At 66.2% G+C, this 42226-nt stretch carries 38 protein-coding genes and 1 riboswitch (1 of these 39 running past the window's edge); of the genes, 12 read left to right on the forward strand and 26 right to left on the reverse strand.

Annotation, left to right across the window (positions count from 1 at the left end):
• From cbiE to BMY53_RS23180, 11 genes are all read right to left on the reverse strand, one after another.
• Positions 1-245: the start of a precorrin-6y C5,15-methyltransferase (decarboxylating) subunit CbiE gene (gene cbiE / locus BMY53_RS23130; RefSeq protein WP_255370347.1), read on the reverse strand. It extends 1084 nt beyond the left edge of the window; 245 of the gene's 1329 nt are visible here — the first part of the coding sequence; its start codon is at positions 243-245; the stop codon falls past the left edge of the window.
• A 42-nt stretch (positions 246-287) separates the two neighbouring features.
• On the reverse strand, positions 288-1499 hold the full coding sequence (locus BMY53_RS23135) for a cobalt-precorrin-5B (C(1))-methyltransferase (RefSeq protein WP_092949151.1): 1212 nt from the start codon (positions 1497-1499) through the stop codon (positions 288-290).
• Positions 1496-2197, reverse strand: a complete 702-nt coding sequence (locus BMY53_RS23140; protein WP_092949153.1) for a precorrin-8X methylmutase — start codon at positions 2195-2197, stop codon at positions 1496-1498. Before BMY53_RS23140 ends, BMY53_RS23135 begins: the two co-directional genes overlap by 4 nt.
• Positions 2194-3201 carry a sirohydrochlorin chelatase gene (locus BMY53_RS23145; protein ID WP_092949155.1) on the reverse strand — a complete coding sequence of 336 codons (1008 nt, stop codon included), beginning with the start codon at positions 3199-3201 and terminating at the stop codon, positions 2194-2196. Before BMY53_RS23145 ends, BMY53_RS23140 begins: the two co-directional genes overlap by 4 nt.
• The gene (gene cobM / locus BMY53_RS23150; RefSeq protein WP_177201013.1) at positions 3198-4007 is read right to left on the reverse strand and encodes a precorrin-4 C(11)-methyltransferase; all 810 of its coding nucleotides are present in this window, start codon (positions 4005-4007) and stop codon (positions 3198-3200) included. The genes BMY53_RS23145 and cobM overlap by 4 nt, the downstream gene beginning before the upstream one ends.
• The gene (locus BMY53_RS23155; RefSeq protein WP_092949159.1) at positions 3997-4866 is read right to left on the reverse strand and encodes an energy-coupling factor ABC transporter ATP-binding protein; all 870 of its coding nucleotides are present in this window, start codon (positions 4864-4866) and stop codon (positions 3997-3999) included. Before BMY53_RS23155 ends, cobM begins: the two co-directional genes overlap by 11 nt.
• Positions 4863-5744: an energy-coupling factor transporter transmembrane component T family protein gene (locus BMY53_RS23160; RefSeq protein ID WP_143074203.1), complete on the reverse strand. Its 882-nt coding sequence runs from the start codon at positions 5742-5744 to the stop codon at positions 4863-4865. Before BMY53_RS23160 ends, BMY53_RS23155 begins: the two co-directional genes overlap by 4 nt.
• Entirely contained in the window at positions 5734-6174 is a 441-nt protein-coding gene (locus BMY53_RS26755) for an energy-coupling factor ABC transporter substrate-binding protein (RefSeq protein ID WP_092949163.1), read from the reverse strand. The genes BMY53_RS23160 and BMY53_RS26755 overlap by 11 nt, the downstream gene beginning before the upstream one ends.
• Complete coding sequence (locus BMY53_RS23170) at positions 6171-6851, reverse strand: energy-coupling factor ABC transporter permease (RefSeq protein WP_092949165.1); 681 nt, start codon at positions 6849-6851, stop codon at positions 6171-6173. The genes BMY53_RS26755 and BMY53_RS23170 overlap by 4 nt, the downstream gene beginning before the upstream one ends.
• A gap of 129 nt (positions 6852-6980) precedes the next feature.
• A riboswitch (cobalamin riboswitch) is annotated at positions 6981-7188 on the reverse strand.
• Between the two features lie 65 nt (positions 7189-7253).
• Positions 7254-9452: a phosphocholine-specific phospholipase C gene (locus tag BMY53_RS23175; RefSeq protein WP_092949167.1), complete on the reverse strand. Its 2199-nt coding sequence runs from the start codon at positions 9450-9452 to the stop codon at positions 7254-7256.
• A 17-nt stretch (positions 9453-9469) separates the two neighbouring features.
• Positions 9470-10042 (reverse strand): PEP-CTERM sorting domain-containing protein, encoded by a 573-nt coding sequence (locus BMY53_RS23180; RefSeq protein WP_092949169.1) that lies wholly within the window; start codon positions 10040-10042, stop codon positions 9470-9472.
• A 734-nt stretch (positions 10043-10776) separates the two neighbouring features.
• Here BMY53_RS23180 and BMY53_RS23185 point away from each other — a divergent pair.
• Positions 10777-11820: a glycoside hydrolase family 5 protein gene (locus tag BMY53_RS23185; RefSeq protein WP_177201014.1), complete on the forward strand. Its 1044-nt coding sequence runs from the start codon at positions 10777-10779 to the stop codon at positions 11818-11820.
• 184 nt (positions 11821-12004) lie between these two features.
• Positions 12005-13672 (forward strand): cellulase family glycosylhydrolase, encoded by a 1668-nt coding sequence (locus BMY53_RS23190; RefSeq protein WP_092949172.1) that lies wholly within the window; start codon positions 12005-12007, stop codon positions 13670-13672.
• A gap of 135 nt (positions 13673-13807) precedes the next feature.
• Here the strand turns inward: BMY53_RS23190 and BMY53_RS23195 are convergent, their stop codons facing one another.
• The 5 genes from BMY53_RS23195 to BMY53_RS23215 all read right to left on the reverse strand — a co-directional run bounded on the left by BMY53_RS23195 (position 13808) and on the right by BMY53_RS23215 (position 18580).
• The gene (locus BMY53_RS23195; RefSeq protein WP_177201015.1) at positions 13808-15076 is read right to left on the reverse strand and encodes an ABC transporter substrate-binding protein; all 1269 of its coding nucleotides are present in this window, start codon (positions 15074-15076) and stop codon (positions 13808-13810) included.
• 54 nt (positions 15077-15130) lie between these two features.
• Positions 15131-16351, reverse strand: a complete 1221-nt coding sequence (locus BMY53_RS23200; RefSeq protein WP_092949174.1) for an AGE family epimerase/isomerase — start codon at positions 16349-16351, stop codon at positions 15131-15133.
• 34 nt (positions 16352-16385) lie between these two features.
• A complete protein-coding gene (locus tag BMY53_RS23205) occupies positions 16386-17375 on the reverse strand; it encodes a LacI family DNA-binding transcriptional regulator (RefSeq protein WP_092949176.1) in 990 nt (329 codons plus the stop codon).
• Positions 17376-17499: 124 nt separating this feature from the next.
• Positions 17500-17853, reverse strand: a complete 354-nt coding sequence (locus tag BMY53_RS23210; protein ID WP_092949178.1) for a hypothetical protein — start codon at positions 17851-17853, stop codon at positions 17500-17502.
• Between the two features lie 271 nt (positions 17854-18124).
• Positions 18125-18580, reverse strand: coding sequence for a GNAT family N-acetyltransferase (locus BMY53_RS23215; protein WP_092949180.1), 456 nt, complete (start codon positions 18578-18580; stop codon positions 18125-18127).
• Positions 18581-18679: 99 nt separating this feature from the next.
• On the opposite strand from BMY53_RS23215, the gene BMY53_RS23220 reads away from it, so the two are divergent.
• The 3 genes from BMY53_RS23220 (at position 18680) to BMY53_RS23230 (ending at position 21650) form a co-directional block, all read left to right on the forward strand.
• Positions 18680-20047: an amino acid permease gene (locus BMY53_RS23220; RefSeq protein ID WP_092949224.1), complete on the forward strand. Its 1368-nt coding sequence runs from the start codon at positions 18680-18682 to the stop codon at positions 20045-20047.
• Between the two features lie 265 nt (positions 20048-20312).
• Positions 20313-20888: a hypothetical protein gene (locus BMY53_RS23225; protein WP_143074204.1), complete on the forward strand. Its 576-nt coding sequence runs from the start codon at positions 20313-20315 to the stop codon at positions 20886-20888.
• Between the two features lie 63 nt (positions 20889-20951).
• Positions 20952-21650: a YjjG family noncanonical pyrimidine nucleotidase gene (locus tag BMY53_RS23230; protein ID WP_092949184.1), complete on the forward strand. Its 699-nt coding sequence runs from the start codon at positions 20952-20954 to the stop codon at positions 21648-21650.
• Here the strand turns inward: BMY53_RS23230 and BMY53_RS23235 are convergent.
• The 3 genes from BMY53_RS23235 to BMY53_RS23245 all read right to left on the reverse strand — a co-directional run bounded on the left by BMY53_RS23235 (position 21635) and on the right by BMY53_RS23245 (position 23825).
• Complete coding sequence (locus BMY53_RS23235; protein ID WP_092949226.1) at positions 21635-22315, reverse strand: glutathione S-transferase family protein; 681 nt, start codon at positions 22313-22315, stop codon at positions 21635-21637. The genes BMY53_RS23230 and BMY53_RS23235 overlap by 16 nt on opposite strands.
• A 58-nt stretch (positions 22316-22373) precedes the next feature.
• Positions 22374-22982 carry a flavin reductase family protein gene (locus tag BMY53_RS23240; protein WP_092949186.1) on the reverse strand — a complete coding sequence of 203 codons (609 nt, stop codon included), beginning with the start codon at positions 22980-22982 and terminating at the stop codon, positions 22374-22376.
• 78 nt (positions 22983-23060) lie between these two features.
• A complete protein-coding gene (locus BMY53_RS23245) occupies positions 23061-23825 on the reverse strand; it encodes an SDR family NAD(P)-dependent oxidoreductase (RefSeq protein WP_092949188.1) in 765 nt (254 codons plus the stop codon).
• Between the two features lie 309 nt (positions 23826-24134).
• Here BMY53_RS23245 and BMY53_RS23250 point away from each other — a divergent pair, with 309 nt between their 5' ends.
• Complete coding sequence (locus BMY53_RS23250) at positions 24135-25091, forward strand: LysR family transcriptional regulator (RefSeq protein WP_092949228.1); 957 nt, start codon at positions 24135-24137, stop codon at positions 25089-25091.
• Positions 25092-25155: 64 nt separating this feature from the next.
• Here BMY53_RS23250 and BMY53_RS23255 read toward each other — a convergent pair whose 3' ends face one another.
• From BMY53_RS23255 to BMY53_RS23265, 3 genes are all read right to left on the reverse strand, one after another.
• On the reverse strand, positions 25156-26793 hold the full coding sequence (locus BMY53_RS23255; RefSeq protein WP_092949190.1) for a GH39 family glycosyl hydrolase: 1638 nt from the start codon (positions 26791-26793) through the stop codon (positions 25156-25158).
• A gap of 172 nt (positions 26794-26965) precedes the next feature.
• Positions 26966-27289 carry a hypothetical protein gene (locus BMY53_RS26110; protein ID WP_092949192.1) on the reverse strand — a complete coding sequence of 108 codons (324 nt, stop codon included), beginning with the start codon at positions 27287-27289 and terminating at the stop codon, positions 26966-26968.
• 31 nt (positions 27290-27320) lie between these two features.
• A complete protein-coding gene (locus BMY53_RS23265) occupies positions 27321-27827 on the reverse strand; it encodes a hypothetical protein (RefSeq protein ID WP_092949195.1) in 507 nt (168 codons plus the stop codon).
• Between the two features lie 211 nt (positions 27828-28038).
• Between BMY53_RS23265 and BMY53_RS23270 the strand changes: the two genes are divergently transcribed.
• On the forward strand, positions 28039-28632 hold the full coding sequence (locus BMY53_RS23270) for a hypothetical protein (protein ID WP_143074206.1): 594 nt from the start codon (positions 28039-28041) through the stop codon (positions 28630-28632).
• 34 nt (positions 28633-28666) lie between these two features.
• On the opposite strand, the gene BMY53_RS23275 is transcribed toward BMY53_RS23270, so the two are convergent.
• Both BMY53_RS23275 and BMY53_RS23280 read right to left on the reverse strand, forming a co-directional pair.
• On the reverse strand, positions 28667-30631 hold the full coding sequence (locus tag BMY53_RS23275; RefSeq protein ID WP_092949198.1) for an ATP-binding protein: 1965 nt from the start codon (positions 30629-30631) through the stop codon (positions 28667-28669).
• Positions 30632-30642: 11 nt separating this feature from the next.
• Positions 30643-32562 carry a DUF1631 family protein gene (locus BMY53_RS23280; protein WP_092949200.1) on the reverse strand — a complete coding sequence of 640 codons (1920 nt, stop codon included), beginning with the start codon at positions 32560-32562 and terminating at the stop codon, positions 30643-30645.
• A gap of 623 nt (positions 32563-33185) precedes the next feature.
• Here BMY53_RS23280 and BMY53_RS26760 point away from each other — a divergent pair.
• The 4 genes from BMY53_RS26760 (at position 33186) to BMY53_RS23300 (ending at position 39528) form a co-directional block, all read left to right on the forward strand.
• Positions 33186-35096: a methyl-accepting chemotaxis protein gene (locus BMY53_RS26760; RefSeq protein WP_092949202.1), complete on the forward strand. Its 1911-nt coding sequence runs from the start codon at positions 33186-33188 to the stop codon at positions 35094-35096.
• A gap of 205 nt (positions 35097-35301) precedes the next feature.
• Positions 35302-36243, forward strand: coding sequence for an ABC transporter substrate-binding protein (locus BMY53_RS23290; RefSeq protein ID WP_177201017.1), 942 nt, complete (start codon positions 35302-35304; stop codon positions 36241-36243).
• Positions 36240-38591, forward strand: coding sequence for a PAS domain-containing protein (locus BMY53_RS23295; protein WP_092949206.1), 2352 nt, complete (start codon positions 36240-36242; stop codon positions 38589-38591). Before BMY53_RS23290 ends, BMY53_RS23295 begins: the two co-directional genes overlap by 4 nt.
• A gap of 181 nt (positions 38592-38772) precedes the next feature.
• Positions 38773-39528, forward strand: a complete 756-nt coding sequence (locus tag BMY53_RS23300) for an oxygen-binding di-iron domain-containing protein (protein WP_177201018.1) — start codon at positions 38773-38775, stop codon at positions 39526-39528.
• A gap of 69 nt (positions 39529-39597) precedes the next feature.
• Here BMY53_RS23300 and alaC read toward each other — a convergent pair whose 3' ends face one another.
• Positions 39598-40815, reverse strand: a complete 1218-nt coding sequence (gene alaC, locus BMY53_RS23305; RefSeq protein ID WP_092949208.1) for an alanine transaminase — start codon at positions 40813-40815, stop codon at positions 39598-39600.
• A 383-nt stretch (positions 40816-41198) separates the two neighbouring features.
• On the opposite strand from alaC, the gene BMY53_RS23310 reads away from it, so the two are divergent.
• On the forward strand, positions 41199-41726 hold the full coding sequence (locus tag BMY53_RS23310) for a hypothetical protein (protein WP_218151292.1): 528 nt from the start codon (positions 41199-41201) through the stop codon (positions 41724-41726).
• Positions 41727-41913: 187 nt separating this feature from the next.
• On the opposite strand, the gene BMY53_RS23315 is transcribed toward BMY53_RS23310, so the two are convergent.
• A partial coding sequence (locus BMY53_RS23315) for an integrase core domain-containing protein (protein ID WP_143074208.1) occupies positions 41914-42226 on the reverse strand: 313 nt, incomplete at its 5' end.

Below are 42226 nucleotides of genomic sequence, written 5' to 3' on the forward strand. Positions count from 1 at the left end.
GCCAGCACCACGCAGCGCTTCATGGCCTCGCGCGCCGCGCGCACCCAGTCCGGCACCTGGGTCAGTGCACCGGTGAGGTCGTGCCGGACGGCGCCGGGCTTGAAGAAGGCGCCGAACAGTTCCAGCGTGCGGCTGCCGCCGATGACGACGTCCGCCGACCGGATCAGGGCGCCGGCCGTGGCACTCAGGCTGGCCATGCCGTCATCCAGCACGCCCACGACGTGGCAGGGGTTGGGGTCTTTCACGCGAAGTCCTTGTTGAGCATCAGGGTCGTCAGAGGTCAGAAGTCAGAGATCGGCGGCGGTGTCCGCGTCGAGCAGATGGTCGATGCCGGTGCGGCCTGCCGTTGCCGGGCGCTCGCGGGGTGGTGCCGGGGCGGAGCTGACATCCGCCACGCACTGGCCGCTGAAATCGCACACCAGCACACGCAGGGCAAACGCATGGTCGTAACGGTCCGGGGCCAGCAACGTGTCGATGGCGGCCTGCGCCAGTGCCTGATGGAAGGCGTCGCCCAGACCGCGTTCCACCATCAGCTCCGCACCGAAGCGGGCGGTCTCGGCGGTGGCAATGGCCTGGCAGTCTTCGTCCGAGGCACCGATGCGCTTCGCGATCTCGGCAATGAGGTCGGTATCCACCACATTGCGGTTGGCATGGGTGATGGTTTCGCCCTGCGCGATCTTGGTGAGCTTGCCCACCATGACCCCCAGCACCACCAGCGGGATGCCTTGCGCCACTACCTCGTCGAGGGCATAGCGCAGGAAGTCACCCATCTGGATGAAACACGCCTGCGGCAACTCGGGCCGCTCGGCCCGCAAGGTGGCGATGGCGAAGGTCTCGGTGCGTCCGCCGGTGGTCAGGGCCACCAGCCCCTGGCCCACCGTGGCGGCCACCTGGATGCCCTGGACCACGCTGGCCCGCCAGGCCGCCGTGGAATAGGGCCTCACGATGCCGGTGGTGCCCAGGATGCTGATGCCGCCCAGGATGCCCAACCGGGCGTTGGTGGTCTTGCGGGCCATCTCCTGTCCGCCGGGCACACTGATGGTCACCGCCACGCCGTGTTGGGCCAGCAGGTCCGGCGCGGCTTCCCGGAGGTTCTCGGCGATGTTCTTGCGCGGGACCGGATTGATGGCGGGCCCCCCCACCTCAAGGCCCAGCCCCGGCATGGTCACCATGCCCACGCCATCACCCGCGTGGAAGGTGATTTCGTCCGCGCGGCCGGGCAGCAGCTGCAGATCGACCGTCAGGTGGGCACCATCGGTGCAGTCGGGGTCGTCACCGGCGAATTTCACGACCATGGCATGCGCCTGGGCGGCACCTGCCTGACCGTCGTGAATTTCAAACCACACGCGATCCCCGTTGGGCAGCAGGCTTTCGATCCGCTCGGGCACGTCACCGCCAGCCAGCCCCAGCACCGCCGCACGCGCCGCCGCGGCCGCGCAGGCGCCCGTGGTGAAGCCGGTGCGTGTGCCGCGTGCGGCTGCCTGGCCGGTCTCTGTCATGCACCGGCTCCCGGCGCGGCCAGGCCGGCGGCACGCTGGCGCGCTTCGGCCAGCGCCAGCAGCGCGTGCAGGGCGGCCACCACCAGCGTCGATCCGCCCTTGCGGCCGCGGATCACGATCCAGGGCACGTCCTGCAGCTCGGCCATCAGGTCCTTGGATTCCTTGGCCGAGACAAAACCCACCGGCATGCCCACCACCAGGGCCGGGCGCACACCTTCCTCACGGATGAGGCGAACCAGTTCGATCAGCGCGGTCGGCGCATTGCCGATGCCGACAATGGCGCCCTCCAGCAGGCCCTGCCGCTGCGCCTTGCGCATGGCCTGCACCGCGCGGGTGGTGTCCTGCGCCTGGGCGGTGGCGATGACGTCCTCGTCGCTGATGAACTGCCAGGTCTTCATGCCAAAGTGATTCAGGCGCGGGCGGGAAAGGCCCGAGCAGATCATCTCGACGTCGGCCACCACGGGCGTACCACCCCGCAGCATGGCTGTCACGCCGGAATCCACGGCGTCCGGGTGGAAGTCGGTCAGGCCGTTGAAATCGAAGTCCGCATTGGCGTGGATCATGCGGCGGACGATGGCCCATTGCGGATCGGTGTACGCGTGGGGGCCAGCCTCGGCATCAATGATGGAGAAGCTGTCGTGCTCGATGACCTGGCCGGCGCGGGTCAACTGCTCGGTGACGACGTTGACGGTGCTCATGCGGTCTGCCCCTCCCGGTGTGGCGCGGCATGGTCGTGATCGTGCCCATGGTCGTGCCCATGACCGTGCGGGTGATCGTGATCATGATCGTGCCCCGGTGCATGCGCGTGGATGTGGACCGGATGCTCCTGCTGCGCAGCGTTGGCGGCCGGCGCATGGGTGTGCTCATGTGAATGGCCATGGCCGGCGTCATGCGCCAGCTCACGGTAGGTGCAGCCGTCACAGGGCAAGCGGCTGTCCGCCACATGGCGGTCCAGGTCCAGGATGCGCTGGGTGAGCAGGTCGAAGATCTCCGGCTCGAAACCGAAGTGCGCCGTGCAGACAAAACGCAGCTGCGGATATTGGGCGCGCAGGTGCTCCACCTGGCGGTGAATGCGCTGCATCAGGGTGCCGGTGTAGAGGTAGTACGGCAGCACCACGATCTGCCGCATGCCCAGCAAGGCCTGCCGCTGCACCACTCGCTCCAGGCGTGGCCAGGTGATGCCGGTGAAGGCCAGGTCCACCAGTTCGTGGTCCCCGACCTCCAGCAGCCAGCGCGCCATCTTGGCCATGTCGCCGTTGGCGCCCCGGTCCGAAGAACCGCGGCCCAGCAGGACCACGCCGGTGGTGGTGGGGTCCGGCATGTCCAGGGTATTCATGGCCTGGCGCAACCGGCGGCGCAGCACCGCGAGTACCGGGTCGCAGGCGGTCAGGTGCGGCGCGAGCAGGATCTCGGTCTGGGGGTAGGCCAACCGGGCCTGCTCGATCGCCTCGGGCACTTCCATCTTCACGTGGCCCGCCGCGTTCAGGATCAGCGGCACCACCAGCACACGCCGTGACTGGCGGGCGGCATCCAGCAGCCCTTCCTTCAGCCCGGGTGGGGCGAATTCAATGAAGCAGACGTGGATGCGCCAGTCCGGCTGGCGCGCGCGCCACTGGTCGGCAAAGGCCAGGATCTCCTGGTTGCCCGAATCTTCGCGGGAGCCGTGGCCCACAATCAGGATGGTGTCGTCGGCGCTGATCATGCATTGGCCTTTCGGAAGCGATGGGTGAATGTGGGGTCGTAGAGCTTGGAGCGCGCCAGCGTCTCCCAATGACGGGCGCCCAGCGTGGGGCTGGCCACGATCATGGCCTGGCTGACCACGCCGGCCTCGCGGCAGCGCTGCTTGATGTCGGCCAGCGTGCCGCGAATGATGAGTTCCTCGCCAGGCCAACTGGCCTTGTGCACGACGAGCATCGGCGCATCCTCCGGCCAGCCGGCTTCGCGCAGGGCCGCTTCGACCTTGTGCAGCAGCGTGATGGACAGGAAGATGCACAGCGTGGTGCGGTGCGCGGCGAGTGCGGCCAGGTCTTCACCCTCCGGCATGGGCGTGCGGCCTTCCACGCGCGTGAGAATCACGCTCTGCGTGACCTCCGGCAGGGTCATGGATTCACCGGCCGCCGCCATCGACGCCATGGCCGACGAGACACCGGGCACCACGCGCCACGGCACACCGGCGGCATCCAGCGGGCGTGCCATCTCGATCAACGCGCCGTACAGGGCCGGGTCACCCGTCTGCAGACGCACGACGGTCTGGTGCTGGCGCGCGCGGCTCACCAGCCATTCGGTCATGTCCTCCAGGGTCATGTCCTTGGAGTCGCGGATCTCGCAATCGTCGGGCGCGTATTCGGTCGCGGCACGGTCCACCAGCGAGCCCGCGAAAAGCACGGCACCGGCCTGGGCGAGCAGCTTCTGGCCCTTGATCGTGATCAGCTCCGGATCGCCGGGGCCGGCCCCGACGAACCAGACAGTGCCCGGCGTCCCCGGTGTTTCTGGGGTATCAGGCGGCATGGATGGTTCTCTCTTCATGGTTGGATACGGGCGCGGTGCGCAGGGCCGCGAGCAGTTGGCCCATCGATCGCGGCACCGGCGTGGTGGCCAGCAGGCCGCGTTGCACCAGTTCGGCATGCAGGGCCATCACCTCGGGCGGCGATTGACCGGCGTCGCGCCAGGCCTGGGGGTGCGCCATCAGGAATTCGGTCGGTTCGCACAGGCGGCACTGCCCGGCCGCCATGATGTGGATCTGGTCCGCCCATTCGGCGGCAAAGGCGGCGTCGTGGGTGGAGAGCAGTACCGTGACACCCCGGGCCACCAGGTCATCCAGCAACTGCTGGAGATCCTCCTGCATCGGCTGGTCCAGGCCGGCCATGGGCTCGTCGAGTACCAGCAGCCGGGGTTGCATCGCCAGCACCCCCGCCAGGCAGACGCGTTTCTTCTGCCCGAAGCTGAGGTGGTGCACCGGGGTGCGGCTGTGCGCCGCCATACCGACCGCCGCCAGGGCATCCGCCACGCGGGCACGTACGTCTGCTTCCGCCAGGCCCAGGTTGAGCGGGCCGAAGGACACGTCTTCCTCCACATGCGCGGAGAACAGCTGGCGGTCCGGATTCTGGAAGACCAGGCCCACCTGCTGGCGCAATGCGCGCAGGCCTGCGCGGTCGTGGTTCACCGCCTGGCCCTGCCAGCGCAACTCGCCCGATGCAGGACGCAGCAGGCCGTTCAGGTGTTGCATCAGCGTGGTCTTGCCGGCACCGTTGGCGCCCAACAAGGCATTGCGGGTGCCGGGGCGCAGGTGGAAGCTGCAATCGACCAGCCCGGCGGTGCCGTCGGGATATTGATAGTGGGCGGAGATCAGCTCGATGAGATGGGTCATGCGGCCGCTCCCGGGTTGGCCACGACAGTCGCGGCGGTTGCGGCATTTGCGGCAATCGAGGTATTTGCGGTGGTTGCCTGAAGGGCCTGGCCGTTGCCGCCGCTGGGCGCCATGAGCCCCAGGCCATCCAGGTGATCGGGGCTCGCCAATGCCGCCACCAGCATCAGTGTCAGCCCGCAGGCGCCTGCCGTCAGGCATTGCCGCCGCCATTGCGGAAAGTCCGCCGACAGGAAGCGCAGCTGGCCGTCGAAATTCCTCGCGTCCGCAGCCGCCTGCAAGGCCGTTGCGCGCATCCAGCACTGCACGGCCATCTGGCTGATCAGCAGGGCCATGGCGCGCAGCGCCTGCCGCCGCCCGCCATAACCGAGCCGGGCTCGCTGTGCGGTGACGCCGTCGGAGAAGGCTTCTGCCAGCACGGCCTGCATCCGGTAGGCCACCACCATCAGGTCCAGCAGCACGGCGGGCATGCGCATCTGGCGCATCAGGGCCAACAGGTCGCCCAGCGGGGTGGTGAGTACCAGCCACAACAGGGCCGTGCACAGCGACAGCGCACGTGCCGCGACCATGAACACCTGCGGTGCCATCTCCGGTGCCAGGCGCCAGCTCAGGGTGCCGTCCACTGGTGTCACGGACACCAGCATCGACAGGCAGGACATCGCCAGAAATCCCAACGGGGCGCGGGCCACCCGCACATACGCCCGCAACGGGATGCGCGCGCCCCCCACCGTGACGGCTGCCATCAGGGCGGCCAGGCCCAGGGCCACCCATGGCGACGATGCCAGCCATGCCGCGCCCATGGCGCAGCCGGTGAACAGTGCCTTGGCCGACGGGGCAACAGCGCGCCATGGGCCGGCATAAGCCAACCGCTCAATGCTCACCGGCCACTACCTGTGTGGTGTCGTTGCTGCTCGCGGTACCGTGGCTGGCGTGGTCGCTCCCACGGCCGCTGCTGATGGCCCTGCCATCGGCCCCGCCCTGGCTGGTGGCCGCCGGCACCGGCGCGCCGCTTTTGGCGGATGCTCGTGCCCTCGACATGCCAAGCCAATAGCCGATCACGCCCGCACCCGCGGCCGCCTGAAGGGCAAACAGCAGGGAGGCAATTTCATTGCTGGAGGGCTCCAGCACGGGGCTGAACCAGGGTTTGTAGTCGGGCGCGATCTGGGTAATGGCCTGCTGCGCGCGCGCATCGGCGCCCTGGAACAGCTCACTCTCGCCGGAGGCCTCAGCGGGCGGCGACCCCACCCACACCAAGGGCAGTGCCGTGAGCAGGACCACGGCGGCCAGAAGAAGCCAGGTCTGCTTCTTCATGGTGTGGGCCTCCGGGCATAGGTCAGCACCGGCATCAGGCGCAGCTCGGTAGCATTGAATTGCGCCATGGCATTGACCACCAGCACGGTCAGCAAGCCCTCGGTCACCGCCAGCGGCAGCTGGGTGACCGCGAAGATGCCGGCGAACTTCTCGAACGAGAGCAGCACACCGCCGACCGGATCGGGAAACGCCAGGGCCAGTTGCACGGACGTGGTCACGTAGGTGGCCAGGTCACCGAGGCAGGCCGCGAAGAACACGGCCACACTGCGGCTCAGCCCCAGCGCGCAGCCCAGGCGGAACACCCCGTACGCCACAAACGGCCCGACGATGGCCATGGAGAACACATTGGCGCCCAGCGTCGTCAGGCCGCCATGGGCCAGCAGGAGTGCCTGGAACAGCAGCACCACAAAACCCACCGGCACCATGGCCGCGGGCCCGAAGAGCAGGGCACCCAGCCCGACACCGGTCGGATGCGAGCAGCTCCCGGTGACCGAAGGCAACTTCAGGGCGGACAGCAGGAACGCAAAGGCGGCACTGACGCCCAGCAGCATGCGTTGTTCCGGATGGGCGCGCAGCGTGCGGTTGACCGACGCCAGGCCCCAGGCCAGAAATGGTGCGGACGCCACCGTCCACGCAAGCGCATGCTGGAAAGGCAGGAAGCCCTCCATGATGTGCATTCGATACCTCCCGTCGAATGGATGAACTCGACACCCTTCAACGGAAGCTTCGGCGGCAACATCAGCGACGGCGAGACCGATCCTGGTCGCGCAGTACCGACAACGGCCTCCCTCGCCCCGGGGAATGGTGCTGACATGTCGCCATCGGGCCGGTATTCTGGCTCGCCATCATCCTTCCCTGCGCCTTCCCGTGAACTTCACAGTGGCTGGTATGCAGGGTCGTCTGGCTTACAGCAGCGGGGGCTGCACCGGAATGGCTGTGGATCACAGCGTCACCGGTTTCCCGTTTAACGCGCATTCCTGATGGAAGGCGCGCACCCAAGGCGGGACGAATGTTAACCGCATCCGAACCTGGCCGAGCCCGGCCCAACGTGGCCGAACCCGGTCAGCCAGGCCCGACACTCATCCGGCGGTTCGGTACTGTGCCATCACCGCCGTGCCCTCCATCGTCGGATCCGACACCGACGGCGCGCCGGTTTCGATGTGGCCCGCCAGCCGGCGCAGGAAGTCCGCCTGGCCGCCCACACGCAGGGAGACGTCATACCAGTGCGCGCTGGTGGCCACCGGAATGCGCAGCGCGCTGCTGCTGCGCGCCGGCACCTGGATGGTCTGTGCGGGGACCTGGCGGTACTTGTTGTGGACCAGCGTGAAGCTGGCGGCCACCGGGCCCGTGTTGGTGAGCGTGAGCACCAGCTCGCCGCTGGCGGGTTCCGCACGGGCCTGGACGTCCGGATTGGGCTGGCCAGCCGCCGCTGCGCGGCGCGCGTTGCCCGCCAGATGGCGGTGAAAGCCGTTGGGGCCGACCACCCACAGGTCGTAAGCGCCGCTGGCCACGGGGGCGAAGCTGCCGGTGAGCTGCTTGCCGGCCTCCACGGTGTAGCGGCGCGGCAGGTCCGCCAGGCGCAACCGGTCATAGACATGGAACACGGCTGCAGCCCGGCCCGTGTTCTCGAAGCTCAACGCCAGCGTGGTGGCCCCCAGCACGGCGCTGGGCAGGACGCGCGCCGTGACCTGGAGGTCATAAGGCAGCGCACGGGCGGGACGCACCCCGGAGAGCTGCTGCGGCGCCACCACGCTGCCGGGCGTGGCCGGGGTGGTGGTGCCCGGCAGTGCACGCGCCCGGTTGGCCAGGGCCACGGTGCTGGGAAGCCTGGAGAAGAACTCGCTGTCTTCCGGGTCGGCAAAGTTGAAGCAGGAGGTGAGGTCGCCGGCCACCGCGCGCCGCCAGGCGCTGATGTTGGGTTCCTTCACACCGAAGCGGGCCTCCACGAAGCGCAGGAAGGAGGTGTGGTCCGCCACCTGCGAGTTCACCCAGCCGCCCTTGCTCCAGGGGGAGATCACATACATGGGCACCCGCGGGCCCATGCCGTAGGGCCGATGCAGATACAGCGGCGAGGAGCCGTTGAGGATCTCGTTGTATTCGCCGGTGGTGTCCACCGTCGAGGCGCCCGCCAGCACCGCCTTGGCCGGGTCTTCATTCCAGCTGGCGTAGGCCGGCGCGGCCGGGGGCGGCACGTGGTCGAAGAAGCCGTCGTTCTCGTCGAAGTTGATGAACAGGACGGTCTTGCTCCAGACCTCCGGATTGGCGGTCAGTGCGTCCAGCACCTTGGCGGTGTAGTCCGCGCCCTGGGCGGGGCTGGACGGGCCTGGGTGCTCGGACCCTTCGGCGGTGGCGACCACCCAGGAAACCTGCGGCAGGCGGTTGTTGACCACGTCATCGCGCAGTAGGTCCAGGTCGCGGGTGGAGATGCCGCGGTCCTTCAACGCCTGCGAATAACCGGGGCGCAGGTACCAGCCGTCCCGGAACACCTTGAACCCGGCCAGCGAGTTGTCGGTGAAGTTGTCCGCCATGTTCTGGTAGACCTGCCAGCTGACGCCGGCGGCCTGAAGGCGCTCGGGGTAGGTGGTCCAGGTGTAATCGTCGGCCGGGTTGGCATTGAACCAGTCATGGCTGTTGTCGGTGGAGGGGCCGTTGCCCTTGCGCAGGGGGTCGTTGGTGCCGGACCAGAGGAACAGCCGGTTGGTGTTGGTGCCGGTCTGGGTGGCGCAATGGTAGGCATCGCACAGCGTGAAGGCATTGGCCAGTGCGAACTGGAAGGGAATGTCCGCCTGCTCGAAGTGCCCCATCGAGTGGTTCTGCTTGGCCAGCGGCCATGCATTCATGCGGCCCTGGTCCCAGGCGGCCTGCGCATCGGTCCAGGAGTGGGGCGTACCGCTCACCCGCATCACCGCGAAGTTCTGGGCGGTGTTGAGGTGGAAGGGGGCGGTGGCGCGCACAGCGCTGCCCGCGGCGGTGGGCTGTGTCCATACGGTCTTGCCGATGATGCCGGCGGCGGCCTGGTCGGCCACCGGGATCGGGAACGGATCCGCAAAGCCGCGCACGCCGTTGAGCGTGCCGAAGTAATGGTCGAAGGAGCGGTTCTCCTGCGTGAGGATCACGATGTGCTCGACGTCCATCAGCGTGCCGGTGCGCCGCGCCGCCGGGATGGACAGGGCCCGCGCGATGGACGGCGGGAAGCTGGCCAGGGCGGCGGTGGCGCCGGCCGTGCCGGCGATGGCGCGCAGGAACTCGCGACGGGGAGGGGTGGTGGGCTGCGTCATGGCGGGGCTCCTCTTGATCAGGCTTGGCGGCGGCGGGCGACAAAGGCGACCAGGCCGAGGCCGGCCAGCAGCAGGACGCCGGTGGTGGGTTCGGGCACAGCGGCCGCAAAGGTCAGGTCGTCCATCACGAAGTTGGCCGGGTCACTGCTGCGAAAGACCAGGCGGTCCACCAGGCCCGCGTATCCCGAGGCGAGGAACACCGGGGACGCGCCGAGGTCCAACGTGGCGGTGCTGCCCACCAGCAGGCCGCCGCTGTAGAGGTCGATGCTCACCGTCACACCCTCGTATCCGGCGAACCAGGCGCCGGCGAAGGTGCTGGCGGAGGTGAAACGGACGGCGCTGGTGTCGGCACTGCCGTCCCAGCCCAGGGTGGCACGGCGGTCACCCGAGTGGGCCGTGAAGGGCGACTGTTCACCGGCGTACTGGAACCAGCTGCTGCCGGACCAGTCCAGGCCGCCGTAATCGACCGGCACATAGCCGTCCTCACCCAGGTCGTCGAAGGTGAGCACGGTGGCGGACGCCAGCGAGGCGGCCAGGGCCAGGGTCAGCGGAAGGACCAGACGGGCCAGCGAAGCGAAAGGGGTGGGCATGGGAGCTCCTGTGATGCGGGGTCGGCCTGCATCTTCAGGAGGCGTTTTGACAGTCGGGTGACCGGTGTGTGTCAGCGCTGGATCAAGGGCCTGACCATCGAGCGCCTGTCCCTCAAACCCGTGTTGTTACGGGTTGGTCTTGAGTCTGTCATGGTGCTGAAGCGCGGGGGCGGCCTTACCAATGGAGACGAAATGAGCGCAGGAGCAGACACATTGTGACGATGTCGTAAACCGCCTTCGCAGATCATCGCGGCCCTGTCCCTATTCAGACTGCCGCCGTGATGAAGTGTCCCCGTCCGCCCTCGATGTCCAGCATCAGCCCCGGCATTGCCTTGCTGCTTGCCGCTGCCTCGTTGACTGCTTGCGGCGGAGGGGCCGACAAGGACAGTGATGCGGCCGCGCCGACGCCCGCACCGGCCGCCTCTCCAGCGCCTTCACCTTCACCTTCACCTTCTCCGGCGCCTTCTCCTTCTCCTTCACCCGCCCCGAGCCCGGCGCCAGCACCCGCGCCAACGCCGGCTCCTACCCCTGCGCCGTCTCCAGCTCCAGCGCCAACACCCGCGCCATCGCCCTCACCAGCGCCCGCGCCATCTCCTGCCCCGGCCCCGGCACCGGCACCGGCACCGGCACCGGCCCCATCACCCGCCGGAGATCTGTCCGTCCCTGCGACCGGCCAGTTCGCGCTGCCGTTCAATGTCGCGACCGACGGCCGCATCCTGGACAGCCAGGGCGCCGTGGTGTCCTTGCGCGGGGTGAACTGGTTCGGCTTCGAGACGCCGGATCTGGTGGCACACGGCCTGTGGCAGCGCAATTACAAGGACATGATCACGCAGATGAAGGACCTGGGCTTCAATGCCGTCCGTCTGCCGTTCTGCCCGACCACACTGCGTTCCACGGGCCGCCCGGGCAGTGCGCTCAATACGACCATCAATCCGGACCTGGCCGACAAGACGCCGCTGCAGGTGCTGGACCGGGTGGTGGCCGAGCTGGCCTCCAAGGGCTTCTATGTGCTGCTGGACCACCACCGCCCGGACTGCAACGCCATTTCCACCACGCCGCAGATCACCGGCTACACACTGGACCAGTGGGTGGCCGACCTGCAGTTCGTCGCGGACCGCTACAAGAATGTTCCCAATGTCTTTGCCATCGACCTGAAGAACGAGCCTCACAGCAGTGGCGGCAGCGGCGCCTTCTGGGGCACGGGCGACATCAACAGCGACTGGAAGCTGGCGGCCGAGCGGGCAGGCAGCGCGGTGCTGGCCACCAACAGCAAGCTGCTGGTGTTTGTGGAGGGCGTGTCGGACAACGGCGGCCGTTGCGAGAACACGGATGCGCATTGGTGGGGCGGCAATATCGAGCCGTTCTCCTGCTACCCGATCGACACGGCCAAGATCCCGCGCAGCAAGATGGTGCTGTCGCCGCATATCTACGGCCCCTCGGTCAGCTCGCAGCCGTATTTCAACGATGGCACCAACTTCCCCAACAACATGCCGGCCATCTGGCAGAACCAGCTGGGGCGTTTCATGGGCCAGTACGCCGTGGTGCTGGGTGAATTCGGCGGGAAGTTCGTCGACAAGGACCGCCAATGGCAGGTCAAGTTTGTGGACTGGTTGAAGTGCAAGGGCACGCGCAACTTCTTCTACTGGTCCTGGAACCCCAATTCCGGTGACACGGGCGGCATCCTGCAGGACGACTGGCAGACCGTCTCACTGGACAAGTACAACAACCTGAAGCGCCTGTGGGACGGTTCTGCCGCAGACACCACGGTCTGCAATTGAAACGATTGAGCATAAGCCGCTGGATGGGGCGGGCTGCAGCTGTACACACTGCACGGCTCGCAATGGCAGACGCGATTCGCGGACCCGGACAGTGCTTGTCCACGTTGGCTTACCATTTATTGCTGGATCTTTCGGGGCCGTAAAGCAAACTGATTGCCTCTGCAGTCAACGAGGCATTGTCATCATGCGTCCTCTCCCCACCCGATTCATCCTGCGCAGCAGTCTTGTCGCCCTGGCCTTTGGTGCCGTGATGCCGGCGCATGCTGCGCTGACCATTGCGGTTGCTCAGGACACCTGGACCGGCGGCTTCTGCTCTCGCGTCACCATTCGCAATCCAGCCACCACAGCCAGTGGTGTCTGGACCTTGCTGTTCGACATGCCCAATGGGCAATTGAATGGCAGCTGGAATGGCACCTTCAAGCAGGTGAATGCCACCACGGTGTCGGTGACCGGCATCAGCTGGAATTCGCCGGCCGCCGCAGGTCAAAGCTTCGAGATCGGCTTCTGCGGCAACGGCACGGCACCCAGCCCGACGTCGTTCCGCATCACCGAAGCGGGCACGGCGCCGGCGCCTTCACCCGCCCCGGCACCGTCCCCGGCACCTTCTCCAGCACCCGCTCCGTCCCCGGCCCCCGCGCCATCACCAGCGCCTGCGCCGTCGCCTGCACCAGCCCCTGCGCCCGCACCCGCACCGGCCCCCGCCCCCGCCCCCGCCCCCGCAGGCGACCTCTCCGTTCCTGCGACCGGCCAGTTCGCGCTGCCGTTCAGTGTGGCGACCGACGGCCGCATCCTGGACAGCCAGGGCGCCGTGGTGTCCCTGCGTGGTGTGAACTGGTTCGGCTTCGAAACGCCGGATCTGGTGGCACACGGCCTGTGGCAGCGCAATTACAAGGACATGATCACGCAGATGAAGGACCTGGGCTTCAATGCCGTCCGTCTGCCGTTCTGCCCGACCACGCTGCATTCCACCGGCCGCCCCAGTGGTGCGCTCAATGTCAGTGTCAACGCCGACCTGGCCAACAAGACACCGCTGCAAGTGCTGGACCGCATCGTGGCGGAGTTCGCTGCCAAGGGCTTCTATGTGCTGCTGGACCATCACCGTCCGGATTGCAATGCCATCTCCAGCACGCCGCAGATCCCTGGCTACACGCTGGACCAGTGGGTGGCGGATCTGCAGTTCGTCGCGGACCGCTACAAGAATGTCCCCAACGTCTTCGCCATCGACCTGAAGAACGAGCCGCACAGCACAGGTGGCAGCGGCGCGTTCTGGGGCACGGGCGACATCAACAATGACTGGAAGCTGGCGGCAGAGCGTGCCGGCAGTGCCGTGCTCACGAGCAACAGCAAGCTGCTGGTGTTTGTGGAAGGCGTCTCCGACAACGGCGGCCGTTGCGAGAACCCGGATGCGCACTGGTGGGGCGGCAATATCGAGCCGGTGTCCTGCTACCCGATCGACACCACCAAGATCCCGCGCAACAAGCTGGTGCTGTCGCCGCACATCTACGGTCCGTCGGTCAGCAACCAGCCCTACTTCAACGACGGCACGGGCTTCCCGAACAACATGCCGGCCATCTGGCAGAACCAATTGGGCCGCTTCATGGGCCAGTATGCGGTGGTGCTGGGCGAGTTTGGCGGCCGCTTCACCGACAAGGACCGCCAGTGGCAGGTCAAGATGGTGGATTGGCTGAAGTGCAAGGGCACGCGCAACTTCTTCTACTGGTCCTGGAACCCCAACTCCGGCGACACGGGCGGCATCTTGCTGGATGACTGGCAGACCGTCTCACTGGACAAGTACAACAACCTGAAGCGCCTGTGGGATGGCTCGGCGGTGGACGCCAGCGTCTGCAAGTAAGTGAGCGCCGCAACGGCGCCAGGCAACCAGCGTGCGTGGCTCCGGGGCGGCAGCGGGGGCTGGCCGTGATGGCCGTCTGACGGGGAGCTCGACGCGATCGTCGAGCTCCCCGTTTTCAATCACCGCATCCCGGCATTACTGCGACTTGGCCGCCGCCACCAGCCGATCCATCGCCTGTGCGGGCGTGATCTGCTCGCTGTTCCAGAACTGGCTGACCACGTCTTTGATGGCGCCCTCGGCGGAAGGAGACACCGCCATGCCGTGCGCGATGGACGGCAGCAGCGTGTTGGCCTTGCCCGCGTCGGCAAAGTCGGTGGCGGAAGCCTTGGCGCAGTCGTCGAACTTCGACAGGTTGACGCCCTTGCGCACCGGGATCGAGCCCTTGGCCAGGTTGAACGACTCCTGGAACGACGGCGACATGATGGCCACCGCCATGTCACGCTGGGCCTGCACGTTGGCCTCGCCCTTCACCTTGAACATCGCAAACGAGTCCACGTTGAAGGTGTAGGTCTTGGCCGTGCCCGGGGCGGGGACGCACAGGAAGTCTTTGCCCGCCACCTTGCCGGCGCTCAGGAACTCGCCCTTGGCCCAGTCGCCCATGATTTGCATGGCGGCTTCGCCCTTCATGACCATGGCTGTTGCCAGGTTCCAGTCGCGGCCCGGCGCATTGCGGTCGGTGTAGGCCTTGAGGCGGCGGAAGGTGCTCAAGGACTTCTCCATCGTCGGGCTCTTCAGGCTGGCCGGGTCCAGCTGGATCAGCGCCTTGCGATAGAACTCGGGGCCGCCCGTGCCCAGCACCACCGCCTCGAAGGTGGTGAAGTCCTGCCATGATTGGCCACCATGGGCCAGCGGCGTGACGCCGGCCTTCTTCAGGGTGTCGGCCACGGTGAAGAATTCGTCCCAGGTGGTGGGCGGCTTCACGCCAGCCTTGCGCATCACTTCCGGGTTGACCCACAACCAGTTCACGCGGTGCACGTTCACCGGCACGCCGATGTAGTGGCCCTGGTACTTCACGATGTTGCTGATGACCGGCAGCAGCAGCTCGTCCCAATGCTCGGCCTTGGCAACGTCGTCAATGTTGCTCAAGGTGCCTTCGCGCGCCCATTCCTGCAGCAGCGGGCCCTTGATCTGGGCGGCCGTGGGGGCATTGCCGGAAATCACGCGGGACTTCAGCACCGTCATGGCGGCATCGCCCGCGCCACCGGCCACGGCAAAGTCCTTCCACTTGTGGCCCTTGGCCTGCATGGAGTCCTTCAGCTCGGAAATGGCCTTGGCCTCGCCGCCGCTGGTCCACCAGTGCAGGACCTCCAGGTCGCCCGCCTGCGCCGCGCCGGCCGACGCGCACAGCGCCATGATGGCCGCAGTGCCCAGCAAGGTGCGGCGTGTCCAGTTCGTCTTGATCATCTGTTGTCTCCGTTTATGAGTGTGGTTGTGCAGATTCAGGAAGTGCTTGTTGATCTATCGGGGTCCCTCCAGGACAGACACGATGTCGTAGCACGCACCCATCGTGTGATAGTCCACCTTGCCCGCAGGGCTCTTCTCATCGCTGAGTTTGCGGTTCTCCCGGTCCAGGATCCGGTACCAGGCGCCGTGCTCGTGATCCACGAAGTGCGTCCAGCTGTACGCCCACAGGCGTTGGTACCAGTCCCAGTAAACGTCGTCGCCGGTGCGCTGCGCCAGCAGCGCGGCAGCGGCCGTGCTTTCGGCCTGCACCCAGAAGTATTTGTCCGGGTCGCAGACTGTCAGGTCGGGCGCGAGCGAATAACACAGGCCCCCATGCTCGGCATCCCAGCCGCGGCGCACCGCCACACGGAACAGCTGCGTGGCCGTGGGCAGGATCCAGCTCAGGTCCTGATCCAGCCGGCTGCCGTGGGCCTCCAGCTGCAGCAGCAGCTTGGTCCATTCGGTGAAGTGGCCGGGCTGGTAGCCCCACGGGCGGAAGAGGTTGGCGGGATCGTGCTTGTTGAACATCCAGTCCGGCTGCCAGTGCGCGTCGTAGTGTTCCCAGATCAGACCGCCGCAACGCTCACCCTGGCGGCGGGTGATGTTTTCAGCAATCAGCGCCGCACGGGCCAGATAACGTCGCTCACCAGTGGCATTGAAGGCCGCCAGCAGCGCCTCGCACGAATGCATGTTGGCGTTCTGGCCGCGATAGGGCGAAAGCACCTGCCAGTCGGCACTGGCTTCGTCTGCATACAGCCCGGCCGATTCGCTCCAGAAGCGCCGCTCCATCAAGTCGAACGTCTCGGCAATCCACGGCCGAGCTTCTTCCACGCCGGCCATGGCCGCATGCGCATAAGCCAGCAGCACAAAGGCCATGCCGTAGGCGTGCCGGGTGCCATCGATCACCTTGGCCTGGCCGTGCTGCCAGTCCAGCAGCCAGGTGTAGCCACCCCGGGCCTGGTCCAGGTGGGCCTCTCGCAGGAAGCGCACACCGTGCCGAGCACCTTCCAGATAGGCGGGGTCGCCAAAACGCCGGTAGGCCATGGCGTAGGTGAACACAAAGCGCGTGCTGCTCACCAGATGGCGCTGATGCGCGTCGTAGACGGTGCCGTCGTCCTTGAAGAAATGGAAGAAGCCACCGCTGGGGTCGATGCAGCGGGGGTGATAGAAGCGCATCGTGTGCCTGGCATGGGCCAGCAGCACGTCGGGGGAGCGAAAGTCAGGCAGGTTGGACATGTGGTTCAGGGTTGGAGGCACTCGAGCTTGAGCGCTAATCGTTGCTGCTGGAGCTGTCACGCACGACCAGTTCAACGGGCATGACCAGTTCAAGCGGGGTCTGCGTCGTGGCGCTGAGCAGGAGCTCCACGCCCTTGGCGCCGAGCGATTCCTTGTCCACCCGCACCGTGCTCAGTGGCGGATGGGCGACCGAGGCGCCACCGATGTCATCGAAGCCGACGATGGCGATGTCCTGCGGAATGCGCAGGCCTTCACTCAGGCATTGCTGCATGGCGACCAGCGCCGCGCTGTCGTTGAAGCAGACCACGGCGTCCGGCCGCTTGCGCAGGGCCAGCAACTGCCGCATGGCGGCGGTCACGCCGGCATCACCGTCGCCCAGGTGCGAGGCCACCACCTCCAGGTCGGGGTCCGCCTGGACACCCGCCTCGAAGAGGGCACGGCGGTAGCCGTGGGCCCGCTGCTGAAGGCTGTAATGCGCGGGTGAGCCGGAGATCAAGGCGATGTGCCGGCGGCCGCTGCGCAGCAAGTGGCTGGTGGCGAGAAAGCTGCCGCGCTGATGGTCCGGATTGACGGAGGGGATGCCGTGCCGGTGCATGTCCACCAGCACCATGGGTTTGCCGGTCCGGCGCAGGCCCTCGAGAATCTCGGGCTCGAAGTAACCGGCACAGAGGAAGGCATCCAGCTGCTGGACGCGGCTCTGGTCGATCACCCGGTCCGTGGGCCCGGCGACGATGAAGGACAGCGTGATGCCGTCGCGCCGGCAGACCTGTTCCGCGCCGTGCAGCACTGAGGAGAAAAACGGGCTGGACGCCAGGGTGTTGTGCTGGCTGTGCAGCAGGAAGCCCACCCGCCGGATGCGGTGGCGGCGCAGTTGGGTGAGGTCGTAGCCCATGCGCACCGCCCATTCATGGACGATCTGCCGCGTGCCTTCCGACAGGCCAGCCTGATTCCGCAAGCCACGCGAAACCGTGCCGATGGAGAGGCCGGATGCCTTGGCAATATCGCGGATGGTCACTGAGCTCATGGGTGGGGGCGATTCTTGAAGTCGCTCCTGCACGGGTCAACACCGAGAGCCCGATTTTCCTTCTTGTTTAGTCTTGTTTACAAAACAAGCCATGATCGCCCCACCCGACGGGGGCAGCGCCTGCTCAGGCGGTTTGGGCCAGCTCGGCGGCCTTTTCCTCGATGGCCTGCCACAAGGTGGCGCTCACATCCTTGGCGCCGGCCAGGCCGGCGCGGCCGGCGTAGTCGGTCAGCATCCCGCAGGTCACCTGGTCTTGCGCCGGCGGGCTGACGAAACGGTACAGGTTGCCCGAACTGGTCTTGGCGATGCGCGCCACGCGGTCCACGCCGCTGAGCGAGGAGGTGATCCGGACGGCGCCCGGGCCCAGTTCGCTGGCGATATGCAGCTTGCCCATGGGCGAGCGGAAGGCACGCCAGGGCCCAAGCACCATCATCGGCGCGGGTTCGCTCGGGGTTCCGTCGCGTTCGTTGTCGGACATGTTGCAGACCTGTTGAGAGACCAATGCCCTGCGGCCGGACCGGCCGACATGGGCAAGCTGAGCAAAAGGAAGGGTGGCGAAGAGGAGGCGCCAGAACCGGGAGTCTAGCCAGAGCGTTGCCGCATGGGTTATGCAGGCGTTCCCTAAGTTCTTGCATCGCCCAGACTACGTTGATCACGCGTTGATCACGAATACCGCATTAACGCAGCCGTACAGTGTCGCACCGCACATTCAGTTACGTATGGTGAGGGTGCTTGTAGCTAACTGTAAGTTAGCCGCCTAGCCTCAGTTCGAGCACTTCATCTCCATAGCCATCCCGCTCTCCGGTGGGGCGCCAGCCCAGCCGGCGATAAAAGCCGTGGGAGCGATGCGCGGGATTGGCCGAGCAGCCCAGGAACAGGCGCTGGTGGCCGAGCGAAGCCAGGTGGGCCACGGTGTTGTCCAGCAGGTGGCGACCCAACCCTTTTCCTTCGTGCTCGGGCAGCAGCGCCAGCACCACGATCTCGCCGCTGCGTGCATCACCGAAGCAATAACCGGCCAGGATGGTGCCGTCATGCGCTACATAACCGGGTAGCTCGCCCTGGCGCACCTGCGCCGACCAGGACGCTTCCGTGATCCCCAGCGCCGCCAGCCGGGCGGCCGGCACCGCGTTCTCGCGTGTACGCCCACGGAGATCGATGCAAGCGGCGACGTCTTCAGGAAGTGCTGGTCGAAAGAGATAGTTCATGGGGAGAGTCTGACCTGTCTTTGCGTCACCGGAAAACAGGGCTGGCGCAGGCGCCGCCGCGCCCTGTTGTGCAAGGTACGGCATCGTAGACTGATGCCCATGCAGCGCTCTACCCAGGGTCAACTCGACCGCCAGCTCCACAACCGCCATGTCCAACTGATCGCCCTCGGCGGCACCATCGGCACCGGCCTTTTTCTGGGCTCTGCGGGCATCATCGAGATGGCGGGCCCGGCCGCGCTGGTGGCGTATGGCATCGGTGGCCTGGTGATCTTCCTGATCATGCGCTTCCTCGGCGAAATGCTGGTGGAGGAGCCGGTGGCCGGTTCATTCAGCCATTTCGCCAACCGCTACTGCGGGCCGTTCACAGGCTTCTTGTCCGGCTGGACCTGCGTGGCGCTGTATGTGCTGGTGGGCATGATCGAACTCACCGCCGTGGGCAAGTTCATCCAGTTCTGGTGGCCGCAGGTGCCGGTGTGGGCCACGGCGGCGGTCTGCTTTGTGCTGATCAACGCGCTGAACTTCGTCAACGTCCGTGCCTTCGGAGAGTTCGAATTCTGGTTCGCACTCATCAAGGTCGTCACCGTGGTGGCGATGATCGTGATGGGTTGCTACCTGCTCTTCAGTTCCGACCGGCCCGACCAATCCTTCAGCAACCTCTGGACCCACGGCGGATTTGCGCCCAAGGGCCTCGGCGGCATCACCATGGCACTGGCCTTTGTGCTGTTCGCCTTCGGCGGCATCGAGACCATCGGCTTTGCGGCGGCGGAAACAGAGCAACCGGAAAAAGTCATCCCCACCGCCATCAACCAGGTGATCCTGCGGGTGCTGGTCTTCTACATCGGGTCGCTGGTGGTGCTGCTGTCGCTTACGCCCTGGAACCAACTGGTGGCCCAGCTCACCGCAGGCGGTGACCCCTATGCCAAGAGCCCCTTCGTGCAGGTGTTCGCCAGCCTGGGGCAGGGCACGGCCGCGCACTTGCTGAACTTCGTGATCCTCACTGCGGCGCTGTCGGTCTACAACAGCATGGTCTATTGCACCAGCCGGCTGCTTTACGGCATGGCACGGGAGGGCAACGCGCCCCGGCTGCTCACCCAGGTGAACCGGCGCGGGGTGCCGGTGCCGGCCATTGTGTTTCCCGGCATCCTGACGGCGGTCACCGTGCTGCTCAACTACGTGATGCCCTCTGGCGTCATCGAGGCACTGCTGTCGCTCATCGTGGGCGCGCTGGTCGTCACCTGGATGACGATCATCATCACGCACTGGCGCTTTCGCCGCGCACGGGCTCAGGCGGCGCTGGCGAAGTTCCCCGCGCCGGTGGCGCCCGTGTCCAACCTCTTTTGCCTGGCAGTCATGGCGCTGGTGTTGGGGGTCATGTTGAGTTCGCCGGAAGTCCGCCTGTCGGCGCTGGCGTTGCCGGTCTGGATCGCGGTGATCTATGGGGTGTACCGGTTCTTGAGACGCACGTAGACCTGAATCGAGGCCCTTGGCCCGCGTGATTCCGGGACGTTTCAACGGCTTTACGCGCGCCTCACCGGGGCGCATCCAAACGTGCGGCGCGCATCCGTAGCATGTCCCGATTGTGGTGTGTGCCTGGATGCCGAGCGCAGTGAGAATTCCGTATAGCCGTTCGCTGGCGTCGTGGCGAGATCAACCTCCGGGAATGGCGAGGCGTGGGGTGGCGGTATCTGTCACCGCACTGGCCCACTTGTTTCTATTGTTCCTGGCCTGGCAGATGAAACTGATCACGCCCCGTGAGCACGAAGCGCCGCGTGTGAGCACGGTTCGCCTGATCCCGGATCCCACCACGCCAGCGGAGCAGGCCCAGCCGTCCGCCAGGATGGCCTTGCCTGCACCCTTGGGCTCGCCACCACCGCTGTCCAGCCTGGCGGGCTTGCGCACCGAGATCAATCTGCTTCCCGACTCGTCCGGCTGGGCTGGTGGCGCTGCGCACGAGGCGACGTCGGCAGATACAGACGCACCGCAGTCCTTTGGCCGGGTGGGCCTGGACGGTGCCGCGCATCTGCCCGCCGGCCCAGCGTCGGGCCCGCAGCGTCTGGCAGCCATCCCTGGCCGGGAGGTGCTGCGCGGCTCGCTGGCCAATCCGGCGGTGATGGACCCTCGCAGCAATTCACCGCGCCCGTCCATGGAAGAGAAGATCGCCCTCAGCCTGAACCCCGAGCTCTGCCTCAAGGAAGAGCGGATGCCGGATGGCACCATCCGTCGTGCGCTCGTCAAGCGCAAGGAGGTGCCCAGTGCCGCGCAGGCCTACACCGGCATCAAGACGATGCGGGTGATGGTGTGCCAGTGAACACCGTGGCCGCGACGCCGCGCTGACCCCCAGGGCCACCGCCTCGGATAGAGTGGCGGTGGCATGAAACACCGACTCTTTCTCCTCGATCTGGACGACACACTGCTCGACTTCAAGGCCTCGGAGCGCGAGGCCTTCGGGCGCGTGATGCGGTCCCTGGGCATGGACCAGCCACTGGATGCCTTGTTCAAGGACTATCAGGCGATCAACCTGGCCCTGTGGCGCAGCTTCGAGCAGGGCACCGTGTCCAAGGACTTCCTCAAGGTGGAGCGCTTTCGCGCTGCGTTCGAACGCCATGCGCTCGACCTGGATGCCGCCACGGCCAGCGAACACTACCTGGACAGTCTGGCCGACACCGTGGTGCTGATCGACGGCGCGCAGGCCCTTTGTGCCGAGCTGGCCAAGGTGGGCGAACTGGGGGTGATCACCAACGGCGTGGAGCGCATCCAGTCTCGGCGCATCGAGGCGTCCGGGCTGTCGCCCTACATCGCCTTTGTGGCCACGTCGGAGCGATGCGGCCACGCGAAGCCGGACAGCCGGTTCTTTGAATACGCGGTGGCTCGCGCCTCAGCCTTCGACAAACAGACCACGGTCATCCTGGGTGACCGCCTGGATGCCGACATCCTGGGCGGCAACCAGTTCGGGATCGAGACCTGCTGGTTCAATCCCCATGGCCATGCCAGAGACCCGCACACCGTGCCCACCTACGAAGTCACGCGCCTGGTGGACGTGGCGGCTGCGCTGCGTCAGTCCTGCGGCTGATACGCCGCAGGAAGCGCTTCGCGATAGGGGTAGAACTTGAAGTAGGGCCGGGCTTCGTCCAGTGTCCGCGCGACGGAGGGGCGCTGCAGCAACTGCTTGTAGTAGGTGTTGAGCCGCTGCTGATTTGCAGCAAAGGGCACCAGTGTGGAGGCATAGAACAGCGCTGGTGCGGCGGCGCAATCGGCCATGGTGAATTGGTCGCCGGCCAGCCAGGCACGGCCTTGCAAGCGTTCGTCCAGCATGCCGTAGGCCATGGCCAGCGTGTCGCGGCCTCTGCCGGTGGCAATCGGGTCGCGGTCCTTTTCCTCCCGAAGCCGGTCGGCCACGATGGCCTGCATGGGCAGCATCACATACAGGTCACACAAGCGATCCATCAGCCGGACTTCGAGTGCCGATGCGGCTTCTGCCGGGATGAGGGTCTGGGACGCTGCGGCGTGGCGGGTGGCCAGGTACTCGATGATGATGCTGGTTTCGGGGATGACCAGGTCGTTGTCCTGCAGCAGCGGCATCTTGCCGGTGGGCCACAGCGCCAGGAAGTCCGCGCGCCGCTGGGCATTGCCCAGGTCGAGGAAACGGGGCACAAAAGGCACGTCGAGTTCATACAGCGCAATCAGCGCCTTGTGACAGAAGGACGAGAGCGGATGGTAGTGAAGACTCAGGGACATGGAGGGCACCTTGGGGTTGGGCACACCTATGGGACGGGGATCGTAGTTCCATTTCGAGCTACAACATGCCGGGACGAAACAATTGACGGCGACTGATGACCTGACCCGCCACGACGAACACACCGTCACCGGTGTAGTGCAGGGTCTTCGGGTGCCGGGGCCGTGGCGCCACATGGGCCTTCACCACTTCAAAAATGAAGAAGTCATGGCGCTTGACCAGTGCCGTGTCGTGGAGCCGGCATTCGAAGTTGGCATGGCAGTCCGTCACCAACGGTGCCTTGACGACCTCGCCAGCGCCGCGTGCAAGGCCAAAGGCGGCAAACTTATCCACCTCGGCGCCGCTGCAGTTGCCGATACGCACAACCGTGTCGGTCAATGCGGTGGTGGGCAGATTGATGACACATTCCCGGCTGCGCCGGATCATCTCGTGGCTATGGTTGGCCGAGGAGATCACGCAGCCGATCAGCGAGGGCGTGAATTCCATGACCAGGTGCCAGCCCATGGTCATGAGGTTGTCCTGCCCGCGCCAGTGGGAGCTGACGAGCACGATAGGGCCGGGTTCAAGGTAGCGACGCACCTCGGAAACAGGCAGGTCCTGTTTGCGGGTGCGTGAAGCAGCGGCGCTTTGTGTCGGCGGGGAGGGGCGCTGCGGGCGGGGTGCTGTCATGGGAGGCCTGGGGGCGGGTTCTGACCCCGGGGCAATCGTCATGCCGCCGATGGCCGTTCTCCCCGCCCCCGGTCACCCTTACACCTGCACCATGCCACCATCGACGAACAGCTCGATGCCGGTGACGAAGGAGGAGTCCTCCGATGCGAGGTACACCGCTGCCTTGGCAATGTCTTCCGGCTGTCCGATGCGGCCGATCGGCAGCTGGCCGGTCAGGTAATCCAGCAGGCCTTGTTGCTGCGCCTGGTCCGGACCCGCCAGTTCTACCAGGCCGGGCGTGTGGATCGGGCCGGGCGAGAGTGTGTTGACGCGGATGTTGCGGCCCTTCAGGTCCAGCACCCAGCTGCGGGCCAGATTGCGCACCGCCGCCTTGGTGGCGCTGTAGATGCTGAAGTTGGCGGTGCCCATGCTGCTGGTGGTGGAGCCGGCCAGGATGACGGAGGCACCGTTGGTGGCCTTGTCCAGCAGCGGCAGCGCCTTCTGCACCGTGAACACCACGCCCTTGACGTTGCGGTTGAAGGTGTCGTCGAAGTGCGCTTCGCTGATCTCGCCCAGCGGCACCATGCCGCCACCGCCGGCGTTGGCATAGAGCACGTCAATACGCCCGTGCGCCGCGCGGACCTGTTCGTAGAGGCGGTCCAGATCGTCCAGGCGGGTGGAGTCGGCCTGCACGCCCGTGGCCTTGGGGCCGATGGCTGCAACGGCGGCGTCCAGCTCCGGCTTGCGGCGGCCCGTGATGTAGACGTGGGCGCCTTCGGAAGCGAAAGCCTTGGCGGCGGCCAGGCCGATGCCGGAGGTACCACCCGTGATGACAGCGACCTTGCCTGCGAGTTTGTTGCTCATGATCTGTTCCAGAAGTCCTGAGGACTTGTTGATAGGGTGAGCGAAGCTTAAAAAATTCATGAAAATGAATAAATACGCTAAGAGCTGCTTGTTAATTCATGATCATGAATAATCCGGTGCATCCGGTGCATCCGGTGCATCCGGTGCATCCGGTGCATCCGGTGCATCCGGTGCATCCGGTGCATCCGGTGCATCCGGTGCATCGGGTTAGGGTTGCTTCACCGCTTGTTCCTGAGTTTGCTCGGCGCCGCTTCCCTGGGCGTACGACGTTTCGCCACCCTTGTCTCCTTTCACTTCCTGCTGATGGCCATGGATCAACTGCTTGCCCTGCGTGTCTTCGTTCGTATCGCCGAATCCGGCGGCTTCTCCAAGGCGGCTGACACGCTGAACGTGCCCCGTCCCACGGTGACCAAGCTCGTGCAGGATCTGGAACGCCATTTGGGCACCCGGCTGCTGCAGCGCACGACACGGCGGGTGAGCGTGACGCCTGAAGGTGCGGCCTATTACGAGCGGGCCCGGCGCCTGATTGCGGACCTGGAGGAGATGGACGAGCAGGCCGCACGCGCACGGGCACAGGCCAAGGGGCGCATCCGTGTGGATGTGGGTTCGGTGCTGGCGAACATGATCCTGATCCCGGCCCTGCCTGCCTTTCGGGCCCAACATCCCGAGCTGTATGTGGACCTGGGGGTGAGCGACCGGCCGATCGATCTGATCGGCGAAGGGGTGGATTGCGTGATCCGGGGCGGGGCGCTGGCGGACACGTCGATGGTGGCGAGGCGGATCGCCACGCTCGATTGGGTGACGTGCGCGAGCCCGCTGTATCTCAAGGCACGTGGGGTGCCGAAACATCCGTCAGAGCTGCTGGTGCGTGAGGATGCGCCGGGCGTCAGTGGGGGCGTGCCGGGGCATGGGATCGCCGGGTATTTCTCATCGCTGACAGGGAAGGCGTTTCCGCTGGAGTTCCATCGGGGGGATGAGCACCTGTTGGTCAGTGGGCAAGCGGTGGTGGCGGTGAATGAGAGCACGGCGCATCTGAGTGCGTTGCTGTCTGGGGTGGGGGTGGGGCAGACGTTCCGGTTTGCGGCGAAGCCGCATCTGGACAGTGGGCGTTTGCGGACAGTGCTGGACGATTGGACGCGGCCGGCACACCCCCTGCACGTGGTGTATCCGGCAGCTCGGCATCTGAGCGCGAAGCTGCGGCTGTTTGTGGATTGGGTGGCGGAGGTGTTTGCGCCGTTTGATGATCGGGCGGCGGGGGACCGCTGACCATCGATCTTCGATGTTTGAACTTCGGCCCCAAGCCCACCGAGTGCGTGAAGGCGCAGATGGATCAACGGAGCTGTGTCGGTTCCAGCGTGATCAACACCAGGTCGTGGGTACGCAAGGGCAGCTGCTCCTGCCAACGCCCGTCACGCCCAACCTTGATTTCCAGATCGACTTCAGGGCGGTCAGCGGTGAGCACATGCAGTTGCCGGAGCTGTTCGTTGCTGAGCTCCGCCGGCTTGCGCATCTTCAGCCAGGCCGTGTGGGCGTCGTTGGCTTCGAAGCCGGTGCGATAGGTGCGGAGGCGGTAAGTGCCAGGCCGAAGTCCCTGCCAACGAAGAATGGCAGGGGCCAGGCGTTGCGCAGGACGAGGTTCGCTGAACCAGGGGCGGTTGCTGGTGTCCTGGTCCGGAAGGCGCCAGTCCCAGACGATGGTGGTCGTGCCGCCGTTGGCCGTCGCCGCCAGTGCGCCCGTGTCGTTCAGCGGAAGTTGCTGCCCCTGCAGTTGATGCAGGTACTTGTAGGCGAAGAACGCCGGCTTGCGTATGCCCTCCCGGGTCAGGAGCCCGAAGCCGCCATGAAATGGCGCAGGCGGAGGCCCGGCTTCTTCAAAGAGGTCGCTGTAGGTCCAGTAACTCATGGCCTGGGCCAGACCCTGGGTCTGGCGGAGCTTCTCCAGGATGTAAGGAGCGCTCAGGTATGCGTCGTGAATGGGATCGCGCGGGTTGTAGCTGGTGCTCCACTCCGTGATGTAGAGCGGCAGGCCCGGGAAGGGCGATGCGTCGATCTCGCCGCGGACACGACGGACATCGCCCACGATGGCATCCGGAGAGCGCGAGAGCTTGTTGTCGTCATGGCCGAATTCGTCGAGGAAGCCGCCTTCAACGCCGTAGGTGTGGGTGGTGACAAAGTCCACCGCCACGCCCTCCGCCTTGCAGAACGCCAAAAAGGGCACCACCCAGGCAGCCCCCGCCGTGGACGGGCCACCCACGCGCAACTGCGGGTCCACCGCCTTGAGCGTGCGCGCCGTGTTGGCATAGAGCGCGAAGTAGGCGGCCTGGTCGGCCTTTTCCCAGAAACCGTCCAGATTGGGTTCGTTCCAGACCTCAAACGGCCACCGCCGCACTTCGTCCGCACCATAGCGCTCAAGCAGATGGCGAGCAAACGCGTCCACCAGCGCGGCCCAGGCGCTCGGCTCCGGGTGCGAGGTGTTGCCCTTCCAGTGGAAGATGGTCTGCGCCGACGTGGCCATGGCTTCCGGCGTGAACCCCAGTTCAACAAACGGGCGGATGCCCTTGGCCAGCAGGGCGTCGTAGAGCGCGTCAATGCGGCCGAAGTCGTAACGCAACCGGCTGTCCGGTTCGCGCACCACCGTCTTCAACGCATCATGGAAAACGGCATGAAAGCGGACATGGCGGAAGCCAAGCTCATCCACCGCCGTCTTCAACTGCGCCTGACTATCCGCCCGCGCCAGCGTGCCGGGGAAGTCCGCGCCCACCGCGAAATCAAAGCTGCGGTCCACCGCCGCGCCAGCCTTGCGCAGGTCCATGTCGATGTCCCGCGCGGACGTCCCCGCCGCCGAGGCAGCCGAACCCGGTGGGGGGGTGGGGGCTTGCGCGGCCACGTCGCCGGCGGCGGACAGGCTCGCGCATGCAACCGATGCCCATGCCAGCTGCACGGCGCCGCGCCTCGTGAATGTCGGCATCCACTGTCTCCTTGACTGGATGCAGCGCGGCTGATGCAGCACTGCGGCGGTCTATGAATTGACCGCTTGCAGTGATATTAGTTCGGTGACCTTACTAAATGACTGGAGCTAACCCTTGGCGGCCCATCCGCCCCCCGCCCGGCCCTGCCGGGATCGGACGGGCGCAGGCCGTTCACTGGTCCGGGTGCTGCATGAAACGGGCACGCTTGCGCAGACGCAGGTAGCCCCGCTTGCGCAGCTCCCGCACCAGCGGATAACTGCCCAACGCGCCGATTGCGGCCGCGCCGCCCCAAGCCGGCACCGCCATCACAAAGGTGCCGAAGATCTCGGCGCCCTGCCCGCCAAAGGCCTCGGGCCACCAGCACATGGCGCCAAAAGCCGCCACGGCACAGGCCGCCGCAATGTTGATGACGCGCATCGGGTTCATGAAGCCGCCCAGCAAGGCGCCCGCCATGAAACCGCTGAAGATCCAGTGCTGAAGGTGAAACGCTGCCATGGCAATACAAAAATGGTCGGTTGGCGTGTACTTACTTGGCCGAGGCCTGCGTCAAGGCCTTGGCCAGGACTTCTGCGGCAGAAGCTACAACAAAGGCGGCCAGCAGTTCCGGGCTGGACTTGAACGTGTTCAGGTGGTCGTCCTGGCGCAGGTAGTCGATACCGGCCTGGAAGTGGGTGCGCACGCGGCGGTGAGAGCGCGCAATCGCGGTCTGGCCCACATCGATGTCCACGTCCTGCTCCTGCTCCAGGTCGATATCCATGAGGTCGCTGGCCACGGTGTCGGCAAACTCGGGATGCACATCACCCAGGCGGATCTCCTCCTCGCGGGTGGGCAGGCCGGACAGCACGATGGTGTCCACCAGCGCATTCAGGAGGTGCAGGCACTCATCCAGTTGGCCAATCTGCAGGCAGGCCTGTTCCATGGCGGATGCATAGTCGGCGTCACAGGCCAGGCGGACAGGGTCCACCGAGATGGCATGTTCCTTCAGCAGACTCTGGATCTTGACCGCCGTCTCGATGCGCGCCGCGAGTGTCATGGCCCAACCCCCGAATGTTTGAATGCCGTGACTATCTCGCGCAGGCGTTTCACACCCGTTTCCGGGCAGGCGGCCCGCCGTTGCGCGGCTGGCGGGAAGTCACCCCCGCCCGTTCGAACCGCCTCGTTACAGGTCACGAAACGCTGGTGAAACGGCTGTTACCGACACTTACGGCTGCTGCTTTTTTCCTCCCGCTGACGCTTCCTGCCCCATGAAAGACATCCAGACGACGTCCTGGTGCCGCTCCTTCGGCCGTGTGATCGCGCGGTCCATCGGACTCTCGGCCAAACCGTCTGCCGCAGCGCACACGCAGGCGTTTTCCACCACCCGCGCGCCGCTTGAAACGCCCCCTCCGGCGGCTCCAGCGGTTCCGGTGGCTCGGGCAGTGCCCGTGCAGTTGAATGCGTTGCGGGAGGCGCTGGATGCGAAGCCGGCGCTCAGAGCCCGGCATGCCCATCTGGTGTTGTTGGAATTCGCCTGTTCAACGAGCAGCGACGACCCGTTCTCCCGCCTGCCAGCCCGTACGCTGGATGTGGCCATGAGGCAGCTGGAGGTGGCGGCGCGCCATTCGCCCACGCTGGATGTGCTGCGGCTTCAGCTAGACCGGCATCTGCAGCAGCGCCGCTCCCGGGTGGAGGCCGTTCTGGCTGCCGGAGACGCGGCGCTGGACAGCCCCGCCGTGGCACCGCTGGATGCACAGGACCGCGCCGCTGCCATGCCGCCCACCTGGCGCGACACCGTGTTCATGGACACCGTGCCCATGGATCACGAGGCCCAGTGGCTCGCGGAGCCGGCCTCCGCCTGAGCGGAACCGGCCTCCGCCTGAGCGGAACCGGCCTTCAACCCAGCGTTGAACCGTCGCCCGGCCCCGGCGTTTCAGGCACCGAGCCGGGTTGACCGGCCAACTTGCGCTCATAAGCGGCCGCGCGTGTCATGTCGCTGGCCATGCGCCAGTGGTGAGCCAGTTCGCCTGCCGTGGCGCCATGGCGCTCCAGCACGGCGGCCACTTCCCCGTGCATGAACTGGCGCACCGTTTCCGGCACCGATTCATACACCACGGTTTCCAGCAGCGGGACCGCAAAGCCTTTGGCGTCGAACACGCCGGCCAGCAGCAGTTCATTCCATTTCTCGGCCACGCGCCAGGAGGACAGCCCGGTGATGTCCGAGGCCATGCGCACCGAGAAACTGGCACCAGCCACGCTCGCCAGTCGGGCCACGCCTTCGGCGGTGGAGCTGCAGGAGTTCAGCCGCTGCAGCAGCATGGAGCGCATGGCGGGCGTTGGCATGCCGTCCAGGCCGCCGTGGTCGTGGCAGGCCTGCAGCAGGCCCATCAGGATGGCCGGGGTGCCGCCACTGAGACGCACAGCCTCGTCCACCAGCGGAGCGGGGAGCGGCATGCCGTCTTCGGCCAGCATGCGGTGCACCGAAGCGGCGGTCAGCGCCGCTGGCTGCACCAGCTTCAGGCGGCCGGAGGCGGCCAGCTTCTCGCACAGCGCCCGTACCCGGCGGCGGGCCCGCATCGGGCGGTAGGCCAGCACGAAGTCGCACCAGGGCATCAGTTCGCCGCTGTCGGTGATCATGGTCGAGAGCACTTCCAGGCTCTCGTCATCACACAGGTGCAGATCGTCCACCATGATGGCGAAGTTCCGGCCAGGCTTGGTGAGCTGAATGATGTCGATCGCGGATTGCACCAGGGAGCGTGTGCTGCCTGGCGTCAGGTTGTCCCGGCTGTCCCGGCTGTCCCGCGCTGCGGAGGGTCCCAGCCGCTCCAGGAAGCGTTCCGCCACCGCCAGGTCGTCCGGGTTGTGGTCCGGCCGGGCGCGCGCCCGTTCGATCAGGTGGACGGCCGCGCGGTGGAAGGTGGCAAAAGGCCGCGCACTGTCGTGCTCGGTGATGCGCCAGTAGATGTCGCCGCGCTCGTTGGCCACATGCCGCAGCAGGGCCGACTTGCCCATGCCACTGGGGCCCTCGACGATGACAATGCGCCGCCGGCTGATGGCGCTGGTGATCTGCTCGATCTCCGCCTCGCGCTGGACCAGCCGCGCCGCTGCGGCGTCCGTCTGACCTTCGGCCCGGGAGCGCAGGATCTGCCGGTGCAGCTCCACCGTCGTACGGCTGGGGTGGGTGCCGAGCTGCTCGTGCAGTTCCTTGCGGCAGCGTTCGAACACGGCCAGCGCGGCGGAGCGGTCGCCCTTGGCTACCAGCGCCTTCATCAGTTCCTGGTAACCGACCTCGCTCAACGGATTCAGGCCGATGAGCACCTCGGCCAGCGCCATGGCCTGGCTGAGGTCCCCGGCCTCGCCGGCACGTTCGAACCAGGCGATCAGGCTGCGGGTGAGCCGCTGCTCGACCTGGCCCCGCGCGGCGGCCAGCCAGGCGCCAGCCTCGGTCAGGCCTTCCGGCAACTCCAGGCTGGACAGCAACCGCAGGCCCAGCGGCCCGGATTCCAGGCAGCCCTGCACCCATCGGCTGTCCGGCGCATGCAGGTCCACGGTGATGTGGGGCGACAGCTCGATGACGTCCCCGGAGGTGAAGAGCTTCAGGTCAAAGGTCTTCTGGATGCGGTGCAGCAGCACCCGCAGGTTGGTGCGGGCCGTGCTGCCGGATTGCGGCCAGAACAGATCGGCCGCACGGGTGCGCGGAATGCCGCCTTCCAGGGCCACCATGGCCAGCAGCGTCGCCACCCGCGCATCGGTGATGCGTGTGACGGTGCCGTCTTCCGTTCGGCACTCCGCCTCGCCCAGCAAGCGGATGCTGGCGTTGCGTTCGATGACGTCTTCCGACACGGGGTGTTCGCTACGCATGGCTGCCGGCTTCAGATCGGGGTAGCTAGGCCTTCACGGAACAGGCGCAACAGCGCCCGCCGTGTCAGTTGATGGGTGCCGCCGCCGTCGGTCTCGCCCTCGAAGAGGAAGATCTGTCCGTCTTCCGCCAGCTCGATGAGGCGCACCTCCACCCAGGTGCCGGCCAGGAAAAGCTCGATGAGATCGTCTTCCTGCAAGGTGTTCACGCAGTGCTCGGCATCCGAGGTCGGCATCGCGGTGGTGAAGCCGACGGTGGTGGAGACCGTGTTGGACCACTGCGTGCCGGCTGCCTGGCCGCCCCAGAAGTCCTTGCGGTGCCGGGCGGGTGCGGGCGGTGGCGGGGGCAGGGCACTGTCCAGGCCGCCCACGTCGCTGTCCGACCACTCCTCGCCCTCGCGCGAGATCATGCCGGTGCGGTCCAGAATCTCGGTGAGTTCGTATTTCTCGACGCTGGGCACGGCCACGCAGCCGATGCCCCGCTCCAGGATCTTGAGCAACTCCACCTTCTCCTGAAGGCTGGCCGGATCGGCGGTGAGGGTGTCCTTCTGGACGGCCTTCACCATGCGGTCCACTGCGCCCCAGAGTTCCGCGTACGCGGGCGACTTCGCACCTTCGGCGGCTTCGGTATGGGTGAGGGCTTCCGACCAGTCCACCAGCAGGAACTGACGCAGGCGGAACGGGATCTCCATCGGCGCAATGGCGGCATTGATGCGCTCGCGGTGCCGGTTGATGGAGACGCTGCGGATCTTGTGGCGGCGCTCTTCCAGCCGTGCGAACTGCAGCGAGGCATGGCGGCGGCTTTCCACCAGCTCGGCCGGCCGTTCCTTCAGGTAGCGCTGGATACGGGTGAGCTTCTTCTCCAACTCATGCAGCCGGCCCACCTCCATCTGGAGCAGGCCCTGGATGGTGTGATCGGCGAACAGCACGAAGTCGTCATGCGCCACACGATCCTTGATGCAGTGGTTGAGGGCATATTGCACCAGCGCGCCGCTGATGTCCCACATGCCGTGCTGCGCCGAATACAGCGCCGACGGTGTGCCAAAGGCAAATCGCAGCACCCCCATGTGCAGGCCGCTCAGGACGCGCCGCAGCTCATGGGTCAACCGCACATCCGCCAGGATGTCCTCGATGCTGCGGATCAGGCGGGAGAACACCACCTCCCCGTCGGCCTTGGGCGAGCCAGCGCGTGGGGCACCGCCGGCCTCGAACGGGCGGCCGTGCATGGGTTCGAGCTCCAGCGCGAGCGGCTCGTCCCCTTGCCCGGCCAGCACGTCCACCGGAATGGCGTTGTAGACGGCCGAGGCCTGGCGCTTGATGGACAGCGGCTCCGCCGCCGTCTGGGTATGCAGCCAGGCGGAGAGATTGGCGTAGGCCGTCTTGGCAAAGGCGGTGGTGGCCTCCAGCGAGACGCGCAGGCAGGCGGCGCGCTCTTCACGCTGCAGGCCCAGGTCCTCGGCCAGCTTCCACACCGTCCGGGCAATCGCTTCGGGGTGGAACGGGTTGGAGCGCACGGAAAAGTCGCCCGCGCTGCCGGAGAGCGCACGCTCCACCGTGCGGATCTCCCATTCGGCCTCGGCAAAGATGCCGGTCACCAGGCGGGAGATGCCGATGCTCTCGCTCACCACGTCGTCATCCACGAGTTCCATCTCGCTGGGCAGCAGGGGCGGCTGGCTGGCGGCGTAGCGCGGTTCGGTACAGCGTTCGTCCATGCTGGACAGCAGCAGACCGACGATGCGGTCGGGTGCACTGTGCTGCCAGCGGTCCAGGGCGCGCTGCACATGAAAGAGGCGGTTGGCTTCGCCGACGCTGTCGGCGCGGTTCTGCGCGCGGTCCAGTGCGGCACCGGTCGCGCTCACCCATTCAGCAGCCGCCACCACGAGATCGGGGCGGCAGGCTTCAATCCAGTCGCTGGGAAGGGGGACGGCATCCATCTTTGCGGTCAGGCTCACAGGGGCGCTATCGAAAACCCCGAAGCTTGGTCACTCGGACAACACGCAGCGCGGATCGGAGGCGGGGAGGCTTGAAAAGGGCGGAGTATCAAGTCGCGCGGTCGCGAATTGTCTGTATCCGCTTGCCCGCGCTTGTTTCGGAGCGGACCATTTTTGAAACAAGCTGTTTGGCCCATCCGACAACTTCCTTCAGGTTCAGCCCGCCATTGTCGACCACTCAAACGAGGGGGGAGCAAGTCGGTCGGACGGGGGCGAGAACGACGGCACGCTTCAACTCATTTTCTTGACCGAACCCTCCTGAAACTGAGCGGTGCTCGCCCCGCAGCGGCCTGCCGCTGGTTCGGCGCCTCGATCGCCCGGGCTTACACCCCGTTACCCCCTCAGTCGGGGGGGCAGCGAGGGGCGAGCCACGACTCCATCACGGACCACGAGCGCCGGGCGGTTGGTAATTTTTTCAATCAAAACTAGCATCTCTATCAGATTGCAACTGCTTTTCCCCCGATCACTTCCTACCCGGATGTGCTTCGGTGAGACCCCTGGCAGGCATTCCGCCCCGCGCTCGCGCCGGGCTTCCTCCCTTCTCCTTCGTCTTACCGAGTACGACCATGAATGGACTGTCTGTCAGGCAGCAGCTTGCTTTTGCCTTCTCCGCGCTTGTCGCCACCGTCCTGCTGATCAGCGCCTGGGGCCTCTACGGCATGGGGGCGGTCAACAAGCGTTTCACCGACTACCTCAATGGCGCCTCTGCCCGTCGCGAGCTGGTGCTGGAAGCCCGCGTGATGACCAACCGCCGCGCCATCGGGGTGCGGGACATGGTGATCGTCAAGACCGATGCCGATATCGCGGCCTCCAAAAACATGGCGCTGGACGCGCACCGCTCGCTGGGTGAGTTGTTGGCCCAGCTCAAACGCGAGGTCGAGCCCGCGAACGTGTCGGACAAGGAACGCGAACAAGTGGCGCGCATCCTGGAAGTGGAAGCCAAGTACAGCCCGGTGGCCGCCCGTATCGTGGACCTGGCGTCCATCGGCCATCGCGACGAAGCGATGGATCTGATGACGCGCGAGTGCCGGCCCCTGCTGGCCTCGCTGCTGAATGTGCTGCAGGACTATTCCAGGAACGTCACCGCCGAGGGCGAGGCCATCGAAGCCGACTCGGCCGAAGCCTATGTGACGCAGCGCCGCTGGATGCTGCTGTTCTGCGGCCTGGCCGTGGTGGGCGCTTCCGTGCTGGGCTGGGTGATCACCCGCCGGCTGGTGGCGTCGCTGGGGACCGAGCCTGCCGTGCTGGGCGAGGTGGCCGGCCGTGTGGCCGGTGGCGACCTGCGTCCGGTGGAAGGTGCCGCTCAGGCCCCGGCCGGCAGCGTTCTGGCCTCCATGGGCCGCATGCAGCAGCAACTGCTGGATCTGATCCTGCAGGTGCGCAGTTCCGCCGCGAACATCGCCTCGGCCAGTGCCGAGATCGCCCAGGGCAACAACGATCTCTCCAACCGCACCGAGGAACAGGCCTCGACGCTGGAAGAAACCGCAGCGTCGATGGAGCAGCTCAGCGCCACCGTGCGGCAGAACGCCGACAACGCGCGCCAGGCCAATCAACTGGCCCAGGGCGCCAGCGAGGTGGCCACCAAGGGCGGCGATGTGGTGGCCCGCGTGGTCGAGACCATGAAGGGCATTAACGACAGCAGCCGCCGCATCGCCGACATCATCGGCGTGATCGACAGCATCGCCTTCCAGACCAACATCCTCGCGCTGAACGCCGCTGTGGAGGCCGCACGGGCCGGTGAGCAGGGCCGAGGCTTTGCCGTGGTGGCCGCCGAGGTGCGCAATCTCGCCGGGCGCTCGGCCCAGGCGGCCAAGGAGATCAAGACCCTGATCGGCACGAGCGTGGACCGCGTGGCGGAAGGCTCGTCGCTGGTGGACCATGCCGGCAGCACCATGCAGGACGTGGTGGCCGCCATCCATCGGGTGACCGACATCATGGGCGAGATCACCGCCGCCAGCGTGGAGCAGAGCACCGGCGTGACGCAGGTGGGTTCTGCCGTGACCAAGATGGACCGTGCCACGCAGCAAAACGCCGCGCTGGTGGAAGAAAGCGCCGCCGCTGCCTCCAGCATGCAGCGCCAGGCTGAACAGATGGTCGCGGCGATTGCGGTGTTCCGTACCGGCAATGAGTCGGTGACGTCACTGCCTGGCCACACACCTGTGGTGGCCCCGGCCGGTCTGGCGGCCACCCCGGCGGCCAAGGCGGTGACGGCGGCTGCTGTCTCTTCCGCTTCCGCCGTCTCCTCGATCTCGCCAGTGTCCTCCACATTCACAGCCGGTCGCGGCAACGCGCCGAAGCCGGTCACACCGAAATCGGTCACGCCAGCACCGGCCGCAGCGCCCACCGCAGTGCGCTCAGCCAAGCCTCCCAAGCCCAAGGCGGCTTCGCCTGCAGCTGCTCGCGCACCGGCCCCTGCGCGTGCACCCGCCCCGGTTGCCATGGCTGACATCAACGACGAGGAATGGGCCACGTTCTGATTCATCACCACGTTGTGGCATCTGTCACACCTCCTCAACCTGTAGGCAAGGGCCTGACAGCGTTTGACGATCTTCGCGACTAGGGTGGGGGAAGTCGCCCACCTGGCATGACCTTTCAACCTGTGCTCCAGGCTCCTGTTCCATGCGTCACTTACCGTTACGTCGTCTCCAGGCTCTTCTGCTCGGTGTCCTCCTGGGCGCCGGCTTGTGCTCGCCGACCGTCGGCGCGGCGGAGGCGGCCAGCCGCACCATCGCCGTGTCCCGCACGCCGATGGCCTTGCCGTTCTATGTCGCCTTGCAGCAGGGCTTCTTCCGTGACGAGGGCCTGGACCTGATCGTGGCCGACTGCCTGGGTGGGCAACGTTGCATGCGTCAGGTGCAGGAGGGCCGCGCGGACTTTGCCACCGCCTCCGACATTCTTGTCTCGCTGGCAGCCTTCCGTGACCGCAACTGGCGTGTGTTGGCGGCCTTTGCCAGCTCGCAGGACGAGTTGCGGCTGATCTTGCGCCGGAGCAGCGAGGTCAACGCACCCAAGCAACTGGTGGGCCTGCGGGTGGGTGTCGTGCCCGCCACCGGCAGCCAGTATTTCTTTGACGCGCTGTTGCTGACCCACGATGTGGACCCGCGTGCCGTGCGCCAGATCCAGATTCAGCCGGAGGACGCCGCGCGCATGCTGGCCGCTGGCCAACTGGACGCCGCAGCCGTGTGGGAGCCCTATGCCAGCCAGGCCCTGGCGGCCGCGGGCCCCGGTGCCGGGGTGGTCCCCAACCAGTCCGGCTACAGGGCGACGTTCACCATCGTCGCCACGCGCGGCCAAGGGAAGGGCGCAGCAGATGATGACGTGCGGCTTTTGCGCGGGCTGGACCGGGCCATCGCCTTTATCCAGCGCGAACCCGCCAAGGCCAGGGAGGTGCTGCAGCAGCGCCTGCAACTGGACGCCGCTGCGGCAAGCCGCATCTTTGCCGGGCTGCAGTTCCGTCTCAACCTGGACGCCAGTCTCATCAAGTCGCTGGAGAGTGCGGGCCGTTGGGCTGTTCGCGAAGGGCATGTGATCTCTGCCAACCAGCCGGACTACCCCTCGCTGGTAGACAGCGAACCGTTGCGCAAGGCCAAGGCGCAGGCCGTGGCGATCGGGTTGAAGCCATGAAGATCCGTCACCTGCTAAGAATCACCGCCGTGCTGGTCGTGGTGCTGACGGCGGGCGTGGGCCAGGGGGTGTGGACGGCGGCTCACGGCCGAGAGATCGCGGCGCGTGAACAGGAACGGGCGCGTACCGCGGCGCGCGAGGTGGGCGCGCTGCTGCCGCTCACGCAGGAATACGCGCGCACCTGGAGCAGCAGCACGGCGCTGCAGTGGGAACTCAAGCGCCAGACGCTGGAGGCGGTGGTGGCCGAGGACAGCTCGCTCATGCCCAGTTCCGAGATCCAGCTGGTGCGCCAAGCCATCCAGGAGTTGGGGCAGCGCTTTGAGCGCTTCGTGGCCACGCAGGCCTTGCCGGAGTCCGACCTGACGGAGCGCAAGCAGGCGCTCATGGTCGATCAATTGCTGATCAGCGCCCAGACCCTTTCCGACGACATCTTCCGCTGGTCGGTGCAGGCGTCGGAGGCCCAGAACCGGAGCGAGCGCCTGTTCATGCGGGCGGCGCTGTTCGGGCTGGCGGCCCTGGCGCTGCTGGCCCAATTGCTGGGCGTCCTGGTGGCTGCCAAGGTGCTGCGACCGCTGGCGCGCTTGGAGGCACTGACCGAGGCGCTGGCCGCGGGCGACTTGACGGCCCGCACCACGCTCTCCGACAACAACGAGCTGGGCGCCCTGGCGCACCGCTTCAACACCATGGCCGAGGCCCTGGCACTGCGCGAGCAGGAGTTGCAGGAGCAGGTGGCGCTGCGTCAGGAATCCGAGCACCGCATTGCCAGCAGTGAACAGTTCATCCGCAGCATCACCGACCATCTGCCGGTGCGGATCGCCTACTTCGACCGGGAGGGGCGCTACCGCTTCGCCAATCGTGGGGCGTGTGAGCGGCTGGGGCTCCCCAGGGAGCGCATCATCGGCCGGCGCCGCACCGAACTGCTCGACGAAGCCACCCTGGTGGTGACCGCCGCGCCGCTGGCTGCGGCACTGTTGGGCCATGAGCAGCGCTTTGAGCATGCCGAGACCTATGACGGCCAGACCCGGGTCACCGACTGCCAGCTGATGCCCGACCTCAATAAGCAGGGGTTGGTGGTGGGCGTGTTCAAGGTCTCCATCGACATTACCGAACGCAAGGCCTCCGAGGATGCGTTGCGGGTGCTGACCGAAATCTTCGAGACCACGCCGGACTATGTGGTCCAGGCGGACCGCCAGGGCCGGATCACCTACATGAACCCGGCCGTGCGCCGAGCCGTGGGGGTGGGGATGGATGAGGACGTCTCCCGCCGCACCTTCCTGGAGTTCAACACGCCGGAGACGGTGGCGCGTTACCAGCAGGAGATCGTGCCGCAGGTCGCGGCAGGCAAGGCCTGGTTGGGCGAGAGCACGGTGGTGGTGGCCTCGGGCGTCACGCCGGTCAGCCACATGGTGCTGGCGCACCGGGATACCCAGGGCCGGATTGCGCGTTATTCATCGTTGATGCGGGACATCTCCAGCGAAGTCGCCGCGCGGGTGGAACTGCACCGCCAGCAGCAGACGCTGAGTTCGGTGGCAGAGGCGCTGCCGGACTTCATCGCCGTGATCGATGCCCAAGGGCGCCACCGATTTGTGAACACCGCGTTTGAGCGCTGGATTGGCCGCCCGCGGGAGGCCTTGCTCGGGCAGCGCCTGGAAGACCAGTTGCCGCCGCAGGAGCAGGAGACCGCACGGCCGTGGATGGAAAAAGCCATGGCGGGCGAGGCGGTCAGCTACGAAGCCGAATCCAGCCTGAACGATGTACTGCGACACGTCCAGGTCAACTTCATTCCGTTGCGTGAAGCCGGTGGGGCGCAGGACGGCCTGGTCACCGTGGTCCGCGACATCAGCGTGCACAAGCAGCGCGAGAGCAACCTGATTCGTATCAGCGAGCGCGATGCGCTGACCGGCCTCGCCAACCGTCAGGGTTTTGAGTCTTTCGTGGCGAAGCAGGAAGTCAACGACACCGACGGCGTGGCGCTGCTCTACATCGACCTGGATCGGTTCAAGCCGGTCAATGACACCTATGGTCATCCGGTGGGCGACGCGCTGCTCAAGGCGTTTGCCGAACGGATTCGCAGCCAGGTGCGCCCCTCTGATCTGGTGGCCCGCATCGGTGGCGACGAGTTTGTCATCGTGCTGACAGGGGTTCGTTCCCGCGAAAGCGCTGATCTGGTGGCCGACAAGGTCCTGGCGGCGGCGCACCAACCGTTTGAGGTGGGGTCGCACCGGCTCGCCGTCGGTGCCAGTGTGGGTATCGCCCTGGGGGCCCGGGACGGATGGGCGGGCCTCATCCACCGTGCGGACGCGGCGGTCTATGCCGCCAAAGCGGCCGGACGAGGCCGGCGCGCTTAGGGAACCTCTGCATCACTCCTCGCGGCCGAGGTGACCCCGCGCCCTCGGCCAGCGTGCGCTTGCATCTGGTTCGCAAACAGATGCAATTTGATTTGGCATTAATCAAATTCCGCGCATCTCGCCCGCTGCGATCAGTTGTCACGCGATCTAAGGTGTCGAGACTGAATCCTGCGGAGCCCCCTTGGCCATTGAACTCTTCAACAACGGTCATCACCGTTGCCTCATGTTTTCTGACTTCGGTCATGACGACGGCGTACAAGCCAACCAATTCCTGATCGTCGATCACGAGACCGGCGCCCTCATTGATCCGGGCGGCAATCTCGCCTACAGCGAGCTGTATCTGGGCGTCACCGCCTGTTTTCCCCCGCACAAGCTGTCCGCCATCCTGGCTTCGCATGCAGACCCTGACATCATTGCGTCGCTGGACCGGTGGATGACGGCCACCACAGCGCCGGTCTACATCTCGCGCATCTGGGAGCGCTTCATTCCCCACTTCTGCAAGCCAGGCAAGACCACCGGGCGCGTCATCGGAGTGCCAGACCGCGGCATGCGCATCAAGGTGGGCCAGTGCGAGCTGGTGGCCCTGCCGGCGCACTTCATGCATTCAGAGGGCAATTTCCAGTTCTGGGACCCCACCAGCCGCATCCTGTTCTCCGGCGACCTGGGGGTCTCCATCGGTGTGGACCCGGGGACCACGATCACCGATCTGGCGCCGCACATTCCCTCGATGCAGGCCTTCCACAAGCGCTACATGGTGAGCGCGAAGGTGCTACGGCTGTGGGCGGAAATGGTCCGTACGCTGCCGATCAGGATGATCGTCCCGCAGCACGGCGCGCCGATGCAGGGGCCGGCCGTGCAGCAGTTCATCGACTGGGTCCAGACGCTGGCCTGCGGCATCGACCTGGTGACGCAGAACGATTACACGGTGCCGGCGTGAGCACTGCGTGGCAGTACCACGTGCCGGTACCGCCGCTGCAAACGGTCAGGCGATCAGGCGGTCAGACCGTCATGGGGTCACGCCATCCGCCTTGAACATTGCCTTGATGCCGCGCACGGCCTGGCGGATGCGTGATTCGTTTTCGATCAGCGCAAAGCGAACATGGCCGTCGCCCTGGTCGCCGAAGCCGATGCCGGGGGAGACGCACACCTTGGCCTTTTCCAGCAGCAGGCGAGCGAACTCGAGTGAGCCCAGGGCCCGGTAGTGTTCCGGGATGGGCGCCCAGATGTACATGCTGGCCTTGGGTTTTTCCACCGGCCAGCCGGCTTCGATGAGGCCTTTGTGAAGGACGTCCCGACGGCGCTGGTAGCTCGCGGCGATGTCCTTCACGCATTGCTGGTCGCCTTCCAGTGCGGCGATGGCGGCCACCTGCAGCGGGGTGAAGGTGCCGTAGTCGTGATAGCTCTTGATGCGGGCCAGCGCTGCCACCAGGTCCGCATTGCCCACCATGAAGCCCATGCGCCAGCCGGCCATGTTGTAGCTCTTGCTGAGGGTGAAGAACTCCACTGCCACGTCCTTGGCGCCGGGCACCTGCATGATGGAGGGGGCCACGTAGCCGTCGTAGACGATGTCGGCATAGGCCAGGTCGTGCACCACCAGGATGTCGTGCTTGCGGGCCAGGGCCACCACGCGTTCAAAGAAGCCCAGATCCACGCACTGCGCGGTGGGGTTGGACGGAAAGCCGAACACCATCATCTTGGGCTTGGGATAGCTGCCGCGGATGGTCTTCTCCAGCTCAGCGAAGAAGTCGACCTCGCTGGAGACGGGAATGGCCCGGATATCGGCGCCGGCGATGACGGCGCCGTAGATGTGGATGGGGTAGCTGGGGTCCGGCACCAGGACGGTGTCGCCACGGTCGAGCGTGGCGAGCATCAGGTGCGAGAGACCCTCCTTGGAGCCGATGGTGACGATGGCCTCGGTGTCCGGGTTGATGTCCACGCCATAACGCTTGCCGTACCAGTGGGCAATGGCGCGGCGCAGGCGGGGGATGCCCTTGGAGGCCGAGTAGCCGTGGGTGTCGGGGCGCTGGGACACCTCATTGAGCTTGGCGACGATGTGCGGTGGCGTGGGGCCATCCGGGTTGCCCATGCTCATGTCGATGATGTCTTCCCCACGCCGGCGGGCGGCGAGCTTGAGCTCGGCCGTGATGTTGAAGACGTAGGGAGGAAGGCGATCGATGCGCGCGAAGCGCCGCTTGCTGCCGGTGGCAGAAGAGGATGTGGTCATTTGGCAGATATCACGTCAGCGCCCGGAACCGTCCGAGCGACGTGGCCTGGCGGTGGTGCCGGGCCGGGAGTGACTCTAACCGAAAGCGATGAGGACCCGCCAGGGGGTGATTGATTTGGCTGCGATGACGGTGCCGCTGCCGCTTCAGGGTCAGGAGCGGTCGATCGAGGCAACGCCTGAAAGCCGACGTGACGCGGCCCAAGTCCAAGCGAGCGTCGGGCTGCAGCGCAAACGTCAGACAAGGCTACTTTGCTGGCGCTCGACTCGCTCCGCCGAAAGTCAGTTGCGTGTCGCCCCAGAGGCGCTTCGGGTCATCAGAGTTGGGGATGCGATCTCGCACTCTCCGAGAAGATGATTCACTGACCGTGTCTTGGGAGACTCGAATGAGGGCCCCATTCCTGGCTGCGTGTGCCGCAGCGACGTTGAACGTTGGTTGTGCCTCTCAGTTGGGGGCGTTCTTCAACCGCCCCGTCGTTGAGGACAGCATCAGGGAGACTATGTCAACAGTCTCGTTGTCTGCCGACCGACGCACGATCGTCGTTGCCACGTCCAGCGACAGGCACCCGATGTTTTGTGCAGAACCACCGCCCGACACTGCCACAGGCCTCAAGGCTGACTGGGAGGGAACTCTGAAGGTCAAGGGTGATGAGGTAAGCCTGAAGGACAAGCTGGAGACGTCGGTCACCGTTCTCTCGGCCCGCAATGCGCCGCTTGACGCCTTCAGGACAGGACTGTTCACCCTATGCCAGTTCTACATGAACGGAGCTCTGAGCCAGTCCGAGGTGAGACCGCTGTTTGAGAAACTGATCGAGACCTACAAGCTGACTCAACCAGTTGGCACGGCCCAAGCGGCGGCAGTTGAGGCTGCATCCAAGGCGGCCTCTGCGCCGGCGGGTGTTAGCGCGAAGTAGCGGCGTCCTTTGGCGGAGCACCCCGGAGCGGTGGGCATCGCGAGAGTGCCTACGATTCGAGCTCGCATCCCCTCAGGCGTCATCGCCTTGACCTTGTCAAGACCGAGGACCATGGTTGCCGAGGTATGAAGGACTAAATCTGCGTTCATGAACCGCCCCGGCAATCGCGGAGGCCTGTTGGTTTAAGTCAGACGGTCGCGGCCTGACCAGCGCGTTGTCGATGGTAGTTGGCCTCGAACTCGGCCGGCGGGATGTAGCCCAGCGGCTCCATCAATCGGTGGTGGTTGAACCAAGCTACCCATTCCAGCGTTGCCAGTTCCACCGCCTGCTTGGTCTTCCACGGTCCGCGCCGGTGGATCACCTCAGCTTTGTAGAGCCCGTTGATGGTCTCGGCCAGGGCGTTGTCGTAGCTGTCGCCCTTGGAGCCCACTGATGGCTCAATGCCGGCTTCGGCCAAGCGCTCGCTGTATCGAATGGACAGGTATTGCGAACCCCTGTCG

Source organism: Roseateles sp. YR242 (assembly GCF_900109745.1).
Taxonomy (GTDB): Bacteria; Pseudomonadota; Gammaproteobacteria; order Burkholderiales; family Burkholderiaceae_C; genus Roseateles.

Coding starts and splice junctions, on each gene's coding strand:
- BMY53_RS23310 (WP_218151292.1), top strand. CDS start 41,199: ATGAGGGCCCCATTCCTGGCTGCGTGTGCCGCAGCGACGTTGAACGTT.
- BMY53_RS23255 (WP_092949190.1), bottom strand. CDS start 26,793: ATGCCGACATTCACGAGGCGCGGCGCCGTGCAGCTGGCATGGGCATCG.
- BMY53_RS23155 (WP_092949159.1), bottom strand. CDS start 4,866: ATGACCCATCTCATCGAGCTGATCTCCGCCCACTATCAATATCCCGAC.
- BMY53_RS23175 (WP_092949167.1), bottom strand. CDS start 9,452: ATGACGCAGCCCACCACCCCTCCCCGTCGCGAGTTCCTGCGCGCCATC.
- BMY53_RS23240 (WP_092949186.1), bottom strand. CDS start 22,982: ATGACAGCACCCCGCCCGCAGCGCCCCTCCCCGCCGACACAAAGCGCC.
- BMY53_RS26755 (WP_092949163.1), bottom strand. CDS start 6,174: ATGAAGAAGCAGACCTGGCTTCTTCTGGCCGCCGTGGTCCTGCTCACG.
- BMY53_RS23190 (WP_092949172.1), top strand. CDS start 12,005: ATGCGTCCTCTCCCCACCCGATTCATCCTGCGCAGCAGTCTTGTCGCC.
- BMY53_RS23235 (WP_092949226.1), bottom strand. CDS start 22,315: ATGTCCCTGAGTCTTCACTACCATCCGCTCTCGTCCTTCTGTCACAAG.
- BMY53_RS23225 (WP_143074204.1), top strand. CDS start 20,313: ATGAAACTGATCACGCCCCGTGAGCACGAAGCGCCGCGTGTGAGCACG.
- BMY53_RS23245 (WP_092949188.1), bottom strand. CDS start 23,825: ATGAGCAACAAACTCGCAGGCAAGGTCGCTGTCATCACGGGTGGTACC.
- BMY53_RS23270 (WP_143074206.1), top strand. CDS start 28,039: ATGAAAGACATCCAGACGACGTCCTGGTGCCGCTCCTTCGGCCGTGTG.
- BMY53_RS23135 (WP_092949151.1), bottom strand. CDS start 1,499: ATGACAGAGACCGGCCAGGCAGCCGCACGCGGCACACGCACCGGCTTC.
- BMY53_RS23145 (WP_092949155.1), bottom strand. CDS start 3,201: ATGATCAGCGCCGACGACACCATCCTGATTGTGGGCCACGGCTCCCGC.
- BMY53_RS23295 (WP_092949206.1), top strand. CDS start 36,240: ATGAAGATCCGTCACCTGCTAAGAATCACCGCCGTGCTGGTCGTGGTG.
- cobM (WP_177201013.1), bottom strand. CDS start 4,007: ATGCCGCCTGATACCCCAGAAACACCGGGGACGCCGGGCACTGTCTGG.
- BMY53_RS23250 (WP_092949228.1), top strand. CDS start 24,135: ATGGATCAACTGCTTGCCCTGCGTGTCTTCGTTCGTATCGCCGAATCC.
- BMY53_RS23280 (WP_092949200.1), bottom strand. CDS start 32,562: ATGGATGCCGTCCCCCTTCCCAGCGACTGGATTGAAGCCTGCCGCCCC.
- BMY53_RS23215 (WP_092949180.1), bottom strand. CDS start 18,580: ATGAACTATCTCTTTCGACCAGCACTTCCTGAAGACGTCGCCGCTTGC.
- BMY53_RS23265 (WP_092949195.1), bottom strand. CDS start 27,827: ATGACACTCGCGGCGCGCATCGAGACGGCGGTCAAGATCCAGAGTCTG.
- BMY53_RS23210 (WP_092949178.1), bottom strand. CDS start 17,853: ATGTCCGACAACGAACGCGACGGAACCCCGAGCGAACCCGCGCCGATG.
- BMY53_RS23170 (WP_092949165.1), bottom strand. CDS start 6,851: ATGCACATCATGGAGGGCTTCCTGCCTTTCCAGCATGCGCTTGCGTGG.
- BMY53_RS26760 (WP_092949202.1), top strand. CDS start 33,186: ATGAATGGACTGTCTGTCAGGCAGCAGCTTGCTTTTGCCTTCTCCGCG.
- BMY53_RS23195 (WP_177201015.1), bottom strand. CDS start 15,076: ATGATCAAGACGAACTGGACACGCCGCACCTTGCTGGGCACTGCGGCC.
- BMY53_RS26110 (WP_092949192.1), bottom strand. CDS start 27,289: ATGGCAGCGTTTCACCTTCAGCACTGGATCTTCAGCGGTTTCATGGCG.
- BMY53_RS23200 (WP_092949174.1), bottom strand. CDS start 16,351: ATGTCCAACCTGCCTGACTTTCGCTCCCCCGACGTGCTGCTGGCCCAT.
- alaC (WP_092949208.1), bottom strand. CDS start 40,815: ATGACCACATCCTCTTCTGCCACCGGCAGCAAGCGGCGCTTCGCGCGC.
- BMY53_RS23205 (WP_092949176.1), bottom strand. CDS start 17,375: ATGAGCTCAGTGACCATCCGCGATATTGCCAAGGCATCCGGCCTCTCC.
- BMY53_RS23220 (WP_092949224.1), top strand. CDS start 18,680: ATGCAGCGCTCTACCCAGGGTCAACTCGACCGCCAGCTCCACAACCGC.
- BMY53_RS23180 (WP_092949169.1), bottom strand. CDS start 10,042: ATGCCCACCCCTTTCGCTTCGCTGGCCCGTCTGGTCCTTCCGCTGACC.
- BMY53_RS23140 (WP_092949153.1), bottom strand. CDS start 2,197: ATGAGCACCGTCAACGTCGTCACCGAGCAGTTGACCCGCGCCGGCCAG.
- BMY53_RS23275 (WP_092949198.1), bottom strand. CDS start 30,631: ATGCGTAGCGAACACCCCGTGTCGGAAGACGTCATCGAACGCAACGCC.
- BMY53_RS23230 (WP_092949184.1), top strand. CDS start 20,952: ATGAAACACCGACTCTTTCTCCTCGATCTGGACGACACACTGCTCGAC.